The sequence below is a fragment of the Marinobacter sp. es.048 genome (assembly GCF_900188435.1).
Classification (GTDB): domain Bacteria; phylum Pseudomonadota; class Gammaproteobacteria; order Pseudomonadales; family Oleiphilaceae; genus Marinobacter.
This window is the reverse complement of the sequence record NZ_FYFA01000001.1, coordinates 975,618-1,031,476: the sequence shown is the minus strand read 5'-3', so window position 1 is coordinate 1,031,476 and position 55,859 is coordinate 975,618. Positions and strand designations below refer to the sequence as shown.

Annotated in this window: 56 protein-coding genes (2 of these 56 cut by a window edge); 32 read left to right on the top strand and 24 right to left on the bottom strand. The window is 58.5% G+C overall.

What is annotated here, in order from left to right:
- On the top strand, nt 1-417 hold the 3' portion of the coding sequence (locus CFT65_RS04690) for a LysE family translocator (RefSeq protein WP_088826841.1). Its footprint begins 255 nt before the window's first position; only the last 417 of its 672 coding nucleotides appear in the window; its start codon lies beyond the left edge, outside the window; the stop codon is at nt 415-417.
- On the opposite strand, the gene CFT65_RS04685 is transcribed toward CFT65_RS04690, so the two are convergent.
- Nucleotides 362-1,414 (bottom strand): 3-deoxy-7-phosphoheptulonate synthase, encoded by a 1,053-nt coding sequence (locus CFT65_RS04685; RefSeq protein ID WP_088826840.1) that lies wholly within the window; start codon nt 1,412-1,414, stop codon nt 362-364. The two genes, CFT65_RS04690 and CFT65_RS04685, sit on opposite strands and share 56 nt — an antisense overlap.
- Nucleotides 1,415-1,771: 357 nt before the next feature.
- On the opposite strand from CFT65_RS04685, the gene CFT65_RS04675 reads away from it, so the two are divergent.
- Entirely contained in the window at nt 1,772-2,560 is a 789-nt protein-coding gene (locus CFT65_RS04675) for a secretin N-terminal domain-containing protein (RefSeq protein WP_088826838.1), read from the top strand.
- 2 nt (nt 2,561-2,562) lie between these two features.
- On the opposite strand, the gene CFT65_RS04670 is transcribed toward CFT65_RS04675, so the two are convergent.
- The gene (locus CFT65_RS04670) at nt 2,563-3,069 is read right to left on the bottom strand and encodes a molecular chaperone DnaJ (RefSeq protein WP_088826837.1); all 507 of its coding nucleotides are present in this window, start codon (nt 3,067-3,069) and stop codon (nt 2,563-2,565) included.
- 227 nt (nt 3,070-3,296) lie between these two features.
- Between CFT65_RS04670 and CFT65_RS04665 the strand changes: the two genes are divergently transcribed.
- Together CFT65_RS04665 and CFT65_RS04660 are read left to right on the top strand one after the other, a co-directional pair.
- Nucleotides 3,297-4,397, top strand: coding sequence for an efflux RND transporter periplasmic adaptor subunit (locus CFT65_RS04665; protein ID WP_088826836.1), 1,101 nt, complete (start codon nt 3,297-3,299; stop codon nt 4,395-4,397).
- Complete coding sequence (locus CFT65_RS04660; RefSeq protein ID WP_088826835.1) at nt 4,397-7,486, top strand: efflux RND transporter permease subunit; 3,090 nt, start codon at nt 4,397-4,399, stop codon at nt 7,484-7,486. The genes CFT65_RS04665 and CFT65_RS04660 overlap by 1 nt, the downstream gene beginning before the upstream one ends.
- 62 nt (nt 7,487-7,548) lie before the next feature.
- Here CFT65_RS04660 and CFT65_RS04655 read toward each other — a convergent pair whose 3' ends face one another.
- Both CFT65_RS04655 and CFT65_RS04650 read right to left on the bottom strand, forming a co-directional pair.
- Complete coding sequence (locus CFT65_RS04655; protein WP_088826834.1) at nt 7,549-8,526, bottom strand: AraC family transcriptional regulator; 978 nt, start codon at nt 8,524-8,526, stop codon at nt 7,549-7,551.
- A 97-nt stretch (nt 8,527-8,623) separates the two neighbouring features.
- A complete protein-coding gene (locus tag CFT65_RS04650; protein ID WP_088826833.1) occupies nt 8,624-10,303 on the bottom strand; it encodes a putative bifunctional diguanylate cyclase/phosphodiesterase in 1,680 nt (559 codons plus the stop codon).
- 236 nt (nt 10,304-10,539) lie between these two features.
- Here CFT65_RS04650 and CFT65_RS04645 point away from each other — a divergent pair, with 236 nt between their 5' ends.
- The 4 genes from CFT65_RS04645 (at nt 10,540) to CFT65_RS04630 (ending at nt 14,842) form a co-directional block, all read left to right on the top strand.
- The gene (locus tag CFT65_RS04645) at nt 10,540-12,171 is read left to right on the top strand and encodes a PAS domain-containing methyl-accepting chemotaxis protein (protein ID WP_088826832.1); all 1,632 of its coding nucleotides are present in this window, start codon (nt 10,540-10,542) and stop codon (nt 12,169-12,171) included.
- 50 nt (nt 12,172-12,221) lie between these two features.
- The gene (locus tag CFT65_RS04640) at nt 12,222-12,536 is read left to right on the top strand and encodes a DUF3301 domain-containing protein (protein ID WP_008173344.1); all 315 of its coding nucleotides are present in this window, start codon (nt 12,222-12,224) and stop codon (nt 12,534-12,536) included.
- A 129-nt stretch (nt 12,537-12,665) separates the two neighbouring features.
- Nucleotides 12,666-13,961, top strand: coding sequence for a pyridoxal phosphate-dependent aminotransferase (locus CFT65_RS04635; protein ID WP_088826831.1), 1,296 nt, complete (start codon nt 12,666-12,668; stop codon nt 13,959-13,961).
- Between the two features lie 56 nt (nt 13,962-14,017).
- Entirely contained in the window at nt 14,018-14,842 is an 825-nt protein-coding gene (locus CFT65_RS04630; RefSeq protein WP_088826830.1) for an inositol monophosphatase family protein, read from the top strand.
- A gap of 404 nt (nt 14,843-15,246) precedes the next feature.
- Here the strand turns inward: CFT65_RS04630 and slmA are convergent, their stop codons facing one another.
- From slmA to CFT65_RS04585, 9 genes are all read right to left on the bottom strand, one after another.
- Nucleotides 15,247-15,834 carry a nucleoid occlusion factor SlmA gene (gene slmA / locus CFT65_RS04625; RefSeq protein WP_088826829.1) on the bottom strand — a complete coding sequence of 196 codons (588 nt, stop codon included), beginning with the start codon at nt 15,832-15,834 and terminating at the stop codon, nt 15,247-15,249.
- Nucleotides 15,835-15,924: 90 nt separating this feature from the next.
- The gene (locus CFT65_RS04620) at nt 15,925-16,734 is read right to left on the bottom strand and encodes a thiazole synthase (protein ID WP_088826828.1); all 810 of its coding nucleotides are present in this window, start codon (nt 16,732-16,734) and stop codon (nt 15,925-15,927) included.
- Nucleotides 16,735-16,806: 72 nt separating this feature from the next.
- Nucleotides 16,807-17,007, bottom strand: coding sequence for a sulfur carrier protein ThiS (gene thiS / locus CFT65_RS04615; RefSeq protein WP_064229836.1), 201 nt, complete (start codon nt 17,005-17,007; stop codon nt 16,807-16,809).
- Between the two features lie 25 nt (nt 17,008-17,032).
- Entirely contained in the window at nt 17,033-17,359 is a 327-nt protein-coding gene (locus tag CFT65_RS04610) for a DUF423 domain-containing protein (protein ID WP_088828154.1), read from the bottom strand.
- A 76-nt stretch (nt 17,360-17,435) separates the two neighbouring features.
- Nucleotides 17,436-18,236, bottom strand: coding sequence for a symmetrical bis(5'-nucleosyl)-tetraphosphatase (locus tag CFT65_RS04605; RefSeq protein ID WP_088826827.1), 801 nt, complete (start codon nt 18,234-18,236; stop codon nt 17,436-17,438).
- A complete protein-coding gene (rsmA, locus tag CFT65_RS04600) occupies nt 18,229-19,059 on the bottom strand; it encodes a 16S rRNA (adenine(1518)-N(6)/adenine(1519)-N(6))-dimethyltransferase RsmA (RefSeq protein ID WP_088826826.1) in 831 nt (276 codons plus the stop codon). The genes CFT65_RS04605 and rsmA overlap by 8 nt, the downstream gene beginning before the upstream one ends.
- Complete coding sequence (gene pdxA / locus CFT65_RS04595) at nt 19,056-20,066, bottom strand: 4-hydroxythreonine-4-phosphate dehydrogenase PdxA (protein WP_088826825.1); 1,011 nt, start codon at nt 20,064-20,066, stop codon at nt 19,056-19,058. The genes rsmA and pdxA overlap by 4 nt, the downstream gene beginning before the upstream one ends.
- Nucleotides 20,066-21,406, bottom strand: a complete 1,341-nt coding sequence (locus tag CFT65_RS04590; protein WP_088826824.1) for a peptidylprolyl isomerase — start codon at nt 21,404-21,406, stop codon at nt 20,066-20,068. Before CFT65_RS04590 ends, pdxA begins: the two co-directional genes overlap by 1 nt.
- 64 nt (nt 21,407-21,470) lie before the next feature.
- Nucleotides 21,471-23,792 (bottom strand): LPS-assembly protein LptD, encoded by a 2,322-nt coding sequence (locus CFT65_RS04585; RefSeq protein ID WP_088826823.1) that lies wholly within the window; start codon nt 23,790-23,792, stop codon nt 21,471-21,473.
- 245 nt (nt 23,793-24,037) lie between these two features.
- Between CFT65_RS04585 and CFT65_RS04580 the strand changes: the two genes are divergently transcribed.
- The 3 genes from CFT65_RS04580 to CFT65_RS04570 are packed head-to-tail and all read left to right on the top strand — an operon-like array spanning nt 24,038 to nt 26,539.
- Entirely contained in the window at nt 24,038-25,096 is a 1,059-nt protein-coding gene (locus CFT65_RS04580) for an aminoglycoside phosphotransferase family protein (RefSeq protein WP_088826822.1), read from the top strand.
- The gene (gene murU, locus CFT65_RS04575) at nt 25,093-25,791 is read left to right on the top strand and encodes an N-acetylmuramate alpha-1-phosphate uridylyltransferase MurU (protein WP_088826821.1); all 699 of its coding nucleotides are present in this window, start codon (nt 25,093-25,095) and stop codon (nt 25,789-25,791) included. Before CFT65_RS04580 ends, murU begins: the two co-directional genes overlap by 4 nt.
- On the top strand, nt 25,778-26,539 hold the full coding sequence (locus tag CFT65_RS04570) for a DnaJ domain-containing protein (RefSeq protein WP_088826820.1): 762 nt from the start codon (nt 25,778-25,780) through the stop codon (nt 26,537-26,539). Before murU ends, CFT65_RS04570 begins: the two co-directional genes overlap by 14 nt.
- Here the strand turns inward: CFT65_RS04570 and CFT65_RS04565 are convergent.
- Nucleotides 26,536-27,495 (bottom strand): DUF3530 family protein, encoded by a 960-nt coding sequence (locus tag CFT65_RS04565; RefSeq protein ID WP_088826819.1) that lies wholly within the window; start codon nt 27,493-27,495, stop codon nt 26,536-26,538. The two genes, CFT65_RS04570 and CFT65_RS04565, sit on opposite strands and share 4 nt — an antisense overlap.
- A gap of 117 nt (nt 27,496-27,612) precedes the next feature.
- Between CFT65_RS04565 and rpe the strand changes: the two genes are divergently transcribed.
- The 4 genes from rpe (at nt 27,613) to CFT65_RS04545 (ending at nt 31,725) form a co-directional block, all read left to right on the top strand.
- A complete protein-coding gene (gene rpe, locus CFT65_RS04560) occupies nt 27,613-28,299 on the top strand; it encodes a ribulose-phosphate 3-epimerase (RefSeq protein WP_088826818.1) in 687 nt (228 codons plus the stop codon).
- Nucleotides 28,296-28,985, top strand: coding sequence for a phosphoglycolate phosphatase (locus CFT65_RS04555; protein ID WP_088826817.1), 690 nt, complete (start codon nt 28,296-28,298; stop codon nt 28,983-28,985). Before rpe ends, CFT65_RS04555 begins: the two co-directional genes overlap by 4 nt.
- A 31-nt stretch (nt 28,986-29,016) precedes the next feature.
- Complete coding sequence (trpE, locus tag CFT65_RS04550; protein ID WP_088826816.1) at nt 29,017-30,504, top strand: anthranilate synthase component I; 1,488 nt, start codon at nt 29,017-29,019, stop codon at nt 30,502-30,504.
- Nucleotides 30,505-30,621: 117 nt separating this feature from the next.
- Nucleotides 30,622-31,725 (top strand): endonuclease/exonuclease/phosphatase family protein, encoded by a 1,104-nt coding sequence (locus CFT65_RS04545; RefSeq protein WP_088826815.1) that lies wholly within the window; start codon nt 30,622-30,624, stop codon nt 31,723-31,725.
- Nucleotides 31,726-31,753: 28 nt separating this feature from the next.
- Here CFT65_RS04545 and CFT65_RS04540 read toward each other — a convergent pair whose 3' ends face one another.
- The gene (locus tag CFT65_RS04540; protein WP_088826814.1) at nt 31,754-32,545 is read right to left on the bottom strand and encodes a DUF1206 domain-containing protein; all 792 of its coding nucleotides are present in this window, start codon (nt 32,543-32,545) and stop codon (nt 31,754-31,756) included.
- Between the two features lie 60 nt (nt 32,546-32,605).
- Entirely contained in the window at nt 32,606-33,772 is a 1,167-nt protein-coding gene (locus tag CFT65_RS04535; protein WP_088828153.1) for an AI-2E family transporter, read from the bottom strand.
- Nucleotides 33,773-33,960: 188 nt separating this feature from the next.
- Between CFT65_RS04535 and CFT65_RS19500 the strand changes: the two genes are divergently transcribed.
- The 4 genes from CFT65_RS19500 to trpC all read left to right on the top strand — a co-directional run bounded on the left by CFT65_RS19500 (nt 33,961) and on the right by trpC (nt 36,773).
- Nucleotides 33,961-34,110 carry an AlpA family phage regulatory protein gene (locus tag CFT65_RS19500; protein ID WP_141103800.1) on the top strand — a complete coding sequence of 50 codons (150 nt, stop codon included), beginning with the start codon at nt 33,961-33,963 and terminating at the stop codon, nt 34,108-34,110.
- A gap of 69 nt (nt 34,111-34,179) precedes the next feature.
- Nucleotides 34,180-34,761: an aminodeoxychorismate/anthranilate synthase component II gene (locus tag CFT65_RS04530; RefSeq protein WP_088826813.1), complete on the top strand. Its 582-nt coding sequence runs from the start codon at nt 34,180-34,182 to the stop codon at nt 34,759-34,761.
- 11 nt (nt 34,762-34,772) lie between these two features.
- Nucleotides 34,773-35,801, top strand: coding sequence for an anthranilate phosphoribosyltransferase (gene trpD, locus CFT65_RS04525; protein WP_088826812.1), 1,029 nt, complete (start codon nt 34,773-34,775; stop codon nt 35,799-35,801).
- Nucleotides 35,802-35,951: 150 nt separating this feature from the next.
- Nucleotides 35,952-36,773 carry an indole-3-glycerol phosphate synthase TrpC gene (trpC, locus tag CFT65_RS04520; RefSeq protein WP_088826811.1) on the top strand — a complete coding sequence of 274 codons (822 nt, stop codon included), beginning with the start codon at nt 35,952-35,954 and terminating at the stop codon, nt 36,771-36,773.
- Nucleotides 36,774-36,832: 59 nt separating this feature from the next.
- Here trpC and CFT65_RS04515 read toward each other — a convergent pair whose 3' ends face one another.
- The 4 genes from CFT65_RS04515 to CFT65_RS04500 all read right to left on the bottom strand — a co-directional run bounded on the left by CFT65_RS04515 (nt 36,833) and on the right by CFT65_RS04500 (nt 40,085).
- Nucleotides 36,833-37,450, bottom strand: a complete 618-nt coding sequence (locus CFT65_RS04515) for a DUF4202 domain-containing protein (protein WP_088826810.1) — start codon at nt 37,448-37,450, stop codon at nt 36,833-36,835.
- Between the two features lie 49 nt (nt 37,451-37,499).
- Nucleotides 37,500-38,117, bottom strand: a complete 618-nt coding sequence (locus CFT65_RS04510) for a glutathione S-transferase family protein (protein ID WP_088826809.1) — start codon at nt 38,115-38,117, stop codon at nt 37,500-37,502.
- 91 nt (nt 38,118-38,208) lie between these two features.
- Entirely contained in the window at nt 38,209-38,943 is a 735-nt protein-coding gene (locus CFT65_RS04505; RefSeq protein WP_088826808.1) for an alpha/beta fold hydrolase, read from the bottom strand.
- 41 nt (nt 38,944-38,984) lie between these two features.
- Complete coding sequence (locus CFT65_RS04500; protein ID WP_088826807.1) at nt 38,985-40,085, bottom strand: M14 family zinc carboxypeptidase; 1,101 nt, start codon at nt 40,083-40,085, stop codon at nt 38,985-38,987.
- Nucleotides 40,086-40,385: 300 nt separating this feature from the next.
- Between CFT65_RS04500 and CFT65_RS04495 the strand changes: the two genes are divergently transcribed.
- From CFT65_RS04495 to CFT65_RS04480, 4 genes are all read left to right on the top strand, one after another.
- Nucleotides 40,386-41,351 carry an ABC transporter substrate-binding protein gene (locus CFT65_RS04495; protein ID WP_088826806.1) on the top strand — a complete coding sequence of 322 codons (966 nt, stop codon included), beginning with the start codon at nt 40,386-40,388 and terminating at the stop codon, nt 41,349-41,351.
- Nucleotides 41,352-41,448: 97 nt separating this feature from the next.
- Nucleotides 41,449-42,483: an ABC transporter permease gene (locus CFT65_RS04490; RefSeq protein WP_088826805.1), complete on the top strand. Its 1,035-nt coding sequence runs from the start codon at nt 41,449-41,451 to the stop codon at nt 42,481-42,483.
- 11 nt (nt 42,484-42,494) lie between these two features.
- Entirely contained in the window at nt 42,495-43,553 is a 1,059-nt protein-coding gene (locus CFT65_RS04485; RefSeq protein WP_088826804.1) for a quaternary amine ABC transporter ATP-binding protein, read from the top strand.
- 82 nt (nt 43,554-43,635) lie between these two features.
- On the top strand, nt 43,636-44,478 hold the full coding sequence (locus CFT65_RS04480) for a substrate-binding periplasmic protein (protein WP_088826803.1): 843 nt from the start codon (nt 43,636-43,638) through the stop codon (nt 44,476-44,478).
- Here CFT65_RS04480 and CFT65_RS04475 read toward each other — a convergent pair.
- Nucleotides 44,454-45,428: an META domain-containing protein gene (locus tag CFT65_RS04475; RefSeq protein ID WP_228705781.1), complete on the bottom strand. Its 975-nt coding sequence runs from the start codon at nt 45,426-45,428 to the stop codon at nt 44,454-44,456. The genes CFT65_RS04480 and CFT65_RS04475 overlap by 25 nt on opposite strands.
- A gap of 138 nt (nt 45,429-45,566) precedes the next feature.
- On the opposite strand from CFT65_RS04475, the gene CFT65_RS04470 reads away from it, so the two are divergent.
- The 6 genes from CFT65_RS04470 (at nt 45,567) to modC (ending at nt 50,628) form a co-directional block, all read left to right on the top strand.
- Nucleotides 45,567-46,313, top strand: a complete 747-nt coding sequence (locus tag CFT65_RS04470; protein ID WP_088826801.1) for a glutathione S-transferase family protein — start codon at nt 45,567-45,569, stop codon at nt 46,311-46,313.
- A 108-nt stretch (nt 46,314-46,421) separates the two neighbouring features.
- Entirely contained in the window at nt 46,422-47,408 is a 987-nt protein-coding gene (locus CFT65_RS04465; protein WP_088826800.1) for a sterol desaturase family protein, read from the top strand.
- Nucleotides 47,368-48,078, top strand: a complete 711-nt coding sequence (locus tag CFT65_RS04460; RefSeq protein ID WP_088826799.1) for a serine aminopeptidase domain-containing protein — start codon at nt 47,368-47,370, stop codon at nt 48,076-48,078. The genes CFT65_RS04465 and CFT65_RS04460 overlap by 41 nt, the downstream gene beginning before the upstream one ends.
- A 41-nt stretch (nt 48,079-48,119) precedes the next feature.
- Nucleotides 48,120-48,869, top strand: coding sequence for a molybdate ABC transporter substrate-binding protein (gene modA, locus CFT65_RS04455; RefSeq protein WP_172408469.1), 750 nt, complete (start codon nt 48,120-48,122; stop codon nt 48,867-48,869).
- The gene (gene modB / locus CFT65_RS04450; RefSeq protein ID WP_088826797.1) at nt 48,869-49,549 is read left to right on the top strand and encodes a molybdate ABC transporter permease subunit; all 681 of its coding nucleotides are present in this window, start codon (nt 48,869-48,871) and stop codon (nt 49,547-49,549) included. Before modA ends, modB begins: the two co-directional genes overlap by 1 nt.
- The gene (modC, locus tag CFT65_RS04445) at nt 49,546-50,628 is read left to right on the top strand and encodes a molybdenum ABC transporter ATP-binding protein (RefSeq protein WP_088826796.1); all 1,083 of its coding nucleotides are present in this window, start codon (nt 49,546-49,548) and stop codon (nt 50,626-50,628) included. Before modB ends, modC begins: the two co-directional genes overlap by 4 nt.
- Before the next feature lie 83 nt (nt 50,629-50,711).
- Here the strand turns inward: modC and crp are convergent, their stop codons facing one another.
- Nucleotides 50,712-51,353 (bottom strand): cAMP-activated global transcriptional regulator CRP, encoded by a 642-nt coding sequence (crp, locus tag CFT65_RS04440; RefSeq protein ID WP_007153756.1) that lies wholly within the window; start codon nt 51,351-51,353, stop codon nt 50,712-50,714.
- A 265-nt stretch (nt 51,354-51,618) separates the two neighbouring features.
- Here crp and CFT65_RS04435 point away from each other — a divergent pair, with 265 nt between their 5' ends.
- The 3 genes from CFT65_RS04435 to CFT65_RS04425 all read left to right on the top strand — a co-directional run bounded on the left by CFT65_RS04435 (nt 51,619) and on the right by CFT65_RS04425 (nt 54,080).
- Nucleotides 51,619-52,053 (top strand): OsmC family protein, encoded by a 435-nt coding sequence (locus CFT65_RS04435; protein ID WP_088826795.1) that lies wholly within the window; start codon nt 51,619-51,621, stop codon nt 52,051-52,053.
- Between the two features lie 248 nt (nt 52,054-52,301).
- Nucleotides 52,302-53,096 (top strand): adenosylmethionine decarboxylase, encoded by a 795-nt coding sequence (gene speD, locus CFT65_RS04430; protein ID WP_088826794.1) that lies wholly within the window; start codon nt 52,302-52,304, stop codon nt 53,094-53,096.
- Nucleotides 53,097-53,231: 135 nt separating this feature from the next.
- A complete protein-coding gene (locus tag CFT65_RS04425) occupies nt 53,232-54,080 on the top strand; it encodes a pirin family protein (RefSeq protein WP_088826793.1) in 849 nt (282 codons plus the stop codon).
- A 4-nt stretch (nt 54,081-54,084) separates the two neighbouring features.
- On the opposite strand, the gene CFT65_RS04420 is transcribed toward CFT65_RS04425, so the two are convergent.
- Both CFT65_RS04420 and CFT65_RS04415 read right to left on the bottom strand, forming a co-directional pair.
- Nucleotides 54,085-54,951 carry a phosphoribulokinase gene (locus CFT65_RS04420; RefSeq protein ID WP_088826792.1) on the bottom strand — a complete coding sequence of 289 codons (867 nt, stop codon included), beginning with the start codon at nt 54,949-54,951 and terminating at the stop codon, nt 54,085-54,087.
- A gap of 18 nt (nt 54,952-54,969) precedes the next feature.
- Nucleotides 54,970-55,859: the end of a DUF1631 family protein gene (locus CFT65_RS04415; protein ID WP_088826791.1), read on the bottom strand. 2,878 nt of this gene lie beyond the right edge of the window; the window shows 890 of its 3,768 coding nt (coding positions 2,879-3,768); its start codon lies beyond the right edge, outside the window; the stop codon is at nt 54,970-54,972.

Sequence of the window (55,859 nt, the reverse complement as noted above, 5' to 3'; positions counted from 1 at the left end):
GCCTGGATTGCTGTGCAATGCCTGCGGGCAAGGGCCGGAGGCGTTCATGTGGAACAGGATCCAACAGGTGGGCAATCCGGTATCGCAGCCCTGCGCCTGGGCTTTCTGACCAATGCCCTGAACCCCAAGGCGACGCTGTTTTTTGTCTCCCTGTTCTCCGTTGTAATCAGCCCCGGCACGCCCATCGCACTCCAGGCCGGCTACGGCTTTTACATGGCCATGGCCACCGGGCTCTGGTTTGCCATGGTTGCCGTCTTCTTTACCCTGCCACGGGTTCGCCGGGGGTTTAACCGGTTTGGCCACTGGCTGGACCGGCTGATGGGCGGTGTACTCCTGTTGCTGGCCGGCCAGCTGCTACTGTCTACAGTGAGCGGATCAGAGCCTCCGTCTGCGCCCATCCTAGACACGGATCGGTAATCGAACAGCCGTAACTCAGATCGTCACCGTCGTCCTGGCGGCCCGGCTCCAGGAAGCTTTCCAGCATCAGACCACGGATATGGTGGTTGCCGGCACGGCGCTGGGCCATCACCTCACGGGCGATATCCATCTGGCGCTCGGCCTGTTTGCAGGCATTGTCATGGCTGCAGTCCACCATTACAGCCGTGGACAAGCCGGCATTTCCCAGGGTGCCGACGGCCTGCTCGACACTTGCCGCATCGTAGTTGGTAATGCCGCGGCCACCGCGCAACACCAGGTGGGTGTCGGGGTTCCCCCGGGTGGTAATCATGACCGGCGCGCCTGTGGCCGAAACCCCAAGATGATGATGGGAATGGGAGGCCGACTTCATGGCATTGGTGGCCACGGCGATACCGCCATCGGTGCCGTTCTTGAAGCCGGTCGGCATGGGTAGCCCACTGACCATCTCCCGATGCACCTGAGACTCGGTGGTTCGAGCACCAATAGCCGTCCAGCTCACCAGATCCCCGAGGTAATCCATAGCGAATGGGCTCAGGGCTTCAGTGGCCAGTGGCAGTCCCATGGCAGCCAGGTTCAGCAGCAGGCGGCGGGAGCGACGCAGCCCCTCATGCAGATCGCCTGCACCAGTGCGCTCGGGATCGTACAGCAGCCCTTTCCAGCCCACGGTGGTTCGTGGTTTCTCCAGGTACGCCCGCATAACAATCAGGAAGCGGTCGCTGACCGCATCCGCCAGCGCCTTCAGCTTCTCCCCGTATTCCAGGGCAGCCACCTCATCGTGGATGGAACAGGGTCCCATCACGATCAGGGTTCTGGCGTCCGTACCTTGCAAAATCCGCCGGATCGACTGCCTCTGCTCTTCCACCTGCCGGAGGACAGAGTCGCTCACCGGCATCTGCTGCTTGAGCTCCGCCGGCGTTGGCAGAACCACTTCCTGTCGGTGGACGACCGGAGACTCCTCATCCTGTTGTGTCAGTTCAGTGTTCAAGGGCATGTTCATGTCAGTGTTTCCGTTTCCCTGCGTCAGAATCAAAAAAACCCCGGCTGGGCTACCAGTCGGGGCTTTTTGAGTCCGGTGGCAGCCTGGGTTTTCTGCCGGGCTGCCTTCCTCGTTATTCGTTCGATGAAGATGCTATGGGCGGCCCCGGCTCTGGCTAAAATAAAAGCCATAACCAAACCACCAAAAAAACACAGCAGCGACTGCAGCCGCCGGCTTGGTGCCGAAAGCTTGCAAAACATTCAATTGACAGGTCGCGTGTGTCGTCTTCATGCTTTTCAATATATACCCCTGGTTTTCACCTTGGCAACCCGTGTGTCGGAGTTTTTTCAATGCCGACGGAAGGATTGGGAGCACTCAATGGCCGTTTTTGTCCGACGATACCCTCCGCAGCTTTTCCTGGTTCTATTGCTGGGGCTTTTTTCCAGCCAGACTCTGGCCCAAGCGGAGTCCCGCGTTTACCAGCTTGATAACAGACCGGGCGACGATGTGGCCGTGCAAATTCGCGAGCTTTACCAGGGCTCGCCAGTGACCGTGACCGCCCGTGGCCAACAACTGGTGGTGCGCGGTGAGCCAGACTTGCTGGACGAAATCGGACGGCTTGTCGAAACTCTGGACGTGGCGCCAGTCCAGATCCGCATCACCGTTCGCTCCAGAACAGATAGCGGCGGCAAACGCTCAGGCGCCGGCATTTCCGCGTCCGGAGGCCAGGCTAAAATATCAGCGGAACGCCGCATTACCACGACCGGCAGCGCCCAGGAACGAACACTGGTTATGCAGGATGGCCAGTCGGCGCATATTACCTCGGGCCAGATCCGGACGATTCCAGTCGCCGTTCGCGGCGGACGGAATCCTGCAGCTTTCCTTCAACAAGTCGAAACCCGTAGCGGTTTTTTGGTCAGCCCACAGGTGATTTCTGATCAGGCGGTGGAACTGAACATTGTCTCGTTCGAGGAGGAGCCGGCAAACCTGGACGGTTATGAAACGGAGGCGGTGGTCACCATTCGGCGGGTTGAGCCAGGACAGTGGGTGTCGCTGGGCAGCACAGCAACCCGTTCGAGCCAGGAGCGCAGTGGCATCACCTACCAGGTAAACAGCAGCCGCTCCGAGAACCGGAGTTTTGAAGTGCGGGTTGACCTTCTGCCCTGACCTCAGGCGTTTCGTTTGCCCAGGAGAATCTGCTTGGCCTCATTCAGTTTGGCCGCCAGGTAGTCATTGCCACCCCGGTCCGGGTGAAGCTTCTGCATAAGCCGGCGATGGGCCATCACGACCTCTTCTTCAGCACAGCCGGCTTTCACCCCAAGGATATCGCAGGCCTCGCGTTCTGACATCTGGCCAGTCAGATCCGTGCGCTGGCCGGATTGACGGTTTGCCTGCTCCTGCTCTGCTCCCTGCTGTTTTTCGCCCATGAACCGGCTGATGACCGGGGCAAATTTCAGCAGCGCGGGCAGCTTGCGCAACAGGGGAATCACGGCCGCCACTGCTGCCGTCAGTACATGGACTCGACCGGTCAGAACCATGAAAACCAGCAAGGCGCCACCGATCACAAGAACAACTTTCCAGGTGGCCGCCTTTTTCTTTTCGGCGGACAACGCGCCCCACTGTTTCAGAATCACAAACACGGCGGCTGCCAACGCGATTCCCAGAATCCACTGCATGGTTGATCCTCACCCTGAATACCGTCGTAATTCTGTCACCGACGCCTGTTACATTGCCAGTGCCCTGCGCGGAAAAACGCCCGCCACGAAAACAACCATGATGTTTATCAAGTCCGGCAAGCCCGGAGTCTAGATAGAAATACTTACAACCCGGTGACAATAGCGACCCTGATTTTGTAGGATGCTATGCTTCTCCAAATCTGACACAGATCCTCAGGACACGAACCATGCGCACTGCTTCCCGCTTTCTGATCGTCATTATATTTCTCGGCGTAGTGCTCGGAGGCATCTTCGGCTACAAGTTCTACCAGTTTGGCCAGATGCAAGAGCAGATGTCCCAGCCCCAACCGCCGGCCCAGATTTCCGCGGTTGAGGCCCAGAACGAAGCCTGGACACCGGCCATCAAGGCCGTGGGCAGTGTTGAAGCTATTAATGGTATCCAGGTGGCCAATGAGGTGCCTGGCGTGATCGAAACCATCAATTTCGAATCCGGCGACGTGGTCAAACAGGGCGACGTATTAATCCGCATTGACGCCGCCATTGATGAGGCTGCTCTTCGCACACGCCGCGCCGAGGCGCAACTGGCCGAGCAGGAATTCAAACGGGTATCCGACCTTTTGCCCAAACGCGCAGTATCGCAGTCCCAGTACGATGAAGCCAAGGCCAATTTCGACGCCGCTCGCGCACGGGTAAACGAGGCCGAAGCCCAGCTGAGCAAGAAAATCATTCGGGCGCCGTTCGATGGTACGCTCGGTATCCGGATGGTCGACCAGGGCGAGTACGTTGCCACCGGCACCGCGATTGTAGAGATCAATATGCTGGACCCGATTTATATCGACTATACCCTTTCCGAGAAAAACCTTCCGAACGTAGCGACAGGCTACCCCGTGGTTGCCACCGTTGCGGCTGTTCCGGAAGAGGATTTCGAGGGCTCCGTCAGCGCGATCAACACCTCGGTTAACCCGGAGACCCGGACTGTACGCGTTCGCGCCACGCTCTCGAACCCGGACAACCTGCTGCGTCCGGGCATGTTTGCCACCGTATTGACACAGCAACCGGAAGACAACGAAGTGGTAACTGTGCCGCGCACCGCCATCTCCTACAACACTTACGGCGACTTTGTGTTTGTGGTTGAAGAAAACGAAGAGGGCAATCTGGTCGTTAATCGTCGCACGGTAACCACCGGCGAAACCCGCAACACCCGTGTTGCCGTTCTGTCCGGGCTGGAAGCCGGCGAAACCGTTGTCGAGAAGGGCTTGCTGCGTCTGCGAGCAGGCCAGAAGGTTGCCATTCAGGACGAAGAGCAGAAGCAGGGGGCGTCTGAGTAATGCGCTTCACCGACATTTTTATCCACCGTCCCGTACTGGCGACGGTGGTCAGCCTGCTGATCCTGCTTCTGGGTGCCCGCGCCGCCATGGAAATGGAAATCCGGCAGTACCCTGAGCTTGAAAGCACCACGGTGACCGTGACAACGGCCTATCCCGGCGCCAGCTCCGATCTGATCAAAGGTTTCATTACCACGCCACTGCAGCAGGCAATTGCCGAGGCGAGTGGTATCGACTATCTCACGTCCACCAGTTCCCAGGGCACCTCCACCATCGAAGCCAAGATGGTGCTGAACTATGACGCCAACGCAGCCCTTGCGGAAATCCAGGCGAAGGTAGCGAGCCAGCGCAATGTGCTGCCGGCGGAGGCCCAGGACCCGGTAATCACCTCCACCACCGGTGACTCAACCGCCCTGATGTACATCGCCTTCTACAGTAACGAGCTGGCGGTGCCTGAGATCACCGACTACCTGACCCGCGTTGTCCAGCCCAGACTGCAGGCACTTTCCGGTGTCGGCAAGGCCGAACTGCTGGGTCGTAAATTTGCCCTGCGGGTGTGGCTGGATCCGGAGCGTTTGGCCGCCGTGGACATGACACCCCAGGAGGTGGTCGCAAAGCTCCGCGCCAACAACTATCAGGCTGCCGTGGGCAACACCAAAGGCACCTACACCGAGATCAGCATGACCAGCGACACCGACGTCGCTGATCCGGACGCGTTCCGCAACCTGGTCGTCAAACAGTCCGAAGGCACCCAGATCCGCCTGCAAGACATCGCCCGGGTCGAGCTGGGCTCAGAAACCTACGATCAGCTGGCTCTTTACAAGGGGCAACCGGCCACCTATGTCGCCATTGAACTGGCTCCCGGGGCCAACCCGCTGACGGTCGCAGGCCTGGTGAAAGACGAGCTGCCGGATATCGAAAACCAGCTACCGTCCGGCCTGGATGTACGCCTGGCTTACGACGCATCGGACTTTATCGAAGACTCCATCAACGAGGTTATCCAGACACTGCTGGAAGCCATGATCATCGTTCTGGTGGTCGTGTTCCTCTGCCTCGGTTCGGTTCGAGCTTCTATTGTTCCTTCGGTTGCGGTTCCGCTGTCACTGATTGGCGGCGCCTTCATCATGCTGATGTTCGGCTTCTCGCTGAACCTGCTCACCCTGCTGTCGATGGTTCTCGCCATCGGCCTCGTGGTGGATGACGCCATTATCATGGTAGAGAACGTTCACCGGCATATTGAGCAGGGCGAATCCCGTTTTGACGCCGCGATCAATGGCGCCCGTGAGATGGCGGTTCCCATCATTGCCATGACCACCACCCTGGTGGCGGTATACGCACCTATCGGTTTCATGGGCGGACTTGTTGGGTCGCTATTTACCGAGTTTGCTTTCACGCTCGCAGGAACTGTGGTTATTTCCGGCATTGTTGCTCTGACACTCTCGCCCATGCTGTCGGGCAAAGTTCTCAAACCTCATGGCAACCCTGGTAAATTCGAGAACGCTGTAGAAAAAACCTTCAACGGCCTCGCCGCCACCTACAAGTCGGCCCTGAGCTCGCTGATGCAAACCAAGTCGGTCGTCGTTTTCTTCGCCGTCGTGGTGCTGGGCTCCATCTATTTCATGGTCTCCATGAGCCAGAACGAGCTGGCTCCCACCGAGGACCAGGGCATTCTGTTCTATCAGGGCCTTGGCCCACAGACGTCGACCCTGGATTACCTGCTGGAGCACGGCGATGAAATCCAGGAGCGTATGTCGACGGTTCCGGGCTACAACGAAGACTTCATGATCATCGGTATCACCGGCCCGAATGCCGTGTTCGGTGGCTTCAAGCTTGCGCCCTGGAGTGAGCGGGACATCAGTCAGTTTGAAGTCCAGCCCAAGCTGGATGCCGAGCTGAAGAACGTCACCGGACTGCAAACCGCCGTGTTCCCGCGCCCCTCCCTGCCAGGCTCTGGCGGCGGCCTGCCGTTCCAGTTCGTGATTACCACCGGCAACAATTATGAGCAGTTGGACCAGGTGGCTGACGAACTGCTGGGCAAAGCCATGGGCAGCGGTAACTTCATGTTCCTGCAGAAATCTATCAACTTTGATCGTCCCATAACGCGCATCAACGTTGATCGGGACCGTGTGGCGGACCTCGGCCTGTCGATGCAGGACGTCGGCCAGAGCCTGTCGAGCATGCTCGGAGGTGGCTACATCAACCGGTTCAGCATGGAGGGCCGTTCCTACCAGGTTATTCCGCAGGTTGATCAGCAGTTCCGGCTGGATGCCCAGGCGCTCAATGAGTACTACATTCGCGCAGACAACGGCGAACTGGTGCCGCTGGGCAGCGTCGTCAGCTTCACCCAGGATGTTGAACCGTCCAACCGGACCCAGTTCAACCAGCAGAACTCTCTGACCATTCAGGGTGTGGTTATGCCCGGGGTGGCCGCAGGCACTGCCATGGACTTTATGGAGCAGACCGCGGCCGAGGTGTTCCCGCAGGGTTACACCTACGACTACACCGGCCAGACAAGACAGTTGGCCACCCAGGGCAGCGCATTGATGGTGACCTTCTTCCTGTCTCTGCTGGTCATCTACCTGGTTCTGGCAGCCCAGTTCGAAAGTTGGCGGGATCCGTTCATTATCCTGGTATCGGTGCCCATGTCGGTGGCGGGCGCGATGGCATTCATCGTGCTCGGGTTTGCCACCATGAACATCTATACCCAGGTGGGTCTGATCACGCTGATCGGGGTGGTGTCCAAGAACGGCATCCTGATTGTCGAGTTTGCCAACCAGTTGCAAAAGGAACGTAGGCTGAACAAGGTGGATGCGGTAATCGAGGCGGCAGCCATTCGTCTGCGGCCAATCATCATGACATCACTGGCGCTGATCTTCGCCATGGTGCCTCTGCTGATTGCCATAGGCCCCGGTGCAGAGAGCCGCTTTGCCATCGGCCTGACCATCAGCGCAGGTCTTGGTATCGGCACGCTGTTCACCATCTTTGTCTTGCCAGCGTTCTATATCCTGCTGGGCCGTGATCACCACGGTTCAGCCTCCGAGCAATATGGCAACGGCTCCGGACCTGAGGAAAAATCAGCTCCGGCCCACTGATCAGATGCAAGGTCTCAGGCCCGGCCACGGCAACGTGAGTCGGGCTTTTTTTGTTGAGCAGATCAGGACATCAGCAGATCGGGCTCGTCAGCAATCTGCTTGCCAACTCCACTCTTCTGCAGGCTTTGCCGCCACTGAACCGTTTCGCTGGGCAATTCGCCAAAATGCTCCCGGTACAGGGCCGCAAACCGCCCAAGGTGAGAAAAACCTGCGTCGGCGGCATACCAGGAGATGTGCGGCACTTCGCACTGGCAATCCACCAGACGCTGCCGGACCCTCAGCAGCCGGTTACGCTGGTACAACCGATAAGGCGTCATACCGGTTTCACGTTTCATCAGATAGTAAAGATTCCGCTCGCTGACACCGGAGTGGCTGGCCAGTTCCTGGAGGTTGAAGTCCCAGCCCGGTTCATGCCTGATTTTTTCGATGGCCCTGAGCAACCGACGATCGAGTTTCGGGCACTGGCAGGTGTGGGTCGATTGTTTTGCAGACCGGGTCAGGTTGAGGAAAAGCTCATTCGTAACCCCGATGGCATGAGCGTCATCCCGAAAGAAGGGTGACCGATGGAGATAACAGGTGATGAGCTCCTCGTAGCTCGAGAGATGGTCGTCACTACAATCGGGGACGAGCGGGGCCGAAGTGCCCGGTTCCAGTCTGAGAATCAACACCCTCGCTTCCGGAGGCAAACGCAATCGAAATCGGTCCTCCGGCCATGCAAGGAACAGCTGGTTCAGGCATTGCCAGTGCTCATCCCGTGTTGCGATCTCCGGGGTGCCGGCCCTCGGCAACAGGAAGACAGGTGCACTCGCCTGGCAGCCCTTAATTTCCATGCCCTCAGCGGCATACAGACAGATCAGTCGGCCACGCTCAGTGATCAGCGTCGACAGGGCCCCTACCTGATGGCCGCTGCCCTCGAACAGGGTACAATCCATGTCATCACAACCGGACAATTCGCGAATTGCAGCAAGCCACTCAACGAGGGAGGCACGATTGAGTCGCAGGTAGGAATCGAGTTCCAGGTCTGGCGCAGTAGTTCGCATAGAGTTCCGGGGCAGAGATTTGCCCCTTGATAAATCAAACGGGGCCTCGGACCTAGCCAAATCTTGCAAAATACCCCTGGAAAGGCATCCGACTCCTCTAACCTTGATTTCGATCAATAAATACTCGATTAAGTTCCTGCCAGGGCGCTGGCCTGGCCATCAGGAAACCCTGGCCCCGGTGGCATTTCAACTCCCGGAGTTTGTCGTGCTGGTCTTCGGTCTCGATTCCCTCGGCCACCACCTCCAGATCCAGCGCCTCGGCAATCCCCAGGATCGCCGAGACGATGCGAGAATCACGGGACTTGCCGCCGAGCCGCCAGATAAACTGCCGATCAATCTTCAACACCTGCACGGGCAACGCGTGCAGGTACGCCAACGAGGAGTAGCCGGTTCCGAAATCGTCGATCGCGACAACCACTCCCTGCTCACCGAATTCCCGCAGCCGGTTCAGGCACTGCCTTGACAGGTTCATCAGGTGGGTTTCGGTAATCTCGATTTCAGGCACCCAACCCACACTGCGGATGCGCTCAAACAGAGGCCTCAGCAAGGCCTCCAGCCGGGGATCGGCAATCTGGCGAGCCGATATATTGATCGCCAGGCCAAGCCCCTCAGGCAACCTCTCCGACTCGCTTGGGAGGTCGGCAAGCACACATCGCACCAGGTGCTCGGTCAGTTCGTGAATGTGGCCCCGCTGCTCGGCGATGGCAACAAAATCACCGGGTGATACCGGGCCGAATTCCGGGTGATTCCAGCGTAAAAGTGCCTCCAACCCGGCGACCTTGCCAGTCGCGAGGTGGTACTGGGGTTGATAGACCACACTGAATTCCTCAGGAGCTGTCTTCACCGAGGCGATCAGCGCCTCGGAAAGACGCTGTCGGTGCCGCCCCCTTTCGGTGTCGACAGCACTGTAAAACCGGTAGCAGGCCCGCCCTGCCATCTTGGCCGTGTACATGGCCCGATCTGCATTCTGCAACAGCTCGGCGCCAGTTCGGCCATGGTCCGGGTAGACGGCAGCGCCAACCGACGCTGACAGGAAATACTCCCTGTCACCCACGATGATTGGAGCCTGGAAAATCTGCGTCATACGCTGACATAGGCTCTCCAGGTCCTCATCATTCTGCAGTTCAATGATGGCCGCGAACTCATCCCCAGACAGTCGCGCAACTACATCGCCCTTTCGCAGAACACTCTGAATACACTGGGCGGCCTGCTGGAGCACCTGATCGCCGCATTCATGACCGTGCAAATCGTTTATCGACTTGAAAAAGTCGAGATCGACGTACAGCACCGCGAAACATCCGCCGTCTGGCTCCCGCGGGGCCACGCGAGCCTTGAGGAATTCCTGGAACAGCGAACGGTTTGGCAGCTCCGTAAGTGGATCGTAATAAGCCAGAGAGGCCAGGCGCTCATCGCCGGCTGCGATATCCCCGACATCCGTGAAGATCCCTGCAAAGAACTGTCGCCCATCCCGCTGAACAGGATATATGGTCAACCATTGGGGATAGGTCTCGCCATTCTTGCGCCGGTTCCAGATCAACCCTTCCCAGCGCCCGTGATCGTCCAGGCTTTTCCACATGGTTTGATAGAACTCCGGGGAGTGCAGCCCGGAGCTGAGCACTGACGGCGCCTGACCGACCACTTCCTCGGCCTGGTAACCGGTCACCGAGCGGAACATCCGGTTGACGTAGGCAATTCTGGGTTCCGTTGTCGACAGCATGATTGCCCTTGGATGGCTATCTACCAGGGCCCTGAAATCTTGTTGTTGTAATGCCTGCATACACTGCTCACTCCCTTTTCGCAGCCCTGAACCTGGTCAGACAAGTTCCAGTCCCCAGCATAATCAGTATCTGTCGCCAACCTAGCCACATATTGCAAAAACACGATCGTTACGACCAAAACACAAGAGAACGTGAAGTAACGTTCAATTATTGCAATAACCGGATATCGAAAGGTCCCAAGGCAGCCGATAGTTGGTTAACGCGATTACCAACGCTAGAAAGCCGAGGACACTTCATGCGAATCAACGAACCCGTCAGCCAAAAAGAACGGGGATACCCGGAACACTATCACCTGATTACCACCACCGACCTTAGGGGCAAGATTACCGCTGCTAACGAAGAGTTTGCCGAAGTGGCTGGCTATACGATTGACGAACTGGTCGGCCAGCCCCACAACCTGATACGGCATCCGGACATGCCGCCGGGGGCTTTCGAGAATCTCTGGCAAACCATCAAGTCCGGAGAATCCTGGCGGGGTATGGTCAAGAATCGCTGCAAGAACGGCGATCATTACTGGGTGGACGCCTTTGTTACGCCAATACGAAAAGACGGCGAAATTGTCGAGTTTCAGTCGGTTCGCACACGCCCCCGACCAGATCAGGTTACCCGGGCGGAGAAACTGTATTCGGCCTGGAGGCAAGGCAAAGTACCCCGCCGGTATCTCGCAGTCAGTCCTCCCTTGTCATTGAAACTCAGCTGCCTGTATGGACTGCTGGCATTGACGTTTCTCTGGTTCGGCCTGTCAGAACTGGCCCTGCCCCATCTATTGGTACTGCAAGGACTGCTGCTGGCCGTATTCGCGGTACTGGTCTGGCTCACCCTTCCCATGATGCGCAGCGCCAGGGCGGCTTGTGCGGAGGCCCACCCGGCCATGCCCTGGATCTATACCGGCCGCCGCGATGAGGGCGCCTGGATCGAATTCGATCGTCAGAAACGGGATGCTGTACTTCGGGCCGTTTCCGCCCGCATGCATGCCAATGTCGGCAAGCTCCACGGCCGGAAACAGCGAACCGTCGAGTGGGTCGCCAACTCGGTGGCCAGCATCCGCAGCCAGCAAGGGGATATCCAGGACATAACCCGGGCTTTTGAGGAACTGTCAGAAAGCGTTCGGCGGGTCAGCGAACTGACAGCTCGGACCCACGACGCAACAGACGATGCGCGCCAGTCAGCCGGCCAGTGTCGCGGCCAGATGACCTCCATGAACCAGTCGCTGTCCGGGCTCGGCGGGCAGCTTTCCGTCGCCAATGAACGCATGCAGGCGCTGTCTGAAAAAAGCGATGCCATAGGCATGGTTCTGGACGTGATCTCCGACATCGCCGAACAGACCAACCTGCTGGCTCTGAATGCCGCCATCGAAGCCGCGCGAGCTGGCGAATATGGTCGCGGATTCGCCGTGGTTGCCGATGAGGTTCGGGGGCTGGCCCGGAGAACCCACGAATCCACCCGCAAGATTGATGAGATGATTGGTGCCCTGCAGACCGAGACCCGGGAAGTCGTTGACGTGATCAACAACGGCACCCAATGCTGTCAACAGACTGCAGGCATCGCCAATGAAGTCAGCGAAACCCTGGAAGCGACCCTCAGTGATGTAGATGTCATTACGTCCTGCACCCATGAGGTGGCCGGCGCTACGGAACAACAGGCGGCATTGAGTGTTCAGGTGGAACGTCAGGCAGCACGGCTCCTGGAGCTCGGTAACCGCTCGGTCGAGAGCAGCGAAAACGCCCGGGAAGAGTCGGAACACCTCGGCAATAACGTGGACCAGGCACAGTTACTGACCAGCCATTTCCTGCAGATGCTGTGTGATCGACTGTTGCCGACGACAGCGCCGGAGAACCGGCAACGATTCCCCGGGCCGACGCAATAAGGTAGTCTGGCGATCAACCCTCTGATTAACCGTGGAAGATCGCTGCAACCGTGACTCTTGGAACCCTGTTCTGGCTGTTCGTGGCCGGATTCGCCGTCTGGTACTGGTGGCGCGCCAAAGCCATCAAGGATTTCGTGCTTCAGGCCGCGCGTCGCTATTGCAAAAGCATGGACGTGATGCTGCTGGATGATGCGGTATTCCTCCGTGGTCTCTGGTTCAAACGCGACGATCAGGGGCGGATCCGAGTCTGGCGCCGGTTCCTGTTCGATTTCACATCCACGGGCGAGGAACGCTACACCGGCCGTATCATCATGCTGGGCCAGCGCATCCAGCATATGGAGCTGGAACCCCACCGGTTTTCCTGAGCAAGCAAGCGGGTTGCCACCACCAAAGTCTGACGCCAAACTGCGGCAATCACCTATCTGCCACACCATCACGGATATGTTCGGGTTTTCTATACTGTCGGGGTCATTTCCAACCAACAGACAGGGACAATGGACATCCATAACGACCACCGCTACGCAATCAACCTGAACGTCCGGGGCATTCAGCCCTCGGCCACCCTTCGCATCAACGAGCTGAGCAATCATCTCAAATCCGAGGGCAAGGACATTATCAAACTCGGGCTGGGGCAGTCCCCTTTCCCGGTTCCTGATCGCGTGGTGGAAGCGCTCAAGGAGCACGCCCACGAAAAGGACTATCTGCCGGTAAAGGGACTTAAGGGCTTACGCGAGGCAATCGCCGGCTATATTCGCCGTAGTGAGCGCATGCACTGCACCTGGGAAGACGTGCTGATTGGCCCGGGCTCCAAGGAACTGCTGTTCATGCTCCAACTGGCCTACTATGGTGACCTGCTGATCCCGCGCCCGAGCTGGGTTTCCTATGCCCCGCAGGCCCGGATCATCGGCCGCTCGGTTCACTGGCTGCCGACCCATGCCGAGAACAACTGGCAGCTCACCGCCGAAGAACTCGACATCATCTGTCGGGATGATCCCTCGCGGCCCCGGATACTGATCCTGAACTATCCGTCCAACCCCACCGGTTGCACCTACACCGACGACCAGCTCCTGGCCATTGCCAATGTGGCCCGCAAATACCGGCTGATCTTGCTCTCCGATGAGATCTACGGTGAGGTACATTTCGAGGGCAGGCACAAATCAATTGCCCGGTATTACCCGGAAGGCACCATCATCAGTACCGGCCTCAGTAAATGGGCAGGTGCCGGCGGCTGGCGTCTTGGCACATTCATTTTCCCCCGGGAACTGAGGCCGCTGCAGGACGCCATGGCCATCATCGCCAGTGAAACCTACACGGCGACGAGCGCACCGATCCAGCACGCGGCCATTGCAGCGTTCAATGGCGGTGACGACATCGACGAATACCTCAAACAGTCTCGTCGGGTGCTCAAGGTTGTTGGCGAGTACATGCATCGTCGACTGAGCGACATGGGCGCGGTGGTCCAGAAACCAGAAGGTGCGTTCTACCTGTTCCCGGACTTCTCCGGGTTCCGGGAACAGCTGGCCAGCAAAGACATCAAGACCAGCCAGGCCTTCTGCCAGGCCCTGCTGGAAAACACCGGCGTGGCCATCCTGCCTGCCAGCGACTTCGGTTTCGTACCGGATCATCTGGCGGCGCGCTTGGCCTTCGTCGACTTCGACGGTGCCGAATCCCTGGCGCTCGCCGGCGGCGACTATGCAGAACAGGAGCTGGGCGACGACTTCGTCAAACAGGCATGCCCACGACTGGTCAAGGCTATGGAAAACATGGAGCAGTGGCTGACCAGCCTCTGATTCTGCCGTGTTAGACTGGCGCCCTCAATCTCTTACGGGATATCAACGGGGGCGCCATGTCTGATTCTGTTTCTCAGCTCGAGATTACTGACTTTGCCGAAAATCTGGCCCGCGAGGCCGGAGAACTGATTCGCCGCGAACGGGACAACAACGCCCTGCGCACCGATTACAAGCACCAGACCGAGTTGGTAACCCACGCCGACGTCATGGCGGACGAATTCATCACCGGCGCCATCCGCAAACGCTTCCCCGGCCATCGCATCCTTTCCGAAGAAACCATGCCTGATCTCAGCCAGGCGGAAGAACTCGAGACACCGCTTTGGATCGTCGACCCTATCGATGGCACGGTGAATTACGCCTACGGCCACCCGCAGGTGGCGGTGTCCATTGCCTTTGCCGAAAAAGGCCGCGTTCAGGCCGGAGTGGTGCATGCGCCGTTTCCCGGGGAAACCTTCCGGGCGACCCGTTCCGAAGGTGCAACCCTGAATGGCCGTCCGATCCGGCACAGTGGCGCCACCGTGCCCCGTGATGCCCTGTTTGCCACCGGCTTCCCCTACACCAAGGACAGCCTTGAGCAGTTGGTCAAACGCCTGGACGCCATGATCCATCAGTGCCGCGACCTGCGCCGTATCGGTTCCGCAGCACTGGATATCTGCTGGGTGGCCTGTGGCCGACTGGATATCTACTACGAGAACGTCAGCCCCTGGGACTTCGCCGCCGCCCGCTTGATTGCCCTCGAAGCAGGTGCCACGGCCGGCCATTTCAGTGAAGTGCCTGAAGGCTATCCTGCCGACCTCTGGGGCCGCGATATCCTGATCTCGGCGCCGGCTGTCTGGGAGCCTGTTCGGTCCATCCTCCGGTCTGCCTCCGGCTACGACTGATTGCGTTAGTGCTTGCCTTCAGAGTGTGCTCCCTAGCCTTACAGCTTTGGGGCGGGCACGGAATGGGAACCTTCTTCCAGGAACCGCTACGAGCACGTCCATGTGCGCTTGGCGACTACCATCCTTGGCCGTCGACATTCCGGGAAGAAGGTTCCCATCCCCTGCCGGCATTGCTGTGGTGATATCGCGAATCTATCGTAGGGAATTTGGTAGGTCAGATTAGACGAAGTCGTAATCCGACACAGTGAAGGCATTCCCAAAGTGTCTTGTTGGATTACGGCTTCGCCTAATCCAACCTACAGCTTGAAGCGCCGGTCCAACAGAAATGGTTGGATTGAGGGGAGATATCGAAAAGGCCGGAAAGGCGGGGCCAGGAACGGATTTCTTAGCGGCGAACGAAAGATTCAGCCCCAAACACCCTCGGCAACCAATCCCCAACTCTCGTCGAAGTCAGTGGAGGGCAACCGCGAAAACGAGGAGCGGATGAACCGCTGAATCCGGCCTTCCACGAACACCAGGACAAAATCGGCGCCGCGGGCAGACGTGGTTCTGGGCCGCAGGCCCTGTCGGATTTCGCCTTCCTTGAGAGTCTGGCGTACCTGAGTTTCCAGGCGCTCGAAGAACTGGGAGGCACGTTTCCGAAGGCTGTCATCCTCGCCCATCAGGGCGTCTCCAGTCAGCACACAACACAACCCCGGATTGCGCTCTGCGAATACGAGTACCAGGTGGACCAGCTGCTGCAGGCGTACCCGCACGTCCTCCTGCTCCTGCAGGATCACCTGACAGCGGGAGAACACGGCATCTTCGGCGAACTCGATAAGCGCCTCGAACATTTTCCGCTTGCTGGGAAAATGCCGATACAAAGCCGCCTCGGTGACGCCCACGGATTTTGCAAGGCCCGCGGTGGTGATGCGGGCACCCGGATCTGTCTCCAGGAGTTCCACAAGAGCATGGAGAATCGCCTCTCGGCGACTAGGTTTCTGATCAGTCATGACAGGACAGCAGCGCTCTGATTTATCGTTGTCGGGACCGGTTGTTCAGGGCCGGCCCTCGGTTATCGTTAGTCAGGATTGTGCCCGAGATCAGAAGAAGGTGCCATCAATGGGCGAGGATGCGCTGGCATAGAGCTTCTTGGGCATCCGGCCCGCCAGGTAGGCTTCGCGGCCCGCCTCGATAGCGAGACGCATGGCATTGGCCATCCTGATCGGATCTTTGGCCTGGGCAATCGCGGTGTTCATCAGCACGCCGTCGCAGCCCAGTTCCATGGCGATGGTGGCGTCTGATGCAGTGCCGACGCCAGCATCCACAAGTACCGGTACCTTGGCGTTTTCCACAATCAGCCGGATATTGTACCGGTTCTGGATCCCCAGGCCGGAACCGATCGGCGCGCCGAGGGGCATAATGGCGACACAGCCCATGTCTTCCAGGCGCTTGGCCAGCAACGGGTCATCCGAGCAGTAAACCATAACCTTGAAGCCATCCTTGATGAGCTCCTCGGCGGCCATGAGCGTTTCGGTCATGTTCGGGTAAAGGGTCTTCTCCTCACCCAGGACTTCCAACTTCACCAGATCATGACCGTCCAGAAGCTCCCGGGCCAGCTTGCAGGTGCGTACGGCGTCTTTCGCGGTATAGCAGCCTGCCGTGTTGGGCAAAATGGTATAACTGCTTGGGGAAATCACATCCAGCAAGTTCGGCTCATCCGGGTTCTGGCCGAGGTTGGTGCGGCGCACCGCAACGGTAACAATCTCGGCACCGCTGGACTCGATGGCATGACCGGCTTCCATCATGTCACGATATTTGCCGGTCCCGACGAGCAAACGGGACTGGTAAACCCGTCCGGCAATTTCGAGCGGTCTGTCTTCTGGAAGCTGGAGTTCGGATGTCTCTGTCATAGTGTTCCTGAATAATTTGAATACTGGAGGATGGAAACTGCCGTGGTCGGTATGTTCGGCGGACCGGCCAATTCAGCCACCGCCAATAGCGTGAACGACTTCTACACGGTCGCCATCGCTCAGGGTAAATTCCGGGTGCCGGCTCCGCGGCACAATGTCCTCGTTAACCTCAACCGCCAGCCGCTTGCCCGCGAGAGCCATCTTTTCAATCAGCGTGGCTATGGTTGCGCCATTCGGCAGCTCCATTGCATCGCCATTCACCTGAACCTGCATCGTGACTCTTGAACCTCTGTATTCTTCACTTGTTCCGGCGGAGACCGGAGGTTATTAACAGCGCCCAGCCCACCATGAAGCACACCCCACCAAGGGGCGTGATCGGGCCGATCCAGCGGATATCCGTCAGCACCAGCAAGTAAAGACTGCCACTGAATAACAGGATGCCGGCCAGAAAAAATCCGGCTGACCAACCCAGCAAATTTTTGGACAGCCCTTGTCCGGCCAGTAACGCCAATAGAACCAGCGCTATGGAATGGTACATTTGATATGTGACGGCGGTCTGGAAAACTTCAAGCCCTCGCTCACTGACCAGGCTACGCAGGCCGTGTGCGCCAAAGGCGCCAGCCATCACCGCCAGGAGCGCCAGAAAAGCACCCGCAACCAGGGGTAATGCAAGGACCCGGCTCGCGGCCGGTGATACGGACTCAGCAGTCACAGTGGATCTTTTCTCCCGTATCAAGATTCATCATAGTTAATGCTCCACCCCAGACACACCCGGTATCCAGACCGATAAACCGGTCGCTGCCAGTTTTTCCTTCCAGGGCTGCCCAGTGACCAAACACCACACGGACATCGTCAGCACGAGGGAAATGAAACCACGGTTCGAAACCTTCCGGGGCGCTGTCAACGGCTTCCTTGGCCGCCAGCTCCAGGGTGCCATCCTCGGCAATAAAGCGCATGCGGGTGAAATAGTTGGTAATGACCCGCCAGCGGTCCATACCCTGCAGGGTTTCATCCCAGCGCTCGGGCTGGTTGCCGTACATGTGGGTGAAGTATTCCTCGGCGGCATCGCCCCGGATCACAGCTTCCACTTCCTGAGCGCGCGCCATGGCCTGGCTGACCGTCCAGATATGGGGCAAACCGGCGTGGGTCATCACCAGATTCCGGTCCGGATCGTGAACGCACAGATTCTGTTGCCGAAGCCAGTTCACCAGCCGGTCGTGATCCGGTGCTTCCAGAATGTCCGCCAGGGTGTCTTTGCGGCGCGTCTGATGACCACCCAGAGACACCGCCAGCAGATGCAGGTCATGATTGCCGAGCACCACTACCGCTGAATCACCGAGGGTTTCGATATACCTCAGAGTTGCCAGTGAGGACGGTCCACGATTGATCAGGTCTCCGGCCACCCACAAACGGTCACGGGAGGGAGAGAAATTCACTTTGTCCAGGACATCCCTCAAACGCTCGTAACAGCCCTGAATATCGCCTATGGCGTAGTCAGTCATCACTTACCTCGATTGCCGGATTTGCTGAGCCCTTCTCGTCAACCAGCAGGTCTGCGATGGCCACGAAATCGGCCAGTCCAAGATTCTCGGGGCGCAGGCCATCATTGATGCCCAGGCTCTGGAGCTGCTCGACCGACACCATACCGCCGAGTGCCTTGCGCAGAGTTTTCCGCCGTGCATTGAACGCCGTGCGGACCACGGCCTGAAGTGTCGTCAGATCCTTCGCCGGGTGCGGAAGCGTCTCGTGAGGCACCAATCGGACAATCGCCGAATCCACCTTGGGCGCCGGGCGGAAAGCGCCAGGCCCAACTTCAAAGAGCGGCTGAACCTTGCAGAAATACTGGGTCATGATGCCAAGGCGCCCGTAATTGTTGTCACCCGGCACCGCTGCCATCCGCTGAACCACCTCTTTCTGCAGCATGAAGTGCATGTCCTGCACAACACCGGCCTGGGACAGAAGGTGGAAGATCAGGGGCGTGGAGATGTTGTAAGGCAGATTACCGATGATTCGCAGAGGCCGGTCAACCATCAGTTGGCTGAAATCAAACTTGAGCGCGTCCGCCTCGTGAATCCGGAACTCGGGATAGTTGAAGAACTTGGTGCGCAGCACCGGAATCAGATCCCGATCCAGCTCCACTACCTGGAGCTTCGGATTCACCGCCAGTATTTCCTCGGTCAGCGCACCCAGGCCGGGGCCAATTTCCACGATGGCGTCATCCGGTTTCGGGTTAATGGCGCGGATGATCTGCTCTATGACCCCCGGATCATGGAGGAAATTCTGGCCAAACCGTTTTCTGGCCTGGTGGCCGGCTTTGTTGCTCACGAACGGGTCTCTTCAATTGCAGATTTGCGACAACGAGCCATTTGCTCGCCCACCTTCAAGGCTGTATTCAGACTGCCGCCATCGGCCCGGCCGGTTCCCGCCAGATCCAGAGCCGTGCCATGGTCCACGGACGTGCGCACAATCGGCAGTCCAAGGGTAATGTTAACGGCCCGTCCAAATCCCTGGAACTTGAGTACCGGCAGTCCCTGATCGTGGTACATGGCCAGAACCGCATCCGCCTGGCTTAACCAGTGCGGGGTAAACAGGGTATCGGCAGGTAAAGGTCCGGTCAGAGAAATGCCTTCGGCACGCAGAGACTCTAGGGTTGGCTCGATGGTATCGATTTCCTCCCGACCGAGATGACCACATTCACCGGCATGGGGGTTCAGGCCGGCCACCAGTATCCTGGGCCGGGCAATGCCGAAGAACTTTTTCAGATCGGCATCGAGAATCCGCGTCACCTGAGTCAGGCGCGCCGGGGTAATGGCGGCGGAAACGTCCTTTAGCGGCAGGTGGGTCGTTACCAGCGCAACCCGCAGTTCTTCGGTTGCCAGCATCATGACCACCCGCTCCACGCCACAAAGCTCCTGCAGGAATTCGGTATGGCCGCTGAACGCGATGCCGGCATCGTTGATAACGCCTTTGTGGACAGGTGCCGTCACCATGCCGTCAAAATCGCCATTGAGGCAGCCGTTGGCGGCAACTTCCAGCGTTCTGAGCACATAGGCACTGCTGCCAGTATCCACGGTGCCCGGCTGGTGATTGGCGCAACCGTCCACGTGCAGCACCGATAGCAGGCCTGCTTCCATTTCTGGCGCTTCTCCGGGCTGCCAGGGTCGCAGTTCAACCGCCAGATTCATTTCCTTCGCCCGGGCTTCCAGTAATGGCCTGCTGGCAACCACCACCACTCCCGCGGTCCTGGCCTCCAGCGCCAGCTGCAGACACAGCTCCGGGCCAATGCCGGCGGGTTCGCCGGCGGTAAGCGCCAGCACCACGGGATCAGTCATCAGGATACCGGCTCTTCGTCTGCAGGCTCGTCCTTGGCGTACTCGCCCTTGAACTCGATAAAGGCCTCATCACGGATCTCCTGAAGCCAGTTCTGCAATTCGGTTTCAAACTTGCGCCGATAGATGGCCTGGCGGGCTTCGGCGTCGCGCACATCGCCGCTAATGTCTTTCTGGCGGCGCTCCTGGACTTGCAGGATGTGCCAGCCAAACTGGGAACGGAACGGCCCGCGCAACTCGCCAATGTCGGCATCCAGCATGGCCTGTTCAAACGCCGGCACCATCTGACCCGGGCTTACCCAGCCCAGATTCCCGCCGTCGGAACCGGACACCGGATCGTCAGAATACTCCCTGGCCAGGGCACTGAAGCTGGCTCCGTTCTGAAGCTGTTGGTAAAGGTCGCGGATCAAGGTCTCGGCCTGGTTGTCGGTGGTTGCCTCGGAGGGCCGGACCAGGATGTGACGGACACGATGCTGCTGGATCATCTGCTGCTGCTCACCGCCGCGCTTGTCCATAACCATCACCAGGTGGAAGCCGCTGTTGTTTTCCAGAACTTCCGACGGCTCACCCACCGGCAGCTCCGGCACAACCGGGGCGACCAGAGACGGCAGCTGGCCTTCGGCCCGCCAGCCCATATCCCCACCTTCCAGGGCGTTACTGGCATCAGACTCGGCAACAGCCACCTCGCGGAAATCACGACCACTGGCAATCTCGTTGCGCAGACGCTCAGCTTTTCCCCGAGCCGCATCCACCTCCGCCTCGTCGGACGGGTCATCAACGCTCACAAAAATGTACGCCAACCTGTACTGGGCGTTATTGCCCCCACGGGCTTCCAGACTCTCCAGATAATTTTCAACTTCCCGATCGGTCACCCGAACCCGGTTGCCGACCTGGCGCTGCTGAACCCGGCTGGTCAGCATCTCCTTGCGGATCTGTTCGCGGGCCTGGTTGTAGGACACGCCTTCGGCTTCGAGCTGGTTTTCAAACTGCGCCAGGCTCATGCCATTGCGGTCGGCAATGTTGGCCATGGTCTCATTCAGCTCGTTATCGCTGATACGCATTCCAGCACGGTCCGCCATCTGCATCTGGATCGATTCGGTAATCAGTTGGTCAAGCACCCGTTCTTCCAGGACCTGCCTCGGCGGCAGCGCCGTGCCCTGTGCACTGAGCCTGCTTGTAATGGTACTGATTCGCGCCTCCAGCTCGGTCTGCAGGATGACATCCTCGTCGACGATGGCCACTACCTGGTCCAGCAGCTTTCGCTCGGCCTGAACAGACAACGGGGCCAGAACGGCAAGAAGAACCAGTAACGCTTGTACACCATGGCGAAGGGTCGCCTTCATAATCACCTCTGCAAATAGAATTTGAGCTTTTCTGGCGTTTTGGGGGCCTTAGTCCGGGATCCACTCAGGGAGTTCCAAAACGACGACGCTCCCTTTCATCAAAACCGTAAAGGGCCTCGGAAATACTTGATGAGGCACCATCGCTGCCACCGAGGCCCTTCAGCTGAATCTGGAACAGTATGCGGCTTTCAAGCTCCCGGTCGTCGGTCAGGTAGTTCTGGTGAACCACTTGAACACTCCAGCAACAGTTATTGTATTCGAGCCCGGCCAGGGATCCGACGGTTCGGTCAAGTTCCGAATCATAGACCCAGCGGCCGATCAGACTAACACGGTCCGACACCGGGAAAACCGCCGCAATATCCGACTGTTCCAGTTCGTCCCGGCTGTAGGTGTGCCCCACACTGGCCAGGTACCGGTAGTCCCTGGAGTGAAAGGTCAACTGGCTCCGGCCCTCTTCGGTATCGCCGGTGTCGGGATCCCACAGGCCGGAGGAGCGGATCTCAAGGGTATCAAACGGGTTAAGCACGACTTCACCCGCCAGCGGAGAACGGCTCCGGGTACCGGCACCCTCGCCAAACAGGGTCACCTCGCGATCCTCAAAATACTGGACCTGACCAATACTGAACCGGGCACGCTCGGAACCAGTGAGCAGGTCATTGAAACGGCTGGTCAGGGCAACGGTCAACTGGTTGGCATCGCCTACCCGGTCACCTCCGGTGAAGCGGTCCGGGCGAAACAGTTGCTCAAAACGAAAGGTCTGGAGGTCGGTGTCGAAATCCGGAATGTCGTTCTGATCCGGATCGGCATCGGCCCAGGCGTAATAGAGCCGGGGCTCCAGAGTCTGGTTGTAAGGCACATCAAACAGGCTGCTCTGTCGGTCGAAATACAACCCGTTATCCCATTCGGCAACCGGCACAGTACGGTCAAAGGTGCCATCGCCCAGTGTGTAGTCCTCCAGATCATAGCGGGTGTAATCCACGCTCACCGAAGGCCGGCTGAAACCCCACAATGCCCGCATTGGCAACGCCAGTTCCGGTCGGGCACGGAAACGCTGGCCGTTGGCCCGGTCCAGACCGGTGAGTGCTTCGTTATCCCGGTAAAACACCGTGTACTGGCTTTCCAGGCTGGCCTCGACAATCCCCGCACCAGTCTGGCCTGCGTAGATCACTTCTGGCAACTGGGCATAGGGCTTGTCCACATCAGCGATGCGGTCACTGATGGTCTGGTAATCATTGAGGTAGGCATCGAAATACTGCTGATCGCTTCGGTAGGTCACCCCGCCTTTTCTCTGCAGGTGGGTTGCCTGATTGATCTCCAGGCTGCGGTTCAGGTCGCTGAGATAGTCCTCATCGCTCACCGCGGAAAAATCCCCATAGCCCCGCCAGCCAAGGCCGAAGGCAGCCCGGGTCGTGGCATCCAGGGCCCAGCGCTCACCGGATTCACCGGGATTTTCTTCCTGGAACGCCGAATCATTGCCGATGTACCCAAGCTGCAGGGTAGTTTCCCCGAGAGAGCTGAGGTACCGGCCTTCGACTTCGTTGAACAGGCCACGGCCATGAATGTACTGGGGCATCAGCGTCGCGTCGTAATGGGGTGCCAGGTTGAAGTAATAGGGCACGGCGAGAAAGCCGCCGCTGCCGGCACTGGAAGAGCCGAACTGCGGGTATAGGAAACCGGACTTGCGGCGATCATCAATGGGAAAGCTCGCCCACGGCCAGTAGAACACCGGCACATCCAGGACTTCCAATCGAACGTGTTTGGCGGTACCGAATCCTTGCGCCCGATCCAGCCTGATATCCGAGGCAACGATGGCCCAGTCATTCTGTCTGGGGCCGCAGGTGGTCAGAAAGCCATCTTCAATGACGACCTGCTCCTCGCTGATACGTGCCAGGCTGCCGGCGCTACCGCGCATTTCGGGGCCGTGCAGAAGAAACGTCGCGGTGTTGATATCCAGGCGGCCGGTATCCACATCATAATTCGCGTTCTCACCGGTCAGGAGGAAGCCCTCGCCTCGACTGACCAGTGGCCCCTGAACCGACACTGCGCCCTGCTGCTGGCTGTAACGGGCTTCTGAACCGGTTACCTGGAAGCCACCCTGGCGGATCCGGACATCGCCCTGGAGAAACAACTCGCGGTCAATTTCATACCGGGCATTCAGGCCTCTAGCCTCCAGCGGTTGTTCGGCATCAGCGCCATTGGCAAACGCACTGTCAACGCCATTGCTTCTACCGGACGGCAAATAACCACCGTCACAGAACAGGGGCAACGAAGACCGCACCTCGGTTGGCAGTTCCGCCCTGGGCCGCCAGTCAATTTCCGCCGCTGATGGTGCTGTCTGAGCGTGACCTGCCGCCCCCACCAAACCCAGAAGCGCGGCCAGCAACAAACGGCCATACCGGCTCTGCCACCGGGCTTCCGGCGATTGCAGTGGGCGTTCGGGACATGGCACGGTGGCTGGATCCTGTTCCGGGTGAATTGGAGGACGGGCAATATTTACCGGCGTCTAGTTTACACGTGCCCTCCGGGGTTGTTAACGGAAACTCCGCTGCAAAACCGATTTACCCTCTTTATACTCGTCTGCTAACTTTCGCTGTCAGCGACAACTTAATTTACAGGATCGCAACCCGAGCTATGGACACCCGCCTGCAGTTGCTGACCAACTGGGTCAGACAGTTCCCCGGCTTCGAACAGAGCGAAGCCGAACCTGTTTCCGGCGATGCCAGTTTTCGCCGCTATTTCCGGGTCTGGCCGCACGCCAATCAGGCGACGGCTCCCGGTGACGGCGTGCCGTTTATCGTTATGGATGCGCCCCCGGAACATGAAGACTGCGAACCCTTCGTGGCCATCGCACGGCACTGGCACCAGCAGGGCATTGCCGTGCCGAACATTGTCCAGGCCGATCTGAAACAGGGCTTCCTGCTGCTGGAGGATTTTGGTGACCAGCTGATGCTTGGCCAGTTGAACAACGACTCCGCAGACCAGCTCTACCGGAACGCCCTGGAGGAGCTGACCCTGATTGCCCGCCAGACTTCACCCAGGGATTACCCGCTACCACCCTACGATGCCACCCTGCTCGAGCGGGAAATGGCGCTGTTTCCGGACTGGCTGCTGGAGCAGCATCTGGGCATGAGCCTTGAAAACAGCGAGCGGGCTCTGCTGGACACCACCTTTTCCATGCTGCGGGAAAGCGCTCTGGCGCAACCGGAAGTGACGGTTCATCGGGACTACCATTCCCGAAACCTTCTGGTTCGCCCGAATCAACCGCCCCCGGGTGTCATCGATTTCCAGGACGCGGTTGCCGGGCCGGTCACCTACGATGTGGTCTCGCTGCTGAAGGACTGCTACATCCAATGGCCGGAGGAACGCATCTGCGAGTGGCTGGAAGACTACCGCCAGAGCAGTCTCGATGCGGGCCTACACCGCGCCGACCGGGAGACCTTCCGACAGTGGTTTGAACTGATGGGCATGCAGCGGCACCTGAAGGCCGCCGGGATTTTCGCCCGGCTGTCGATCCGCGATGGCAAGCACGGCTACCTCAAGGATATTCCCCGAACCGTTCAGTACCTGATCGTTGCCAGCAGCCGGCAGCCGGCCCTTCGCCACTTCCACGAATGGCTCAGCGATATGGTTATGCCCCGGATCGAGGCGAGCATCGGCCCGGCCCCGGGTCAGGAGCACCTGCCCCAGTGAAGGCCATGATTCTCGCTGCCGGCAAAGGTGAACGCATGCGGCCACTGACGCTGGCCACACCAAAGCCCCTGCTAAGGGCTGCCGGCAAGCCTCTGATCAGCTACCATCTGGACCACCTACGGCGGGCAGGAGTCTGTGAGGTGGTGATCAACCACGCCTGGCTGGGTGACAAGATCGAGGAAACCCTGGGCAATGGCGAGCAGTTCGGACTGTCCATTGAATATTCCCGGGAAGGCGAACCGCTGGAAACCGCCGGCGGCATAGTGCGCGCCCTGCCTCTGCTTGCCGATGACAAGTCTGACTGGATTCTGGTGATCAACGGCGATATCTGGAGCGATTTCGACCTGTCACAACTGACACCGCCGACTGAAGCGGACGCCTTGCTGGTTGTCACCGACAACCCGCCACACCATCCAGAAGGCGACTTTCACCTGACCGATCAGGGACGGCTCATTGGCGACGGGCCGGACAAGTTGACGTTCACCGGCATCAGCCTGTTGCACCGGCGGCTGTTCGAAGGCCTGACTGACCGGGCGGGAAAGCTGGGCCCGGTGCTGCGCAATGCCATGGGCGAAGGCCGCGTGAAAGGCCTTTACCATCCGGGACAATGGGTAGACGTGGGCACCCCGGAACGCCTGCAGGCACTGGACAGGCAACTGGGCAACAGGGAATCCGAGAGCCATGGCGGGCAGTAACAGGCAACCGGCGCTGCCGGCCCGGATGGAAGCCGAGTTCTCCAGCCTGATGCGGGAACTTTCGGCCTGTGGTCATCAGGCCCCTGCGCTGATCGAGCGCGCACGCCTGCCCCGCTGGTGCGGACATTCTCTGTTTTTCTTCCTCGGCTATATCGCCAAGGCAGACGGACGGGTGACCGAGGCCGACATTGGCTATGCCGAATCGCTGATCAAGGCCATGAGGCTGTCGAAACGCCAGCGCAGACGGGCCATTGGCTGGTTCCAGCAGGGCAAGTCGGCCGGGCAGCTGCCGTTTATCCGTGGGCTGGCCATGCGCCTTTCCCACCGTCTCTGGCCAGCTCCCGCGTTGAAAACCGCCATCTGTCTCTGCCACGCCAGCCAGCTTAACGGCCGCCCCGGCAAACCCAGACGTTATCGCTGTGAGGACGCCATTGACCAGATTGGTCTGCCGGTAAGAATCAGCGAGGACATTTTCGACAGTTATGCCAGCAAGGTCTGGATCCGGCACAGCGAGAACCTTTCCAGACCCACCAGCTATCAGCAGGCCTGTGAACTTCTAGGGGTTACCCGCCGGGATTCCCTGGAAGTGATCAAACGGGCCTATCGCAAGAAGATATCCGAGTGCCACCCGGACAAGCTTGCCCAACAGCAGGTCAGTGACCGCGACCGAAGCCTGGCCAAGGAACGCCTGCTCCACTACCAACAGGCCTGGGAACTGATAAAGCGCCACAACACCCTCCGCCCCTAACGCTCGCGGAATTCCAGCCAGGCGGCAACACGACTGGCCACGCCATCGCCCAGAGACTCAGGCGCAGGACTGACCCAGGGAATCGGTTGTCGCTCGAAACCACTCATCCCGGCCCGACGCAACCTCATGCCAATACTCCAGTCCGATTTATCATCAACGAGTCCGGAGGGATACAGCTCCAGCAGGTCCATGCCCAGCGATGCCAGACGTTCCGGCAGATCTGACCGGTCAACGGGATAAAACTCGGGAGCCACCCAGACAAGCGCAGAGGCATCGGCGCCATCCAATACCCGGTTGGTCACGTGTATACTGGCTCGCCCGACACCGAGAACAGCCGGTGTTTCATAGCCCCGCTCAACCAGCAGGGCCAGCCCTGCCTGGAGCATCTGGTTGATCCGGCTTCTGTAGCGCGCCTCAAGATCATCGGCACCCTCGGAAGCCATGACATCGATCATTACCGATTCTGATGCTTCCTGTTCACCCGAGCCCGCTTCAGTCGCCGGCTTCTCGACCACCGGCCGCATCAGGACCTCACTCAGAACCGGCGAGGGCGACTCCAGACCCAGCGAGAATACGGCCCAGCCCCGGGAAGCCAGCCCCGCCGCCAGTGGCCCGGTCAACCCGGAAGCAGCAGTTTCGCCTTCATCTGACAGAACCAGCACCGCGCCGCGGGCCGGCAACCTGGCTTCCGGATAGAACAGCCCAAGCGCCCGGTCGCCCTCCTCAAGCTCCAGCCATACCGCTGACTCGGGAAAGCTCTGGGTCAGGGAGCGTTCGCCGGTGCCCGTCCAGACCAGGGCCCGACTCGCAGACTCCGAAGCCGGCGCCGCCGTGTCTCCCGTCTCGCCGGCCGGCTCACCCTCCGCCTGCCCGAAGGTGGTGGACGGCATGACAGACATCAGCGCCAGGATGAAAAACCAGAACACGCCGGGCCGGTAAATCTCGAATCTCTGCACAGATACTGATCCTTTGACTGCGAAAAAACGCCACTGAGCTGTTAGACTAGCAGCCATTCTGAATGTGCGGCAGGGACCGCTGACCACGCCATTATCCATTGTTGTGAGAGAGCCGTCATGAATCCTTACCTGATTGCCCCATCCATCCTGTCTGCCGATTTTGCCCGCCTTGGCGAGGAAGTCGACAACGTACTGGCCGCCGGCGCCGATGTCGTGCACTTTGATGTGATGGACAATCACTATGTACCCAATCTCACCATTGGCCCCATGGTCTGCGAGGCGCTGCGCAAGCATGGCGTGACCGCCCCCATCGATGTACACCTGATGGTATCGCCGGTCGACGATCTCATACGTAAGTTTATCGACGCCGGGGCCAGTTACATTACCTTCCACCCGGAAGCGACCAACCACATTGACCGTTCATTGCAATTGATTCGCGACGGCGGCTGCCAGGCAGGCCTGGTGTTCAATCCGGCCACGCCACTGCATTACATGGATCATGTGATGGACAAGCTGGACATGGTGCTGATGATGTCGGTAAACCCCGGCTTTGGTGGCCAGAAGTTCATTCCCGGCACCCTCGACAAGCTCCGGGAAGCCCGCAAGCGCATTGATGCCAGCAACTACAATATCCGCCTGGAAATCGATGGTGGCGTGAAGACCGAGAACATTCGGGAAATCGCCGAGGCCGGTGCCGACACCTTCGTGGCGGGGTCTGCCATCTTTAACACCGACGACTACAAAACCACCATAGATGCTATGCGCGAAGAACTGGAGCAGGCCCGCAGGGTGATCAGCCAATGAGTCTGGCGGGTTTGTTCAACCCTCGCTGGCCGGGCGTTGCCCTGTTCGATCTCGACGGCACCCTGGTGGACAGCGCCCCGGATCTGGCAGCGGCCGTGGATCAGATGCTGGAGCATCTGGGGCGTTCACCGGCGGGAATTGATCGGGTACGGAACTGGGTAGGCAACGGCGCCAGCGTTCTGGTGCGCCGGGCGCTGGCCGGCCAAGTGGACTGGGAACCGGCGAAGCCGAAAGACGATGCCCTTTTCAAGGATGCCCTGGCGATTTTCTATCACGCCTACGGCACCATCAACGGGCAGCATTCAGTGGTCTATGCCGGTGTCGAGGCCTGCCTCACGCATCTGAAGAATCAGGGCTGCAGACTGGGTATCGTCACCAACAAGCCGGAACAGTTCGTGGCGCCTCTGCTGGAACAGATGGGGCTGGACCACTGGTTTGATCTGACCGTGGGCGGTGACACCCTGCCGGTCAAGAAACCCGATCCGGCCCCCCTGCTTTATGCCATGGAAAACCTGGGCGGAACCCGGGGAACCACGGTGATGGTGGGCGACTCCGGGGCGGATATTAATGCCGCACTGGCAGCAGGCATTCCCTGCGTAGCGGTCCGTTACGGCTACAACTACGGACCCGCAGTGGATACCCTCGGTGCCGATGCGGTTGTTGATTCGCTGGCCGAGCTTTTGTAAAGATGCAACTCCGATTTCAGGAAACCGCACCATGACCCCCGAGCAATTCGCCGAGCTCGCCGACGCCGGCTTTAACCGCATCCCCGTATACCGCGAGGTTCTGGCCGATCTCGACACGCCTCTGAGCACCTACCTCAAACTCGCCAGCGGACCCTATTCCTACCTGTTCGAATCCGTTCAGGGCGGGGAGAAATGGGGCCGGTATTCGATCATCGGCCTGCCCAGTCACGAAGTGCTGAAGGTCTTCGACCACCGGGTGGAGATCAGCCGCGGCGGCGAGGTTGTCGAAACCGAGGAAGTGGACGATCCGCTGGCCTTTGTCGAGACCTATCAGAAACGCTTCCATGCACCGGATCTGGACGAGCTGCCCCGGTTTAACGGCGGCCTGGTGGGCTACTTCGGCTACGACACCGTGCGCTACATAGAAAAACGGCTGCGCAAGAGCTGTCCGCCGGACAAAATCGGCACGCCGGACATCCTGTTGATGGTGTCCAACGAGATCGTAGTGTTCGACAACCTTCGGGGCAAGCTGCATCTGATTGTCCATGCCGATCCGGCCATTGAGGGCGCCTTCGAAAAGGCACAGAGCCGCATTGATCAGCTGGAGAACCATCTGCACCGACAAACCGCTGACGCGCCCCGCACCCCAGAACACCTGCGCGGCAAGGCCGTGGACGAGAGCGACTTCATCTCCGGCTTTAGCCAGGACAAATTCGAAGCCGCGGTAGACAAGATCAAGGGCTACGTGCTCGACGGCGATGTGATGCAGACGGTGATCTCCCAGCGTATGTCGATTCCCTTCGAGGCACCGCCGCTGAACCTGTACCGGTCGCTTCGGGTGCTGAATCCTTCCCCCTACATGTATTTCCTGGATCTGGGTGACTTCCACATCGTGGGTTCCTCCCCGGAAATCCTGGCCCGGGTGGAAGACGAGGAAGTGACGGTTCGACCGATCGCCGGCACCCGAAAGCGGGGCGCCACCGATGCCGAGGACAAGGCGCTGGAAGCAGAACTGCTGGCTGATCCGAAAGAAATTGCCGAGCATCTGATGCTGATCGACCTGGGCCGTAACGATGCCGGCCGGGTGTCGGAAACCGGCACAGTCCGGCTGACCGACAAGATGATCGTGGAGCGCTACTCCCACGTGATGCACATTGTTTCCAACGTCACCGGCCGGCTGAAAGACAACACCAGTTGCCTGGATGTGCTGCGGGCCACCCTGCCTGCAGGCACCCTCAGTGGTGCGCCCAAGATCCGGGCCATGGAGATTATCGACGAGCTGGAGCCGGTCAAGCGTGGGGTCTACGGCGGCGCCGTAGGCTACCTGTCCTTCAACGGCAACATGGATACCGCCATTGCCATCCGTACCGCTGTGATCAAGGACAACACCCTGCACATCCAGGCCGGCGCAGGCGTAGTGGCCGATTCGGTGCCCCGCCTCGAGTGGAAGGAAACCATGAACAAGGGCCGTGCGATTTTCCGCGCGGTGGCCATGACGTACTATGATTTTGACCACTGAAATGAAACACGAAACTATCTTTGTGGCAGTGACTGCTGGCTAATTCGGGGACAAACAACCAATCTGATCAAATGATTCAGCTTTCTCACGGAACAGATAAGAGAGGCTTTAGGCACTATGCTGACCACGGAAGGTGTCATATTTTGGGTGCTTGGCGCGCTGACGTTCGTGTTAGCGTTCGCGACTCTTTTGCCTTTGTTGCGCCACCCTCACTGGGCGGTTCGAGGACTGGATTTCCCTCGTCTGCAAATTGCCTTCGTCGCATTTGTCCTGTTAGTGCTTCAGCTGACCCTGCTAAACATGGAGAGTGTCGCCAGCTGGCTTATGGTCGCAGCGACGATCGCCGCCCTGGTCGGCCAACTCTGGTGGATTGCCCCCTACACCGTCCTCTGGCCCCGGCAGGTAAAAACGTCACGGAAGCCTGATCCCGATTATGCCCTCACTATTCTGACCTCGAACGTGCTGACCTCCAATCGGGATGCACAGTCCCTTATTCAGCTTGTGCAAAAGCATGCCCCGGATGTGCTTGTGACGCTGGAATCGAATCGATGGTGGGAAGAGCAGCTGGGAGTGCTGGAGAGCGAGATGCCATTCACCATCAAATGCCCGCTGGAAAATCTTTATGGCATGCATGTGTACTCGCGACTGCCTTTGCATGAATCGACGTGTCGGTATCTGATCGAGGAAAACGTGCCATCCATGCACGCACTGGTTGAGCTGCGAACAGGTGATCAGGTCCGGATCCACTTCCTGCATCCGGCGCCACCCAGCCCGACTGAAAACTCTGAGTCCAAGGAGCGGGACGCGGAGCTCGTTATGGTCGGCCGAAACGTGGCCGACAGCGAGGAACCCATCGTCGTGACCGGAGATCTGAACGATGTCGCCTGGTCGCCGACCACACGCCTGTTTCGAAAAGTAAGCGGGTTGCTGGACCCCCGCGTAGGCCGCGGCCTGTATGCGACCTTTCACGCAGACCATTGGTGGCTGCGCTGGCCGCTGGACCACCTGTTCCACAGCGAGCATTTCACACTCGATTTCATGGCGCGCCTGCCATCGATTGGTTCCGACCACTTTCCTTTGATGACCCGCATTATGCTGGCGCCAGAACGGGGACGCGACCAGGAACCCTTGCCTGCCGAAGCCGGTGATCAGGAATACGCACGGAGCCTGGCGCAGGAACAGGGTGCCAGCAAAAAGGATGTGCCTGAGCCAGGCGAGTAGACCAAACCCAGAGGCACTGGCATCCTGGTCAGGACGCCGGGTCCACGCGGCGATATCGGGCTTCGAGCAGACTATAGACACCGAATGCAAGCAGGCCCAGAGCCACCAGGCCCATCAGCCAGGTTCCGAAAGGCTGACGCCGAAATGTGCTGTACACCTCCCCGATTCCGCCCGCCTGCTCGGGATTTATTTGGTAGGCAGCCAGTATAAAGAGCACGCCGACAATCAGAAAAGCAATACCTCGGGTTATCAAACCAAAGCGGCAGATCGGGTAGGCCCACTGTTGAGTTTTCCGGGGCATCGCAAAGTGCTTGGCAAACTTTGCTTTTACGCCTTTGACGCCATGGGCGATACCGGCCCCGATAACCGCCACGCCAACCGCCGCCACTGCCCAGCGGCCGAAAGGTTGCCGCATTAACCAGTCAGCAAGGCCCTCCGAACCCCCACCGGATGAGCCGCCAATGGTGAATATCAACCTGACAGCGAAGAGTGCAAGCAGCGTGTGGGTTACCGCACTGACCATCAAGCCAACCCGAATTGCAGCACCTTTCACATCTGTACCGTGATGATCGGTATCCTGGACGGCCTGGATGGTCCGCCACATTGCATATCCGATCAGCCCTACCGCTAGCACAATCAGCAGGAAATCACCCATAGGTGCGGTTAAGACTCGCTCCAGAGCACCCCGGCTTCCGGTGGTCTGGCCCCCTTCGCCAAAGGCCGCCACCGCGGCCAGACCACCGATCAGAAGATAAACAACACCGCGGGCTGCATAACCCAGGCGGGCCATAACGGTGATCGCGGATTCAGTATCGAACATGGACAACCTCCCTGGTTTTTAGCCACCCTGCGTCGGATCACTGAATGTCAGCGCTGCGGTTCACTTGCCCAACAACTCACCCACAGGCCGCAAGTTAACGATGTGATCACAGAGCGTTTTGGTAATCATCAGTATCGGTGTTGCAACAATTAACCCGATCGGGCCCCACAGCCAGCCCCACAATAAGAGGCCGATAAAGATCGCGACAGGATTAAGGCTTGATACATAACTGGTGAGCAACGGGGTTAGCAGGTTGCCCTGGATGCTGGTGATCAAGAGTGACACCAAGGCTACGAATAACGCCATCCCGACGTCGCCGAACTGCAGAAAGGCGGCGACACCGGTCCCTATTAGAACCAGAAATGGCCCCAGATAGGGAACTGCGCTCGCTACCCCGGCGACCACTCCCCAGAATAAGGCCTGCTCTACCCCAAGCGCCCAGAAAGCCATCCATGTGGCCACGCCAACAAAAACCGCCCCGACCACCATGACGAAAAGGAATCGTCGCACCTGGCGGTGGAACTCCTTCATGAGCTTGGCCGCTTTGCGCATGCGCCGGAATGAAGGCCCTGAAAGCGTTACCAGCTTGCGCCGATAGAGCGATCCAGCAGAAAGCAAAAAGTAGGTTAACAGGAGTACGGAGAACAACTGTGAGATCAAAACCAGCAACGTTGGTGAGCCCTCGATGATATACTCCTGCACGTCCATGGGCTTGTCTATGACCTGAACTTGCCTCACGCCACGAGTCGACGGCCCTGGTTCCCCCTTGTCCTGGTCGGTTGTCTCTTCGATCTCCTTCGCGGCCGTTTGGGCCTTTTCCACGATGCCCTCACCTTCCTCGACAGAATGGGCTTGTTTGTATTGGAGCTTGTCCATTGCTCGGGGGATTTTATCAAGCATTTCCATAGCCTCTTGCTTTAATGGAACGCTCGATGCTGCCGAAATGCCCAATAATGCGAATAGCACGACCGCGGCTCCGAGGGGCCGGGGCACTTTGAAGCGTTGGAGAGCCGATACGATAGGGTCGAGCGTATAGCTGACGAGCAGGGAAACAACCAGTGGCAGCAAAACTGCTTGAGCCCAGTTGATGAAATAAAGAGTTGCGATAACGGCTAACACCACCAACGACATACTTCGGATGCTGATCGCCTCGATCAGCGCGGCCGTCGAGTGATAATCGTTTAACGGGAGTACCCTTCCAGCTTCAGTTTTTTTACGCTCTTCCATGGCGGCTGCGGCCTCACATGCTCTGAGCATGTTTTGTTACTGGTGAATATAGTTTGTTTTGTTACTGGTGAGTGTAGCTTTTTTTGCAGGCAGGCAGGCAGGCAACAAACTTGTAGAGCGCGGGGACAACGCCACCTCCTCTATATACAGATAAAGCTGTCAGTGACCTCCGAACAACATTCCGGCTGATGACCGTTTTTTCAGGATTTACCCAAGGGATAGCCGAGGTCGCATTACGCCGCTCGGCAATTTATGACAAAATCAATTCCGGCGTTTTTCCTGTCCCTATGAAGTTGGGTCTGCTTGTGCGGACATCTGTTCTGGAAGCTATCAAGTAATGAAACAATCGGGTATTCAGGCAGCATCAGCGGAAACGATCAATTCAATTTCAAAAGGTTGGCACTGATATGCTGCTAATGATCGATAACTACGATTCCTTCACCTACAACGTAGTGCAGTATCTGGCGGAACTGGGCGCGGACGTAAAGGTTTATCGGAACGACGAAATCACCATCGAAAAGATTGAGGCCCTGAACCCGGAACGACTGGTGATTTCCCCCGGCCCCTGCACACCGAACGAAGCCGGCATCTCCATGGAGGCCATCCGGCACTTTGCCGGCAAGTTGCCGATCCTCGGGATCTGCCTGGGCCACCAGGCCATCGGTCAGGTTTACGGCGGTGACGTTATCCGCGCCGGTCGGGTCATGCACGGCAAGGTGTCTCCGGTATTCCACAAGGACACCGGCGTATTCCGCGGCCTGAGCAACCCGCTGCAGGCGACCCGTTATCACAGTCTGGTGATCGACAAGACGACCCTGCCCGACTGCCTGGAAGTGACCGCCTGGACCCGCAATGACGACGGCTCAATCGAGGAGATTATGGGGGTTCGCCACAAAACGCTGCCCATTGAGGGCGTGCAGTTCCATCCGGAGTCTATTATGACGGAACAGGGCCATGAACTGCTGCGCAACTTTCTGAGAAGCCAATAAGAGGCCGACACATGGACATGAAAGAAGCTCTCAACCGCATTGCCTCCAACCTGGACCTGTCCCGGGAAGAAATGAAGGACGTGATGCGCATCGTCATGAACGGCGAGGCCACGGACGCCCAGATCGGCGCGTTTCTCATGGGGTTGCGTCTGAAGAGCGAAACCATTGATGAAATCATCGGTGCCACTGAAGTCATGCGTGAACTGGCCACCGGCGTGTCCGTTAACGCCGAACCGCTGATCGATATCGTTGGCACCGGCGGTGACGGCGCCAACCTGTTCAACGTATCCTCAGCCGCTTCATTTGTGGTTGCAGCCGCAGGCGGTTTCGTGGCCAAGCATGGCAACCGCGGCGTTTCCTCCAAAAGCGGCAGTGCCGACCTGCTGGAAAAGCTGGGTATCAACCTGAGCATGAAACCGGAAGAAGTAGCCCGTTGCGTCGAAGAAATTGGCGTTGGCTTCATGTTCGCTCCGGCCCATCATGGCGCCATGAAACACGCCATCGGCCCCCGCAAGGAACTGGGCTGCCGCACCATCTTTAACATCCTCGGCCCTATGACCAATCCGGCGGGCGTAAAACGCCAACTGATCGGTGTGTTCACTAAGGAACTTTGCCGTCCGATGGCGGAGGTGCTGCAACGATTGGGCGCGGAACACATCATGGTGGTGCACTCCAAAGACGGGCTGGATGAAATCAGCCTGGCCAGCGCCACCCACGTGGCCGAGCTGAAGGACGGCAAGATCAGTGAGTACGATCTCACACCCGAGGATCTCGGGATCAAGAGTCAGACCCTGGTCGACCTGACAGTGGACTCCTCGGAGGAATCCCTGAAGCTGATCCGGGCGGCCTTCGGCCGGAGCCACGACGAGATGGCCGAGAAGGCGCGTGACTTGATTGCCCTCAATGCCGGCGCTGCGATCTACGTTGCTGGACTGGCAAGCAACGCCAAAGAGGGCGTGGATATGGCCCTGGACGCTATTGGCTCTGGTCTCGCCGCCGGCAAGATGTCTGAGCTGGCTGATTTTTCTCAGTGCTTTTGATCGGATAAGCCTGCCGGATTTCGGCAGGACGACCCGGTGGGGCAGGGCTTTCCAAAACACGCCCATAAATACGTCCCTGTAGGGCTTGGCTGCAGCCAGTTTTGGAAAGCCCTGCCCCACCGGCCATCGCTAACTATTTGCAGGCCTGTAATGACTGACAGACATTTGGATAAGACACCCACTATTCTTCGGAAAATAGTTGATCGGAAGTGGGAAGAGATCGAAGAGCGCAAGCGTAAGGTTTCGGTTGCTGACCTGAAAGCCATGGCTGGGGATCAACCTGCAGCCAGAGGCTTTGCCAACGCTCTGCGCAGCCGAATTGAACACCGGGCTCCCGCTGTTATCGCAGAAATCAAAAAAGCTTCACCAAGCAAGGGCATTCTACGGGAACCCTTCGAGCCGGCAGTGATTGCCGAGAGCTACGAGAACGGCGGCGCCGCTTGTCTGTCGGTACTCACCGACCGCGACTTCTTCCAGGGCCACGAGGACTATCTGGTCGCCGCCCGCAATGCCTGTAGTCTGCCGGTGATCCGCAAGGACTTCATGGTCGCTCCCTATCAGGTCTACGAAAGCCGGGCCATCGGTTCCGACTGTATTCTGCTGATCGCCGCCTGCCTGACCAAAGACCAGATGCAGGAGCTGGAAGGCATTGCCCATGAGATCGGACTGGATGTGTTGGTAGAGGTGCATGATGGCGAGGAACTCGACGATGCACTGACGCTGACGACGCCTCTGGTCGGCATCAACAACCGCAATCTGCACACCTTCGATGTGTCGCTGGACACCACATTCGATCTGCACGAGCGGATCTCACAGGACCGGCTGACTATTACAGAAAGTGGCATCATGACCCGCAGTGACGTCGAGGCCATGACTAACCGTGGGATCTACGGTTTCTTGGTGGGCGAATCGTTTATGCGGGCGGAAGAACCCGGCCTGAAACTCCAAGAACTGTTCTTTTCGGAAGGCTAACTGACAAGCTTGGAAAGGCGGTGCCCCAATGGCTTCTGCACCAAGGCATGCAGCAGGAGTCATTCCCCAGGCTCAGCCAAAGCTTCTTGCAGAAGCTCAAGGAGATGAACCGGCATGCCCTCCGCCAGCCTGAGTGCCGCCTCGTGCCCACGGGGCGACATCTTGCCCCAGGTTCGGCGGACGATGCGTAGCCACTTGTCACGGTCGTAGTCGACTTTTTCCTCGTAGAAATCCGCGAAATATCGTTCAAGGAAGACCATGCAGGCCACGTCTTCCAGAAGCTGAGTGTCAGCATCCTGCCTCAGCTCCCGCTTGGTCAGGATGGTCTCCACCCTCTCGCACTCCACCTGCGGATAACCACAATCAGCCATGATCTCGGCGGCCCGCCTGCCGTGCATTCGGCCACAAGCCTGTCGCCACTGGTAATAGGCTTTCCGGCCCTCCGGGTAGTCTTTTCGAGGCATGGTCCAGCGCTCAATGTGCTGGGCCCGGCAGGCAATCTGCACGCGTTCAGAAGGGTCGGATTCAAGCTCGAACAGCCAGCGGGTCATGTGCAGGCTGTAGGCATACTCCTTTGGCAAGAGTTGGTCGCCAAATTGCTCCTGATGTGGGTCGGCCCGATTCGCCGTGTCGATAGCAGCCAGCGCACATTGGAGGCTTGAATCCGTTGTGGTCATTAAGACCTCTCTTTCAGTGTTGGGGTAGCCCGGACCTCAGGCCAGGGTCTTATGCTTGGGCAGAGGGGCGAGCCTTGATGCGGTCGTACCAGGCCTGCAAATTGGACTGCTCCGGCTTGATCCGAATACCCACTACCCGGGCAAACGCCACTGTCGTGAAGGCGTTGATATCAGCGGCGGTGAACCGGTCGCAACAGATGTATTCTTTGCCGTCGAGTTGCTTGTCGAGAAAATGCATGAATTTCTCCACGCTCTTGCCACACTCTTCGCCCCATTCCTTGATGGGGTTCATCCGGTCCTTGAAATAGCCGGTGGTGTGCTGGAAACACATGCCGGTGGGCATAAAGAAGAACAGCTCGATCCAGCGCAGCCACTGTTCAAGCTGGGCCTTTTCCAACGGGGTATCGCCCAGCAGGCTCGGCGTATCCGGGTAGCTCTCTTCGAAATAGCGGCAGATTGCCATGGTCTCGGCGATGGAGGTGCCATCATCCAGCTCCATCACCGGCACTTTCTTCATCGGATTACGGGCGACAAATTCCGGGGTCAGGTTTTCGCCCTTCTGCAGGTCGATTTCGATGAACTCGGCCTTGTCCAGCAGGCCTTTCTCGGCCATGAACATCCGCACACGGCGGGGGTTGGGGGCGGTTTTGGTTTCGAAGATTTTCATTGTTATCAGCTCCGTTTCCTGTCAACAACGGCTTTGGCGGTGTAAAACGAGAAGACTGACCGGAAAGAACAGTTGCGTCAAGCAACCGGCGCTACCGGGACAACCAGTTGCAAAGCTGCTGGATAATCCACTCTGGGTCGTCCAGAGGGAGATCATGTCCTGCATCCGGGTGCAATTTCATGGTCCATTGCCAGCGCTCTTCCAGCGCGACACTGCAGCGCCAGTGAACGATACGATCACCCCTGCTCGCCAGTATCAGGGCATCTGACATCGGGCGCTTTTTGCCGGGCTTGTAGCGGGCCGCTGCCGCCAACTGGCTGACCGCATTCCGGGTACTGACGGGCCGTTGTCGTTGTATGCTATACCACCGTTTTGCCAGTGACAGGGGAACCTCACGATTGGAGGTGAGCCGGAGAATGTCCCGCTCGCGATCGAACAGTTCCCGGCGACCCAATAGTCTCAGCACCCTGGGCCAGGCTCCTGGCCGCATGCGCTGCCACGGAGGGCTGAAGCCGAAACTGGTGTTGATCAGGACAAGATTCTGGATTTGGCCCTCGGCGGCATGTTGGGCCCAGTCCAGTGCCACCATGCCACCCATCGAGATTGCCAGGATACTGAAAGGACCGGGAATATGGCTGACGTGCCGGGAGACGACCTCCCGAATCGCCGCCACCGTTCCCGGGCTGTCCTCTCGATAGCGCACGCCCGTGCCGGGCAGATCGACCATGTGGAACTGGTGACCCGGAAATACTTCCCGCAGGCGGTCCGGAAAGCTTCCCCAGTGCGCGTGTTCCCGCGCCAGCCCCCGCAACAGAATCCAGTGCATACAAGTGTTCCGTTTGATGAATGCCCAGACCCACTGAATCGCTAGTGCGAATCGCGATACCAGTGCATGATCGCGGCTTCCCTCAGCATGGACGCCTCTTCCCGAACCGGCAACCAGTTTTCGTGGCTGGCAGCGGCGTTAACCAGAAAGTCCATCAAGGTCAGATGGCTTCGCAAAACCCGCTTGTGGCGATGGGGCGCCAGGGGATTGAAAAAGCCGTCCAGTCTCAGCAGCTGACGTGGGCGCTTGCGGATCCATCGCCAGGAACCCATTTCCAGGGTGAGAGGCAGAAAGACACCAGCATTTTCGCGATTGACCTGCTTATAAAAGTAGTCCCACAAATCACCGTGGGTCAGGTAATGTCGAGACTGGGGTTCGAAGCGGTAGTCGTGATTGGGGTAAGCCTGTTCCCAGGTCAGCTTCAGCGCCATGACCGAAGCGATCCGGCGCATGGGTCTTCGCCGGTAGGCGTAGGGAAACCAGATCTGATCCTGCATGCCAAACCCGGAATGGCAGTCGAGCGACACGCTGAAAGGGCGTCCCGGAAGCAGCTCCTGAATCACCGCTTCCAGCGCCTGGTTTTCCGGTTCCATACCTTGTTCTGGATCTCCGGTGTACCAGGGTAAGCGGGGCGAGATCCGCTGCCCTCCAAGCAGGAATGCGCTACGATCCTGGGCGGTGATCGGCGCATTTCGCATCAGATCCACACCATTGGGATTACTGCGCTGGTTCAGGTACATGCCGCCCGGGTTGAGAATGGGCAACAGGGTAATGCGCACTTTCTGCAGCAATCCCGCCAGATGCTTGTCCCAGGTCACTCTGGCAAGCAGCGACTTCAGCCAGGCCATCACAACCTGGCTGCCAATGCGCTCAAGCCCGTGCACACCACCGACAAGCAGTACTACCGGCACATCCGGCCGAGATGAGCCAATATCGACCTTGTAGATGGGCAGCGACAAATCCTTCATGACCACTCGCTCAACCACCCGGGTGGTCGCCACTTCCGGCGCCTCGGCCAGCAGTCGCTCAAGGGCAACCATCTCCGGGAGGAAAGTACGCAACAGCCGACGCTGGCGGCCATCCCTGCTGGCCTGCTCCTGGGTAATCGACGCGTGGGGCGTCAGGTCGCGCAGCTCTGTCATGGCATACTCCGGTATCAGATTCGCGGAGTGTACCCATTGATTACTACAACTTCTTGACAGTTCTCCCGGGGCATAATGTGTCTCTTTTAAAGACGCATTTTGAATACGCCCTTGTAACTGAGCTGAGGTTCGTTATCCTTGTAATTAAGTATTAACCGAGATTTTCTGATTTGTTCGATCACAACAGCGACCATAAAATGGCTGTTCTCCCGATCCTTTCGGATCGCGGCCCCTTTGTATCGACACTAACACCGGCAACACCCACCAAAAATCACAAACCCTGAAAAAGGAGAAGTGACTATGCGAAAGCTTAAGTCTGCTGCACTGCTTTGCGCGCTATCCGTACCCGTCGCGGCTCAGGCCAATTGCGGCGAGGTATCCATTACGGAAATGAACTGGGCGTCCAACACGGTCGTCACCAACGTGGCCACCTTCATCATGGAGCAGGGTTACGGCTGTGACGTCACCATTGTTCCTTCCGATACCGTCCCGGCGGTAACGTCGGTTGCCGAGAACGGTGAGCCCGACATTGTTACCGAGCTGTGGCTCAACTCCGCGGGCGAAGCCTATCTGCGCCTGGAAGAACAGGGCAAGGTGGAACGCCTCGGCAAAGTACTTGACCCGGGCGGCGTTGAAGGCTGGTGGATTCCCACTTACCTCGCGGAAGAACACCCGGAACTGAAAACCATTGAGGGCGTGATGGCCAACCCCGAGCTGGTTGGCGGGACCTTCAACAACTGCCCGGACGGCTGGGGCTGCCGTGTTGTCAGTGACAACCTGATTCGCGCCCTGGAGATGGAAGATTCCGGCATCGACGTCTTCAACCATGGTTCTGGTGAAACGTTGGCATCTTCCATGGCGTCTGCTGTCCAGAACGAAGAGCCCTGGTTCGGTTACTACTGGGGCCCCACCGTTCCCCTCGGCAAATACGACATGACCCGGGTTGACCTTGGCGAGATCAAGCCGGACGTGCACCAGAAGAACCAGACACAGGATATCGATAACCCGGGTGTTTCCGACTTCCCCCCGGCGACGATCCTGACGTCGATAACCACCGACTTTAAAGAGCGCGAGCCAGAAGTGGCTGAGATGCTCAGCAAGCTGACCTTCAAGACCGACACCATGAGCGGCATTCTGGCCTGGATGGACTCCAACAACGCTTCGGGCGAGGAAGCTGCAGTTTACTACCTCACCAAAAACAGCGACGAGTGGTCAACCTGGCTCAACGACTCTGCGAGAGAGCGGTTGGCCAACGTTCTTAACTGATCGACCTGCCCCGCCCGGGACCCGCTCTATCGGTGTCCCGGGCCGTTTTCCGAAAACCGTTCTGATTTCAGACGCGCGCAGGAGAGACTGAACGCCCATGGCAACCTACGACTCGCTTTTTTCATCACTGGGCCTTGAGCAGTGGTGCTCGGAAGGCAAAAGCAGCGGCCCTATGTCGATGGCCGATTTGCTTAACAAAAACAAGGGAGAGAGCGCCGAACCGGCCTCGATATGGGAGCTCCCGTTCCCGTCCATGGACGCACTGAACGAATCCTGCGCCGCTTTCCCCCAGTCCCGAGAGCTCACCAAGGGGTTGGAGCAGGGATTTCTGGCAATTAAAGATAGTCTGAGCCTGATTCTCGACCCGTTAACACAGCCACTGAGCTGGTTCCTGGACGGGGCACTCTACGGCATGCTGAATACGCCCTGGTGGATCGTGATCCCCCTGTTATTGGCGGTTGTTTACGTGGTCACCAAATCCTGGAAACTCATGCTTTTCGTAGGCGGCAGTATCGTACTTCTGGCCTTCATCGACCATTATGATTACGCCATGCAGACACTGGCGATCATCTTTGTGTGCGCCTTCCTGTGCGTGTTACTGGGTGTACCCATAGGCATCGCCATGGCCCGTAGCAATTCCCTGCAACGGATGATCATACCGGTGCTGGACATGCTGCAGACACTGCCACCCTTTGTATACCTGATCCCGCTGATCTTCCTGTTCAGTGTTACTGAATCAAAACTTTACGGTATCGCCATTATCCTCTACGCCATTGTTCCTGTGATCCGGCTGACCAACCTGGGTATCCGACTGGTGGACAAGGACGTGATTGAGGCTGCAGACGCCTTCGGCATGACACCCCGGCAGAAACTCTACAAGGTGCAGATTCCATTGGCGCTGCCCAACATCATGGCCGGAGTCAACCAGACCATCATGATGAGTCTTGCCATGGTCGTGATCGCATCCCTGGTGTCCGCACCCGGGCTTGGCGTTCTGGTCCTCCGGGGTATCCGCAATCTGGAACTGGGCGTTGGCCTGGTCTCGGGCCTTGGCATCGTGATCCTGGCGGTTATTCTTGACCGGGTTACCAAGGCGTCCCTGGCGCGCATCAACGTGTCTCAGAAGCAGTGAGGAAAGCCACCATGGCGAAAAACATCAAGATTTCGATCCGAAACCTTTACAAGATCTTCGGCCCGACCCCGGATGTTGCCCTGGAGCATGTTCGCAAGGGCATGTGCAAAGCCGATCTGCTGGAACAGCAGAGACACGTACTCGGTCTGCGGGATATCAACGTAGATGTACACGACGGCGAGATCACGGTGATCATGGGCCTCTCCGGGTCCGGGAAATCCACCCTGATCCGGCATCTGAACCGGCTGATCGACCCCACCGCCGGTGAAATCCGAGTCGACGGCGAGGACATCATGAGCTACAGCGAAGAGCAGCTTCGAAAGCTTCGCCGCGAGCGGATGTCGATGGTATTCCAGAAGTTTGCCCTGCTGCCCCACAAGACCGTGCTCGAGAATGCCGGCATGGCGAAGGATATTCGGGGCTACACAACCTCGGACTTTGAGGCCGATGCCCGGAAATGGCTCGCACGGGTTGGACTTGAGGGCAACGAATACCAGTATCCGCACCAGCTATCCGGTGGGATGCAGCAGCGCGTGGGCATCGCCCGGGCGCTGGTGTCCGATGCCCCGATCATGCTGATGGACGAAGCCTTCTCGGCACTGGATCCGCTGATCCGCTCGGATATGCAGGACCTCCTGCTGGAGCTGCAGGAGGAACTCCAAAAGACCATCGTGTTCATCACCCACGACCTCGATGAGGCCCTGAAGCTGGCGGACCACCTGGTCATCCTGAAAGACGGCGAAGTGGTCCAGCAAGGCGACCCTCAGGAGATACTGCTCAACCCCGGCGATCCCTATATCGTTGACTTCATCAGCGATATCAATCGGGCACGGGTGCTCAGGGTACGATCGGTCATGAGTCCGCCGGATGAGGGTGACACGTCTTTCGCCGGCGACATCTCGGAAAAGGACAACCTTGAAACGGTACTGCTGAAATCTGACGGGGATATGTCCCTGAATTTCCGGGTAGTGCGGGACGATCAGCATGTGGGCACTCTGCACATGAAAGACCTCGCCCGGGCGCTGGTGCCGACCGCCGCGTCGGCTGACAGGAAAAAAACCGCAGCCTAGGCTCTTTTAGCCATTACAAAACCGTGACCAGGGTCTATTCTTAAGGGAGAGCCGACGGTATCGGCATCCCGGTTTTATCACCATGGCAAAAACCCTGGTTCTTTCCATCGCGCTTTTTCTTGCCGCCTGCTCGCAGCCAGAGGATCCGCTACCGCTGGTTCCTGAAACCGCAGCGAAGGCAACGAAGACCGCTCCCGCTGCGCCGTCTCCCATCGAGCCGCGACAGAGCGTTGTCATTGCCGCTGATCCCTGGTGTCCCCACAATTGTGAGGCCGGCTCCGAGTACGAAGGCTATATGATCGATATCGCCAGGGAGGCGTTCGGCCTCGCCGGAATCGATGTCGAGTACGTCAACATGAGCTGGGCAAGGGCCCTGCAGCAGGCCCGGGACGGCTATATTGATGCGGTTGTCGGGGCCCTCCCCGGAGATGCGCCGGACTTCGTGTTCCCGGACGCCGCTACTGGCTACTCGACGATTGCGCTTTACACCCACCCTGACAACAACTGGCAGTACGCTGGCATCGATTCACTCAGCCAGCTCACCCTGCTGGCGATCAACGGCTACGCTTACTCACCGGAATTGGACAGCTATATCGAGAAGTACCAGGACGATCCGGAGCGGGTCTGGGTGCTGTCCGGGCCGGCACCACTAAGCCGGGCGATCGAACTCCTGCACCAGCAGCGCTCTGACGTATTCCCGGAAGACCGATACGTGATGCAGTGGCAACTGGAGCAGGAGGACAACACGGAAAGCCTGAGAATGGCCGCTGTGATCCATGAGTCACCGATCTACGTTGCATTTTCACCGGTCGGCCGTGATTCCGCCCAGCTCGCAGCACTCCTGTCGGAGGGAGCGAGAGCCCTGCAAAGCAGTGGGCGGGTGGCAGAGATCCTGACGCGCTACGGACTGTCGTGGTCAGACTGAAACGCCCGGATCGACTCACCGCCCGGTGTCGACAGCAGCAGTTGGCCCTGCTGCCCGATCCGCACTGAATTCACCTGATCCAGCAGATTCAGAAACCGCTCTTCCTGATTCATCAGCGCGGGCGCACACGCCATCCGTGTTGATGCCAGTGGGCCGATGGCCATCCCTTCACCCCTGAGTTCATAGGCGCCTGTGTATCGGTTGCAAGACGCCCTGCCCGCGATCCGGTTGCCCTCAAGAAACTCGATGGTGATCCGTGACCGATCAATGATGCCTGCGCCCGCGAGATCCTCAACAACCCAGATTGCGCCCCGGAACAGACGTTGGCGATCACCGCCACACCCCCGGTATTCATCTCTGCCGACCTCCAGTCGCACCTGTGCCGGATATTGGGCCCCGGACATGCTGTCTTCGCAGAGCTGGCGGGCCACCGTCAGGGTAATGGGCAGATCATCCAGCGTTGCCACAAATGTCCGTCCGTGCCGGTTGGCTGCTTTCAGTTCAACCGGGACACGACGGGTGCCCTGCTCCTCGAAAGGGCGTGTCAGCAACAGCTCACCGCCCTCAATCGTCGCGTGCCAGAACGGCTCATTGCCCCGCGCCTCAAAAGGCATTTCCAGATCGCCCGGCTGCAAACACTCCGGGTATGTTTGCCCATTCACGGTCAGGGTCGCTTTTTCACCCTTGCTCCAGAACCGCGTCTGATCGTCGCCGGGGGCTACGTACAACGCGCCGGAGGCGCTTACTTCCGGCTTGAGCAGAATCCGGCGATCCAGATAATCAATGCTGATCAGATCACCGTCCTGTGTGCCGGATACAGCGATATCAAGCTGCCCGCAAGCATAGCTCGCGGAAACCGGCTGGCTGCTTTCGGGTAATGAAGTACAGGCGGAGGCGGTCAGGCCCGCCGCAGCGACGACGGACAACAATAAAACTCGTCCTGGGTGCATGGTCAGTTCCCTTGTAGGCGTTTTTCCGCCTACAGTTTAGAACCCAACACCCGCCAGGGCCACCATGGGTATTTGATGGGGCTTCTTATACCGCCTCACCGGCAGTATGCTAGAACGCTGAACCGAGGAGAGCACCCCATGGCGCTGAAACTTTACCAATTTGCCATTTCCCACTACTGCGAGAAAATCCGTTGGGCCCTGGACTACAAGGGACTCAACTATGAAACGGTAAACCTGCTGCCCGGACAGCATGTAAAAACCATCCGAAAACTGACTGGCCAGGCCTCCTCAGTTCCGGTACTGGAGCATGATGGCAGCGTGGTTCAGGGCTCAGCAGCCATCCTCGATTACCTGGATCAGACCTTTCCAGAGCACTCCCTGACACCAGCGGACCCGGAAATCCGCGAGCAGGCGCTGGCCTGGGAGCACCGGCTTGACGAGGAAGCAGGCCCCGCCATTCGTTGCTATTCCTACCACCACTTCCTGCAGCGCCCCAAAATTGTGGTGCCCATGCTGGCCGCCGGCACACCCTTCTATAACCGGATACTGCTCAGCCTTGCTTTCAGCCGGGTTGATGAAGTCATGCGTCAGTGGATGAAGATCAACGAAAAAACCTCTGAAAAGTCCCGCCAGGTCATGGAAGAGTTGCTCACCGAGCTGGCTGCCATCTACGCCGAAAGGCCTTTCCTGGCTGGCGACCAGTTTTCGCGCGCAGACCTGACGGCAGCCGCCCTGTTTGCACCCATGTTCCAGCCAGCACAGTATCCGGTGCCATGGCCGAAAACTGCGCGAATTCCCAAAGACATCAAACATTGGCTGGACCAGTGGCAGCCACAGATCCGGACTCTGGAAAAAGTGTACGAAGACAACCGTCGGCCAGGCTGAGTACCGGATTGTCGGAATCCGTTAGCCAATCTGGCGTGAACCGGCATTCCGGTTTCCGGGTTACGTGCCAGAATAAACGGACTTGATGAGGAAACCGGCAGAAAACCCATGGCTTTGACCGACATGATGCTGAGCGTACTGGAAGAAAGCGGCCTGCTTTCTCTCTGGGCGATGGCTGCCCCATGGCTGGCGCTGGATGAGCGTCAGTTGATCTTCGTGGTAGCAACGCCGGTTTTTGTGGCCGTTACCCTGTGGGAATACCTGAAAATTCGCCACGATCCACGGCTGATGGACACCCGTGAAGCGGTCAGGAACTTTGCCCTTGGCGCCGGCTACCAGGTAACTGAGTTGCTCTTCGCCGGCCTCATTGCCTTCCCTGTATACGCTCTGTGCTATCACTACCGGCTGCTTGATCTGGAGCTGAACGGGTTCACCATAATGCTGGCTTTTCTCGGCGTGGACTTCTGTTTCTACTGGATGCATCGGGCCAGCCATAGGGTGCGCTGGTTCTGGGCGGCCCATGTAGTGCATCACTCCTCAGAGCGGATGAACTTCTCCACCGCCATGCGCCAGAATGCCACCAACATTTTCAACGGCATGTGGGTTTTCTATCTGCCCCTGGCACTGCTCGGGCTCAATCCTGTCTGGATCGGCGTGGCCTACGCCCTGTCGCTGGTTTACCAGTTCTTTATTCACACCACACTGGTTGGAAAACTGCCCCGCTGGATTGAACTTGTTTTCAACACGCCCAGCCATCACAGGGTTCATCATGGCCGCAATCCCGGCTACATCGACCGTAATTACGGCGGCACGCTGATAGTGTGGGATCGCCTGTTCGGCACGTTTGTCGACGAAGATACCCAGGATCCTCCCGAATACGGCATCACCCGGCCTGTCCGTTCCAACAACCTGATTGTGCTCTGGACCCACGAATACGTGGACCTGTTCCGCGACATGGCACAGCCCGGCGGATTATTGTCTCGCCTTACCCATCTATGGAAACCGCCGGAGTGGCAACGCCCGGCCACAGCAAAAAACAACAAGGAAGCGGGCCGTGACACAGAACGAACATCCTCTGACGCTGAACGCTGGTGATGGCCATGAAATAACCGGGAGGGTCTTTATCCCGGCGGCGCCGACCGCCACTCTGATTATCAGTCATGGCATGGCCGAACATGGCGACAACGTGGACGCCCTGATCCTCAGCGCCACCAACCGCATTGACCGGGGCCAGCTCCTCGCATCCAGATCCCTGATCGGCCTGATCCGTCTGGTTCGCGGCAAACGACACCGCAGCCACCTGGTGGCCAGAATGACCTTTGAAAAGTTCAATCGAATGTTTCGCCCGAACCGCACGGGCGCCTACTGGCTGAGCCGGGATCTGGCGCAGGTGGACCGTTATATTGCCGATCCGCTGTGCGGTTTCGAGTGCACGGTTGGCCTATGGTGGGATTTTATTGGTGGTATGCTACGGCTTTCGCCGGCTGCCTACCGAAAAGATCTGCCTGTGCACCTGTTTTCCGGAACCGCAGATGCGGTCGGCGAAATAGGACGCGGCGTGCGTCGGCATTTCCAGGCAATCCGCGAAGCAGGCGCAGAAAACGTTACCCTGCGATTGTTTGAAGGCGGACGTCATGAGATGCTCAACGAGGCCAACCGGGAGGAGGTCTGGGATTACCTTCGGTCTCTGTGCCTGACCTCTGAGTCACGGCTGGGGCCAGCGCACCCGGTGATGTCACCAAAGAGTTTTGCCATCAATGAATGAACTGATAAGGACGTTGCATGGGTTATCCTCGAGGCCGCAGGATGTTCCGTACCCTGTTACTACTGCTGCTTTCTGGCTCCGCAATCACCGGAGCTGTGGCGGGCGAAGTCAGTCTCGGAGTCGCCGCCAATTTTACTGACACCACCCGGGAATTGGCCAAACAGTTTGAAGCTGAAACCGGTCATACGGTCTCCGCCAGCTATGGCTCCACAGGCAAGCTGTACGCTCAAATCAAAAACGGCGCCCCCTTCGACGTCTTCATGGCGGCAGATGTTCGAAGACCAGCACTGATCGAGGAAGAACAGGCAGGCGTTCCTGGCACCCGCTTCACCTACGCTCGCGGCAAACTGGCACTATGGAGCCCTGCGGCCGGGGCCTTTGAAGATGCCGAAAGCTATCTTGCCCAACAACCGTTTTCGAGGCTGGCCATTGCCAACCCGAAGACCGCTCCCTATGGCCTTGCCGCGCAACAGGTCCTGCAGCACCTGAATCAATGGGAGGTCCTGCAGCCGAAACTGGTCCGCGGGGACTCCATCGCCCAGACCTTTCAGTTTGTTGTCAGTCGCAACGCCCAGGCCGGTTTTGTGGCGCTGTCCCAGGTCCAGGCTTGGAAAAAAGACGTAGGCACATTGTGGAACGCACCCCAGGCCTATTACCAGCCCATTGACCAACAGGCTATCCTGCTGAGACACGGTGCAGACAAAGCGGCGGCCATGGCCTGGATAAATTTCCTGAAGTCGGAGACCGCAATCAACATTATCCAGAGCTACGGGTACGACACGGCCAACTGATGCTTGAAACCTACTGGGACCCGGTCTGGCTGACGCTCAAGCTGGCCACGATGACAACCCTGCTTCTCCTGCTTATCGGCACACCCATTGCCTGGTGGCTGGCCCGAACCCGCCACTGGCTTCGACAGCCAATCGCGGCCGTCGTGGCACTGCCTCTTGTTCTGCCGCCCACCGTGCTGGGTTTTTATCTGCTGCTGGTCATGGGGCCGGAGGGCTGGGTGGGTCAGATAACCCAGTCGCTGGGTATCGGGCTGCTGCCATTTACCTTCGAGGGCCTGGTGGTAGCCTCAATACTCTATTCCCTTCCCTTCACCGTGCAGCCACTGCAAAACGCATTCGAAGCAGTCGGTGAAGGCTTCATGGAAGTCGCTTCAACGCTGCGCGCAGCGCCCTGGGACCGATTTTTGTTCGTCGCTGTACCCCTGGCCCGGAATGGCTTCCTGACAGCCGCCGTCCTGACTTTTGCCCATACCATTGGCGAGTTCGGCGTGATCCTGATGATCGGCGGCAACATCCCGGGTGAAACCAAGGTGCTGTCTGTAGCCATCTATGACCATGTGGAATCGCTGGAGTACACCGAGGCCCACTGGCTGTCTGCCGGGATGGTGGTATTCTCCTTCGTGGTTCTGGTGACTCTCTACGCGCTTAACGGCAAAGCCCGCTCTGGAGCGATCAGATGACCGCCTCCAACACCATTCGTGCCCGCTTCCAATGCACATTTCCCGGTTTTAGCCTCGACGTAGACCTGACCTTACCGGGCACCGGCATCACTGGCCTGTTCGGGCATTCGGGCTGCGGCAAAACCACGTTGCTGAGGTGCATGGCTGGCCTGCAAAGTGCTCCCGGAACCATGACCGTTCTTGGTGAACCCTGGCAAACCGAGACGTCCATTCGACCAGTCCACAAGCGGCCTCTGGCCTATGTGTTCCAGGAGACCCACCTGTTCCCTCACCTGAACGTGCGCAAGAATCTGGAATTCGGGTACCGGCGCATTCCGGCCGGCGACCGACAAATCGGATTCGACGATGCCGTGCGTTGGCTTGGCCTGGAGTCACACCTGAACCGCATGCCTGTAGGCCTCTCTGGCGGTGAACGCCAGCGGGTGGCAATTGCACGGGCCCTGCTGACAAGTCCACGGCTGTTACTGATGGATGAGCCGCTGTCCGCTCTCGACCTCAAAAGCAAGCAGGAAATCCTTCCCTATCTCGAACGTCTGCACGATACACTGGCAATTCCGATCATCTACGTATCCCATTCAACCGAAGAAGTTACCCGTTTGGCGGATCATATTGTGATGCTGGAGGCGGGTCGTGTGGTCGCACAGGGGCCACTGCGGGAAACACTGGCCGGCATCGATAACCCTTTCCGCATCCAGGACGACGCCGGTGCCTTGCTGGAAGGCTGGATTATCGATCTTGACGACGACTGGCACCTGGCACTGTTCCAGTTCGATGGCGGCCAGCTCTGGCTACGATGTGACCATAGGGTAAGCCCGGGAGACCAGGTTCGGGTAAGAGTACTGGCCCGGGATGTCAGCCTGGCCCTGACCGAGAATTCCGACCAGAGCATCCAGAACCTGGTGCCTGCCGTCATCGACCAGATTGATCCCGATGTGGCGCCTGGCATCAGCCTGGTGCGGCTTCTGGCCGGACCGACGCCACTCCTGTCCAGACTGACCTCCCGTGCAGTCGCCCAGCTCGGTCTTGAGCCGGGCATGAACGTCTGGATGCAGATCAAATCCGTTGATGTAGTAGCGTAGCACCCTGGGTACCGCAACTGGCTGCGCAACGTAAAAGGCCGCTGTTGAAGGCGGCCTTATAGAAACAGGGTGATCGGTAACACTCAGCGGGTGCCGTAGACCACCATGGTCTTGCCCTTGACCCTGACCAGTCCCTGATCTTCCAGAGTTTTCAGTACCCGGCCGACCATCTCACGGGAGCAGCCAACAATACGGCCGATTTCCTGTCGGGTGATCTTGATCTGCATGCCATCCGGGTGGGTCATGGCATCCGGTTCCTTGCAGAGATCCAGAAGGGTACGGGCAACACGACCGGTGACATCGAGGAACGCCAGGTCACCGACCTTGCGGGTGGTCTGGCGCAGCCGGGAGGCCATCTGCTCGCCAATGAAGTACAGAACCCTTGGATCCTGCTGGGCAATCTCCCGGAACTTGGTGTAACTGATTTCCGCCACTTCGCATTCGGTCTTGGCCTTCACCCAGGCGCTGCGGGAATCCATGTTGTCGAACAGCCCCATTTCACCGAAGAAGTCGCCGGCGTTCAGATAGGCCATGATCATCTCACGACCATCATCGTCTTCGATAATGACGGTCACCGACCCCTTGACGATGTAGAACAGGGAATCGCTCTTGTCACCGGCATAGATAATTGTGCTCTTGGCTGGGTAACGGCGGCGGTGGCACTGCGAAAGGAAATAGTCGAGATGCTTGGTTTTCTGCTCAACCGGCTTGACGATAGTGGCCATAATGCGAGTCGTGCCTCCTCAGATACTGGCGGGTCCCAATGTTTGTTATGCACCCGGCTTTCCGTGCGGGTTCGTTCTTTTTTATTGCAAAACAGCGCAACTTATAGCAAGAAGGTCTGTTACGGGCAACCGGAAAGAGTATACAACATGTATCCGTGATCGGCCTGCCTGGTGAGGCTGGTTGTGCTAGCATCCGGCCACAGGTGATCTTTATCGGGGCTTTAAAGACAGTTGGTCCCGCGCAATTACAACGGAGAAGCGTCCCATGAAAGCAACCATTGACTGGACCGGCAATGCCAGTTTCAAAGCCACCAGTGGCAGTGGCCACAGCGTACAGCTTGATGGCCCAACGGACCACGGTGGCGAGAACCTGGGACCGCGCCCCATGGAAATGCTGCTGATGGGACTCGGAGGCTGCTCCGCCTTTGATGTCATGAGTATCCTGAAGAAAAGCCGCCAGGACGTGACCGCCTGCCACGCCGAGCTTGAGGCAGAGCGGGCCGACGCGGTTCCCGCGGTGTTTACGAGCATCAACCTGCATTTTGTGGTGTCCGGAAACGGCCTCAAGGAAAACCTGGTCAAGCGGGCCGTGAGCCTGTCAGCAGAAAAGTATTGCTCGGCCTCTATCATGCTCGAGAAGGCCGGCGTAGAAATCAGCCACAGCTATGAAATTCACGAGGCGGACCAGGTCGCCGACTAGCAGGCCGGGTAAACCGCTGCAGGGCCTGGCATGAGCCTAATGCCCGGGCCCGGGTACAGCGGAAATCACGGATGCTAAAATGTCATTGCAAATACTATTCAACATCACTTGCGGTGTGCATAATACGCACCCTCTCCGCCGGTCTGCGCAAAAGGTGAACAACCCGGTCAGTAGTCGGTGGCGGCCTCGGCAGAGCGCAGCAATGCAGCTCTGCAGTCATTCATCTCCACGATCCGGAGGGGCTGAGCATGGAATCAAAACTCCAGCTGCATGGTTTCAACAACCTGACCAAATCCCTGAGTTTTAACATCTACGACATCTGTTATGCGCAGACCGAAGAACAACGCACGGCCTACATCGACTACATCGACGAGATGTACAACGCCGAGCGTCTGACCCAGATTCTGACCGACGTCGTCAAGATTATCGGCGCCAACGTTCTGAACATCGCGCGTCAGGACTATGAGCCCCATGGCGCCTCTGTCACCATGCTGATTGCCGAGCATGAGCTTACCAATGGCGAAGAGCCAGACAACGAGGAATCCCCGGGACCGCTGCCGGATACCATCGTTGCGCACCTGGACAAGAGCCACGTTACCGTACATACCTACCCGGAGAGCCATCCCCATGATGGCGTGAGTACCTTCCGGGCAGACATCGACGTATCCACCTGTGGTCTGATTTCACCACTGAAAGTGCTGAACTATCTGATTCACAGCTTTGATTCCGATGTCGTCACCGTGGATTACCGGGTTCGCGGATTTACCCGCGATGTGGACGGCACCAAGCACTACATTGATCACGACATCAACTCGATCCAGAACTATCTGACCGAAGATACCCAGAACGCATATCAGATGATCGACGTGAACGTGTACCAGGAAAACCTTTTCCACACCAAGATGATGCTGAAGAACTTCAACCTCGACAACTATGTGTTCGGGGTGAACGCCGGTGAACTTGATCCTGCCGAAGCGCAGTCCATCGAGGACCGTCTGCGCCGGGAAATGCTGGAGATCTTCTACTCCCGCAACGTGGAATAACCGCCTGCGGTGGCGCCCAGAGCCGGACGCCACCGGTCCTTCAGTTTTTTTGATGTCACCCGCCAGATTTCTGCGTTTTATTCTCTCCTCCTATCCCGTTTTAATAGAGCCTAGAGCCAACGAGAGGAGGACACCATGACCCTGCGCTCCCTGAAACAGATTATTCCAGCACTGGAAACCTCCGACGGAGCGGGCGTGCGTATCAAGCGTTCCATCGGCCAGAAGCAGAACATTCGTCTGGACCCGTTCCTGATGCTGGACGAGTTCGGTTCCGCCGAGGCAGCCGACTATATCGCCGGTTTTCCATCGCACCCCCACCGGGGGTTCGAAACCGTGACCTATATGATTGAGGGGCACATGCTGCACGAGGATCATCTGGGAAACCGGGGCGATCTGCGCAACGGGGGTGTGCAGTGGATGACCGCCGGCCGAGGCATCATTCATTCAGAAATGCCCCAGCAGGAAGAAGGCGTGATGCGCGGTTTTCAGCTCTGGCTGAACTTGCCAGCGGCGGAAAAAATGACGAAGGCCGGCTATCGGGACATCCAGCCGGAACAGATTCCGGAGCTTGCCTTCGACGGTGGCAAACTGAAGCTCATTGCCGGCTCATTACAGATCGATGGTCAGACCCATGTAGGAGCGATGCCGGATCGCACCACCCAGCCGATCTACGCTGACATCCACCTGACATCAGGCGGGAGTCTGAAACTGCCCCTCCCGGAAGGCCACAACGCCATGCTCTATCTATACGAGGGTAGCGCGAGCCTGGGTGTAAGCTCTCTACAGCGAGGCGCTGCTAACGTTCTTTCCGACGACGGCGACCAGATCGAACTCCATGCGGGGGAAGCCGGAGCGCGACTGCTGCTGATTGCCGGCAAACCGATTGGCGAGCCGGTGGTCCAGTACGGTCCGTTCGTAATGAACACCCGGGAAGAGATTGAGCAGACGCTCCGCGATTACCGGGACGGCCGACTGACCGCCTGAGCAATCAGGCAAACGGCTTTCTTGCCATCAGCCGCTGCACCATCGGCCTGACAATCAGGTCCATGGCCAGCGGCATTTTTGTGCCCGGAACCACCAGGGTGTCGTGTCGCGAAAGGCTGCTGCCTGCAATCACCTGCAGCAGATAGGGAAAGTCCACTTCCGACTGGTCCCGGAACCGGATGACCAGCATGCTTTCGTCCTCAGTAGGCACATCCCGGACAACAAAGGGATTGGAGGTGTCCACCAGAGGAATGCGCTGGAAATTAATGTGGGTATGGGAAAACTGGGGCACGATATCGTGAACATAGTCATCCATACGGTTGATGATGGTTTCCACCACCGCTTCCTGGCTGTAACCCCGCTTGTGGGTGTCCCGGTGGATCTTCTGGATCCATTCGAGATTCACGATCGGCACCACTCCGATCAGCAAATCCACATATTGGGCAATGTTGCAGGTTTCACTCACTACCCCGCCGTGCAGCCCCTCATAAAACATCAGATCTGTATCGGCAGGTAACGGTCCCCAGGGCGTAAAGGTACCGGGTTTGTGTCCGGCTTCAACCAGCCTGCGATCCTCATCGTGGACGTATTGACGATAACGGCCGTTGCCGGTGTGGCCGTAGTCGTAAAAAAGCGCTTCCAGCTTGTCGATGTGATTGGCAGCCAGCGCAAAGTGGTTGCGCTCACCGAACTGGCCCTTGGCCGCGAGTCTGGCCATCTGTTCGCGGTTGTAACGGTGGAAGCTGTCACCACTGACCATCGCGGCATTCAGTCCCTCACTGGCAAACATCCGGCTGAAAATCTGGCCGGTGGTCGTGGTGCCCGCTCCGGACGAACCGGTGACCGCGATGATGGGATGACGTTTTGACATAGAGGCAGACTGCCGGAGTCAGGTGAGACTGTCGAGCAGACGGGGTTTTTCAACCACGAAGCCCTGAGCATAGTCCACACCCAGTTGCCGGAGCATGTCCAGAACGTCCCGGGATTCAACCTGGGACGCAATCACTTCCCGATTCATGTAGTGGGCCATATCCACCATCGAGCGAACCATTGCCCGGTCGGTCTCGCTGGTCGACAGCTGGCCGGTAAAGGCGCTGTCGATCTTGATCAGATCCACCGGTAACGAACGCATGAACTCGAACGAACTGGGGCCACTGCCGAAGTTGCCGAGGCAGAACCGGCAGCCAAGCTCTTTCATCTCAACGATGAAGTCTGCCACTGACTGGACATCATTGATCGCTGAAGCTTCGGTCAGTTCGAACCACAGCCGCTCAATCGGCGCATCCTTCTCACTCAGCTTCTCGTAAATGAATTCCAACAGCGATTGATCGTTCATGGAGTAGCCAGACAGGTTGATGCAGACACCACCAAAATGCCGTGGATCCGGCGCCTGCTCCCTGAGCCAGTCCAGCATGTGGCCCACCACCCAGCGATCCACGGCCTGCATACGGTCATAGCGCTCGGCCATGCGCACGAAGTCCCGACCGGTAATCAGGTTGCCGTCGTCATCGTACATGCTGATCAGCACCTCATACTGCGCGGCCATGGAGGCCTTGGCATGCAGAGGGATGATCTTCTGGCAGCGCAGCAGCATGCGCTCTTCGTTAAGATCGCTGAGGCTGGCAACCTTGGCGGCAATCTGTTCCTGACGGGCCTGATCCTCAGCACCCAGGGCATACTCTGAAACCTTGCCATGGCCCTGCTGACGGGACGCTGCCAGCGCCTGTTCAGAGGCTCGCAACCAGCGTTCGGCGCTGACCAGTGCCGGCAACGTGGGAA

What these genes read in the sequence shown, in the direction of transcription:
- CFT65_RS04670 (WP_088826837.1), bottom strand. Translation starts at nt 3,069, where the DNA reads ATGCAGTGGATTCTGGGAATCGCGTTGGCAGCCGCCGTGTTTGTGATT.
- CFT65_RS04545 (WP_088826815.1), top strand. Translation starts at nt 30,622, where the DNA reads ATGCTGACCACGGAAGGTGTCATATTTTGGGTGCTTGGCGCGCTGACG.
- CFT65_RS04605 (WP_088826827.1), bottom strand. Translation starts at nt 18,236, where the DNA reads ATGACTGACTACGCCATAGGCGATATTCAGGGCTGTTACGAGCGTTTG.
- CFT65_RS04475 (WP_228705781.1), bottom strand. Translation starts at nt 45,428, where the DNA reads ATGCACCCAGGACGAGTTTTATTGTTGTCCGTCGTCGCTGCGGCGGGC.
- CFT65_RS04555 (WP_088826817.1), top strand. Translation starts at nt 28,296, where the DNA reads ATGAGTCTGGCGGGTTTGTTCAACCCTCGCTGGCCGGGCGTTGCCCTG.
- CFT65_RS04660 (WP_088826835.1), top strand. Translation starts at nt 4,397, where the DNA reads ATGCGCTTCACCGACATTTTTATCCACCGTCCCGTACTGGCGACGGTG.
- CFT65_RS04425 (WP_088826793.1), top strand. Translation starts at nt 53,232, where the DNA reads ATGACCCTGCGCTCCCTGAAACAGATTATTCCAGCACTGGAAACCTCC.
- CFT65_RS04630 (WP_088826830.1), top strand. Translation starts at nt 14,018, where the DNA reads ATGTCTGATTCTGTTTCTCAGCTCGAGATTACTGACTTTGCCGAAAAT.
- CFT65_RS04435 (WP_088826795.1), top strand. Translation starts at nt 51,619, where the DNA reads ATGAAAGCAACCATTGACTGGACCGGCAATGCCAGTTTCAAAGCCACC.
- pdxA (WP_088826825.1), bottom strand. Translation starts at nt 20,066, where the DNA reads ATGACTGATCCCGTGGTGCTGGCGCTTACCGCCGGCGAACCCGCCGGC.
- CFT65_RS04485 (WP_088826804.1), top strand. Translation starts at nt 42,495, where the DNA reads ATGGCGAAAAACATCAAGATTTCGATCCGAAACCTTTACAAGATCTTC.
- CFT65_RS04530 (WP_088826813.1), top strand. Translation starts at nt 34,180, where the DNA reads ATGCTGCTAATGATCGATAACTACGATTCCTTCACCTACAACGTAGTG.
- CFT65_RS04535 (WP_088828153.1), bottom strand. Translation starts at nt 33,772, where the DNA reads ATGGAAGAGCGTAAAAAAACTGAAGCTGGAAGGGTACTCCCGTTAAAC.
- trpE (WP_088826816.1), top strand. Translation starts at nt 29,017, where the DNA reads ATGACCCCCGAGCAATTCGCCGAGCTCGCCGACGCCGGCTTTAACCGC.
- CFT65_RS04645 (WP_088826832.1), top strand. Translation starts at nt 10,540, where the DNA reads ATGCGAATCAACGAACCCGTCAGCCAAAAAGAACGGGGATACCCGGAA.
- CFT65_RS04470 (WP_088826801.1), top strand. Translation starts at nt 45,567, where the DNA reads ATGGCGCTGAAACTTTACCAATTTGCCATTTCCCACTACTGCGAGAAA.
- CFT65_RS04590 (WP_088826824.1), bottom strand. Translation starts at nt 21,406, where the DNA reads ATGAAGGCGACCCTTCGCCATGGTGTACAAGCGTTACTGGTTCTTCTT.
- CFT65_RS19500 (WP_141103800.1), top strand. Translation starts at nt 33,961, where the DNA reads ATGACCGTTTTTTCAGGATTTACCCAAGGGATAGCCGAGGTCGCATTA.
- modC (WP_088826796.1), top strand. Translation starts at nt 49,546, where the DNA reads ATGACCGCCTCCAACACCATTCGTGCCCGCTTCCAATGCACATTTCCC.
- speD (WP_088826794.1), top strand. Translation starts at nt 52,302, where the DNA reads ATGGAATCAAAACTCCAGCTGCATGGTTTCAACAACCTGACCAAATCC.
- CFT65_RS04490 (WP_088826805.1), top strand. Translation starts at nt 41,449, where the DNA reads ATGGCAACCTACGACTCGCTTTTTTCATCACTGGGCCTTGAGCAGTGG.
- CFT65_RS04515 (WP_088826810.1), bottom strand. Translation starts at nt 37,450, where the DNA reads ATGACCACAACGGATTCAAGCCTCCAATGTGCGCTGGCTGCTATCGAC.
- CFT65_RS04500 (WP_088826807.1), bottom strand. Translation starts at nt 40,085, where the DNA reads ATGACAGAGCTGCGCGACCTGACGCCCCACGCGTCGATTACCCAGGAG.
- CFT65_RS04465 (WP_088826800.1), top strand. Translation starts at nt 46,422, where the DNA reads ATGGCTTTGACCGACATGATGCTGAGCGTACTGGAAGAAAGCGGCCTG.
- CFT65_RS04610 (WP_088828154.1), bottom strand. Translation starts at nt 17,359, where the DNA reads ATGGCTGGCGCCTTTGGCGCACACGGCCTGCGTAGCCTGGTCAGTGAG.
- CFT65_RS04420 (WP_088826792.1), bottom strand. Translation starts at nt 54,951, where the DNA reads ATGTCAAAACGTCATCCCATCATCGCGGTCACCGGTTCGTCCGGAGCG.
- CFT65_RS04540 (WP_088826814.1), bottom strand. Translation starts at nt 32,545, where the DNA reads ATGTTCGATACTGAATCCGCGATCACCGTTATGGCCCGCCTGGGTTAT.
- CFT65_RS04505 (WP_088826808.1), bottom strand. Translation starts at nt 38,943, where the DNA reads ATGCACTGGATTCTGTTGCGGGGGCTGGCGCGGGAACACGCGCACTGG.
- CFT65_RS04675 (WP_088826838.1), top strand. Translation starts at nt 1,772, where the DNA reads ATGGCCGTTTTTGTCCGACGATACCCTCCGCAGCTTTTCCTGGTTCTA.
- CFT65_RS04635 (WP_088826831.1), top strand. Translation starts at nt 12,666, where the DNA reads ATGGACATCCATAACGACCACCGCTACGCAATCAACCTGAACGTCCGG.
- modB (WP_088826797.1), top strand. Translation starts at nt 48,869, where the DNA reads ATGCTTGAAACCTACTGGGACCCGGTCTGGCTGACGCTCAAGCTGGCC.
- rpe (WP_088826818.1), top strand. Translation starts at nt 27,613, where the DNA reads ATGAATCCTTACCTGATTGCCCCATCCATCCTGTCTGCCGATTTTGCC.
- CFT65_RS04510 (WP_088826809.1), bottom strand. Translation starts at nt 38,117, where the DNA reads ATGAAAATCTTCGAAACCAAAACCGCCCCCAACCCCCGCCGTGTGCGG.
- CFT65_RS04650 (WP_088826833.1), bottom strand. Translation starts at nt 10,303, where the DNA reads ATGCAGGCATTACAACAACAAGATTTCAGGGCCCTGGTAGATAGCCAT.
- CFT65_RS04495 (WP_088826806.1), top strand. Translation starts at nt 40,386, where the DNA reads ATGCGAAAGCTTAAGTCTGCTGCACTGCTTTGCGCGCTATCCGTACCC.
- CFT65_RS04685 (WP_088826840.1), bottom strand. Translation starts at nt 1,414, where the DNA reads ATGAACATGCCCTTGAACACTGAACTGACACAACAGGATGAGGAGTCT.
- crp (WP_007153756.1), bottom strand. Translation starts at nt 51,353, where the DNA reads ATGGCCACTATCGTCAAGCCGGTTGAGCAGAAAACCAAGCATCTCGAC.
- trpD (WP_088826812.1), top strand. Translation starts at nt 34,773, where the DNA reads ATGGACATGAAAGAAGCTCTCAACCGCATTGCCTCCAACCTGGACCTG.
- CFT65_RS04480 (WP_088826803.1), top strand. Translation starts at nt 43,636, where the DNA reads ATGGCAAAAACCCTGGTTCTTTCCATCGCGCTTTTTCTTGCCGCCTGC.
- CFT65_RS04620 (WP_088826828.1), bottom strand. Translation starts at nt 16,734, where the DNA reads ATGACAGAGACATCCGAACTCCAGCTTCCAGAAGACAGACCGCTCGAA.
- thiS (WP_064229836.1), bottom strand. Translation starts at nt 17,007, where the DNA reads ATGCAGGTTCAGGTGAATGGCGATGCAATGGAGCTGCCGAATGGCGCA.
- CFT65_RS04665 (WP_088826836.1), top strand. Translation starts at nt 3,297, where the DNA reads ATGCGCACTGCTTCCCGCTTTCTGATCGTCATTATATTTCTCGGCGTA.
- modA (WP_172408469.1), top strand. Translation starts at nt 48,120, where the DNA reads ATGTTCCGTACCCTGTTACTACTGCTGCTTTCTGGCTCCGCAATCACC.
- trpC (WP_088826811.1), top strand. Translation starts at nt 35,952, where the DNA reads ATGACTGACAGACATTTGGATAAGACACCCACTATTCTTCGGAAAATA.
- CFT65_RS04655 (WP_088826834.1), bottom strand. Translation starts at nt 8,526, where the DNA reads ATGCGAACTACTGCGCCAGACCTGGAACTCGATTCCTACCTGCGACTC.
- CFT65_RS04570 (WP_088826820.1), top strand. Translation starts at nt 25,778, where the DNA reads ATGGCGGGCAGTAACAGGCAACCGGCGCTGCCGGCCCGGATGGAAGCC.
- slmA (WP_088826829.1), bottom strand. Translation starts at nt 15,834, where the DNA reads ATGACTGATCAGAAACCTAGTCGCCGAGAGGCGATTCTCCATGCTCTT.
- CFT65_RS04580 (WP_088826822.1), top strand. Translation starts at nt 24,038, where the DNA reads ATGGACACCCGCCTGCAGTTGCTGACCAACTGGGTCAGACAGTTCCCC.